The following is a 49,675-nucleotide window of genomic DNA, read 5'->3' on the forward strand; positions in this document are numbered from 1 at the left end:
GCTGGCACAAGTCCGCAGACGAAATTCTCGCCTCAGTGAAGCGCTTCTGCCAAAAGACCGTATGTCAGGGACTTTAGATTCAGGTGACTAGGTCACGCACACCGTGTCGGCCTGGGGAAGGATGCTCTGACCGTCTATGAAAGTCTTATCGACGGATCGACGTTGCGCACCCTCGACGACGGCGAAGCCGCAACCATCGGCTGTGCCATCGAGCTCTCCGGAATAGCCCTGATCGACGAGCGAAAGGCGCGCCTTCTTTGTTCGGAAATGTATCCCGAACTGGCCGTTGTCTCGACCGCCGGGTTGCTGACCTGCGATCCCGTGAGAAGTCTTCTCGGAGAAAGCGGACAGGCCGACGCCTTATTGAAGGCATTGCGCATCGCACGGATGCGGGTCCCGAAAGAGCTCGTCAGCAGGGTATGCGGTATTATCGGCCCGGAAGAGGCCGCGTTGTGTACCAGCTTGCCTCGGAAAGCTTTGGCCTGAAATATTCTTCTTAAAGAATGCTAATCTTGGGTGCGATGGCTCCGGGGCTGAGTGCCCTCGCAGCCGAGGCACAGCAAGGGCAAGTCATGCTCTCGTGAAGCATGAGTCCTATAAGGCAGGATTACCGGACATATCGAGGGCGGCAAGAGGCGGCGGTATGAGGCGAGTAGGGGTGCAGAAAGCGCCGACGCGGCGGTCACGGATCGTACCGATAGTACCCCTTCACCGACAAGGCACGGTCCGGCGGCAGTATGACCCCTGCGATCTTGCCGCCTCAAACCTACTCTCGAACATGCGCGGACCTCGATGCCGCCAGTCGGGGATGGGCGCCTCCATTGACCTTCGGTGATGCCCCGAGGAATGGCGGTGGCGATCGGACCGCACCCCAATCCCGGGTCAAGCGCAGCTATTCGTCACCGAAGCGCCCATTGGACCCCTCTGAGTGGCCCTTATGCATCGGCCTACTCAGAGAGCAGGAGGGCCGCGCAACGGTGCCTTGTCCAGCTTTTGGACAGGCCCGTCCTGTCGCATGCAGCCCGAAGGCAATCCGCATCGTCCTGCGGTTCTCTGTGGCGGATTGCAGCACATCCGCCCCCCCCCGGACCAGCTGATCTTTTCCCGTTGATGTCGCCTGGAGCAGGCGGGGTCAAGCCTTTCGGCCCGCGCGGCGCGCGCGCATGGCCAACGGCGGATACCGGACTGTCGGAAGGGGGAGAAAAAGGCGCGCGGCAGGGGCGGCGCGCGGGTCCGGGTTGCCCCCGGAAGCATGTCCGGCGCGGCGGAGGCCGCCGCGCCGGGAAAGGGATCAGACCGCTGCGATCAGGCCCATGCTCTCGAGCTTCAGCAGAACCTGCTGGGCGCAGAAATCGACATCGGAACCTTCGGTCTCAAGGCGCAGCTCGGGGTTCTCCGGCACGTCATAGGGATCGGAGATGCCGGTGAATTCCTTGATCTTGCCTTCGCGGGCCAGCTTGTAGAGACCCTTGCGGTCGCGCTTTTCGCATTCCTCGATCGAAGTCGCGACATGGACCTCGACGAAGGCGCCGCCGGCCTCGACCATCTCGCGGACCTGGCGGCGGGTGGCCGCATAGGGCGCGATCGGGGCGCAGATGGCGATGCCGCCGTTCTTGGTGATCTCGGACGCGACATAGCCGATGCGCTTGATGTTGATGTCGCGGTGCTCCTTGGAGAAGCCCAGCTCGCTCGACAGGTGCTTGCGCACCAGGTCGCCGTCGAGCAGCGTCACCGGACGGCCGCCCATTTCCATCAGCTTGGTCATCAGCGCGTTGGCGATGGTCGACTTGCCCGAGCCGGAGAAGCCGGTGAAGAACACCGTGAAGCCCTGCTTGGAGCGCGGCGGCGAGGTGCGGCGCAGCTCGTTGACCACTTCGGGGAAGGAGAACCACTCGGGGATCTCGAGGCCCTCGCGCAGGCGGCGGCGCAGTTCGGTGCCCGAGATGTTGAGGATCGTGACATTGTCCTTGTCGGCGATCTCGTCATTCGGCTCGTACTGGGCGCGCTCCTGCACATAGACCATGTGTTTGAAGTCGACCATCTCGATGCCCATCTCTTCCTGGTGCTCGCGGAAGAGATCCTGTGCGTCGTAGGGACCGTAGAAGTCCTCGCCGGCCGAGTTCTTGCCCGGGCCCGCATGGTCGCGGCCGATGATGATGTGGGTCAGGCCGTAGTTCTTGCGGATCAGGCCGTGCCAGACTGCCTCGCGCGGGCCGGCCATGCGCATTGCCAGCGGCAGCAGCGACATGGTGGTGGTGGCCGCCGGGTACTTGTCGAGAACCGCCTCGTAGCAGCGCACGCGGGTGAAGTGGTCCACGTCGCCCGGCTTGGTCATGCCGACGACCGGATGGATCAGCAGGTTGGCCTGCGCGTCCTTGGCGGCGCGGAAGGTCAGCTCCTGGTGGGCGCGGTGCAGCGGGTTGCGGGTCTGGAACGCGACGATCTTGCGCCAGCCCATCTTGCGGAAATAGGCGCGCAGCTCGTTCGGCGTGTCGCGGCGGGCGCGGAAGTCGTAGTGGATCGGCGCCTGGATGCCGGTGATCGGGCCGCCCAGGTAGACGGGGCCTGCGTGGTTGTGCAGGTAGAACACCGCCGGATGCGCCTGGTCATCGGCACCGAAGACCTTCTCGGCCTCGAGCGACTTGTTCGGCACCCATTTGTCGGTGACGTTCATGGTCGCGAGGATGACGCCCTCGGCATCGCGCAGCGCGATATCCTGGCCGACCTCGACGCCCTCGGCGAATTTCTCGGACACGTCCAGGGTGATCGGCATCGGCCAGACGGAGCCGTCCGCCAGGCGCATGCCGTTGACCACGCCGTTGTAGTCTTCCTCCGAGAGGAAGCCCTTCAGCGGGTTGAAGCCGCCGTTCATCAGCAGCTCGAGGTCGCAGACCTGGCGCTGGCTGAGATCCCAGGACGCGAGCTCCCCGGCTTCATTTTTCAATTTCTGGGCGCTTTCGTACGAAACGTAGAGTTCCGGGACGGGCGCAAAGGGAGCAGTAGGCATCGCACTCACTCTTTCAGGACCTGATACAATTGTTCGTCTCCTCTTTATGGAGAGCTGCACCCGATCTCAAAGCGACACTTTGACGGGCGGGCAGAGCGGCAACAATCCTCCCGTCGCCCTGCCCTGCCGAGCTCCCTGCCGCGGCAAGACACGCCGGCCGGATGCGGGCCGCGCTGGCATTTTGACTGCTACCCCCTTGCACGCTAAGGGTTAAACTGCACTGGCCCGTAGCCCGGGAGGAGAATCCGCCATGTCCGCCCCTGCCCCCTCCCCGCCCGCGCCCGGCCGCAAGACGCGCCTGGGCAAGCCCGCCCGCCTGCTGCGGCTTATCGGCGCTTTTCTCGATCCGCGCGCCTGGGCCCACGGGGCGAAGCTGCTCAACTACTATAACTACTCGCATGTTGCGCCACTGCGCCGACTCGAGCGCGGGCCAGGCTGCGCGATCAGCCCCAATGCCGCCTTCTCCAATCCCGAGCGGATTCGCCTCGGCGCCCGGGTCTCGCTGGGGGCGCGCTGCACGCTCTGGGCCGGACACGCCCATGGCCGGATCGAGATCGGCGACGACGTGCTCTTCGGACCGGACGTGCTGGTGACCGCTGCGAATTACCGCTTCGACGACGGCCATCCGGTGACGGCCCAGGCGATGGACGAGGCCGACGTGACCATTGGCGCGGATGCCTGGCTGGGGGCCAAGGTGACGGTGCTGCCCGGCGCGCGGATCGGCGCGGGCGCGATCATCGGCGCGGGCGCGGTGGTGCGCGGCGAGATCCCGGCCATGGCGATCGCGGTCGGCCTGCCCGCCCGGGTGGTCGGCCGCCGCGAAACCCCCGGCCCCGCGGATCCCGGCGAATGACCGCGGCGCCGCGCCTGGCGGTCATCATCCCGCATTACGACGACCCTTTCCGCCTGGCGAAATGCCTCGCCGCGCTGGCGCCGCAGCTCGCCGCCGCGCCCCGGGCCGAATGCGTGGTCGCCGACAATGGCAGCCCCTGCGATCTGGGCCCGCTGCGCACCGCCCATCCCGGCATCCGCTTCCTCGATGTCCCCGAAAAGGGCGCGGCGGCGGCGCGCAATGGCGGGGTGGCGGCGACCACGGCGCCGGGGCTGCTCTTCCTCGACAGCGACTGCGTGCCCGGCCCCGGCTGGCTGGCAGCGGCGATGGCGCTGCTGGCGGCCTTCCCCGAGAAGGGCGCCGTGGCGGGCGGGCGGATCGGCACGTTCGACGAGACCCCGCCGCCGCGCTCGGGCGCAGAGGCCTTCGAGACGGTCTTCGCCTTCCGCCAGCGGGACTATGTCGCGCGCAAGGGCTTCTCGGTCACCGCCAACCTGCTGACCACCCGCCGCGTCTTCGAGGATGTCGGCCCGCTGATCGTTGGGCTCTCGGAGGATGTCGACTGGTGCCGCCGCGCCGTGGCGAAGGGCTATTCGCTGCGCTACGCCGACGGCCTGGAGGTGGCGCATCCGACCCGTTCGGACTGGGCGGCGCTGCGGCGCAAGTGGCATCGCACCACGAGCGAGGGGTTCCAGCTCAACGGCACCTCCGCCCCGGCCCGGGCGCGATGGGCGCTCCGGGCGCTGGCAGTGGCCGCCTCGGGGCCCGCGCATCTGCCGCAGGTGCTGCGCGCGGAGCGGCTCTCGGGGATCGAGAAGCGCCGCGCCGCCGCCACGCTGCTGCGGCTGCGGCTGGTCCGGGCGGGCTGGATGCTGGGCCAGGCGCTGCGCGGCTAGCCCCTGCCCTCCCCGTCGCGGAGGATCCGCCGCAGCGTCTCGAGCAGCGCCTCGTCGACCCCGGGCCCGCTGAGCGTCACGCTGCGCCGTCCGCCGCGCCCCGAGAGCCGCATCTCCACGCCAGGGCGCAGCTGTTCGGCGGCTGGCTCCGCCGCACGCCTCGCCGGGGGCTTCGCCGGGCGCGCCAGCCGCTCGAGCTGCGCCAGCTCCTCTGCCGCCCCGCCCGGTTCCGCCGCGGCCAGCGCCGCGCGCGCCGCGCCCGGCCCGGAGGCCCGCAGCTCGGCGACCAGCGCCAGGCCCAGCCGTTCGGGGATCGCCGCAGGAAAGCGCAGCAGGTCGCCCAGGGTCTCGTGGATCTCGACGAAGCTGGAGATCTTCGAGCGCTTGGCCCGGCTCGCCGTGGCGAAGAGCGCGCGCAGCGCCGCGGCCTGGTCGGGGAAGACCCCGCGCGCAGCCGTCTCGGCGACCACGCGGGCGCGCTCGTAGTAGCTCAGCCCGACGCGGATCTCGTTCTCCTCGATCATCGCGACATAGCTGTCGGCGGCGGTCTCTGCCGGGCGCACCAGCGCGCGCAGCGCCGCGAAGCGGGGCTCGCCGGTCTCTGCAGAGAGCTCGCCGAGCGCCCGCAGCCGCCGCCAGCCCGAGATCAGCCCGTAGCGCGAACCGGGCTCCGCCTCCCCGGGCTGCAGCGGCGTGACCTCCGCCGGGGTGCGCTGGCCATGGAGGCGGATCGACTCCTTCAGCGCGTCGAGCTCCTCGCGGTCGAAGACCACCCGGTCACGCAGCATGAAGCCCGCCGAAATCTCGGCCAGCGGAATGTCGAGCAGCATCCGTCCCTCTGCGCGCGCGGCCTCGATCCCCTCGGCCAGCTCGCGCAGCGCCGCCGCCTCGGCCGACTGGCCCGAGACCTTGGCGATCGGCGGCGCCGCACCGAAGGGCATCGCCTTGGTCTCGGGCGCGGCCAGGGCACCGGGCGCGCGGGCGCCGGGCTGGGCAGGGGTCAGGCGGCGGCGGGCCATGGGCGGTCTCCTCGGCGGTGGAAAAGGGAACCGGCAGGCAGCGTTTCGCATGCGAAACAGCCGCGTGTTTCGCGCGCGAAACACCGGTCGGTCAGGCGGGCGGCCCTCACTGCGCCGCCTCGCGGTCCAGCTCGTCCCGGCGCCAGACCCCGATCAGCAGCTTCTTGAAGGCGGCATAGGTGGCATCGAAGGTCTCGCGGCCGCGGATATAGGTCTCGCGGTTGAAGTCGCGGTAATCGGCCTCGTAGATGCCGTTCACCTGCTCGCCGGCCTGGCCGACAAGCGCGGTGTAGCCCTGGCGGAAGGGCGACATGAAGGGGGTGATATAGGCCTGCATCAGGTTGGCCATCTCCATCTGCTGGGAGGCGTCGAAGCGGGTCACCACCGCGCGCACCGCATCCCATTCGAAGCGCAGCTCGGGCTGGCCGAGCGCGCGGGCGGCAAGGTTCTCGCCCTCCTCGATCGAGGAGAAGGTGGCGTGGAGCATGTCGAAGAACCGGCCCGTGGAGTCGAATTCGAGAAAGCTCGCCCCGAGCGGCACCAAGAGGATGTCGGCGGCCGCCAGCGCGTTGATCGTCAGGTAGCCGAGGGCAGGGGGGGTATCGAGGATCACCAGGTCGTAGCGGTCGAGCACGCCGTCGCTGTCGAGCCGGTTGGTCAGGCTGTCCCAGAGCTTCCAGCCCTTCAGCCCCATCCGCCAGACGGGGATCTGGAACTCGGCCCAGTAGAGGTTCAGCTGCGCGCCGATCAGGTCGATATTCGGCCAGTGGGTGGACTGGATCACGTCCCCGGTGGAGATCTTCAGCGCCTCGGCCAGGGTCTCGTCGAGCGGTACCGGCGTTTCGCCGCGGCCCATCCGCAGCCGGTTCTCCTGCTGCAGGGTCTCGGCGTAGTCGCGCGCCAGCAGCGGGAAGACCGTCTGCCATTCATCCGCCACCCGTCCGCCGAAGATCGAGGTCATCGAGCCCTGGCTGTCGAGATCGATCACCAGCACCTTGTAGCCGTCGAGCGCCGCCGACATCGCCAGATGCGCCGCGGTCGAGGTCTTGCCGACGCCGCCCTTGAAATTGGCCACCGCCGCGATCTTGGCGGGCAGCCCCTTGGGGCGGTAGGGCAGGTAGTTCTTCGCCTTCGATCCCTCCTCGGCGAAGAAGGCGCGCAGCCGCAGCACTTCCTCGAGGGTGAACCAGCGGGTGCCGCCCTCGGTCTCCGAGCGGCCCTGGGGCAGGGCGGGATTGGCCTTCAGCACCCGGCGGAAATGCGGGGTCGCCACCGGGATCATGTAGCGGGTGACCTCCCAGGTGGAGAACAGGCGCAGCTCCTTGCGGCCCTCCGGATCGAGCCCGCGCGACATCAGGTCGGCGCGGCCCTCGGCGGCCATGCGCGCGGCATCGGCCAGCTCCTGCGTGCCGACCGGATCGCCCAGCTCGGCCAGTGCCTCGTCCGGGGAGAGGTCGAAATACGGCGGCTGCTCGTCTGCGGCGCCAGGCCGTCCGGGGCGGGTCGAGGGCGGCTTTCTCATTGGATGTCCTGTCTGCAACGGCTTGGTCCCGGCCCGCGATTCTCCGGATCCGGGGATCCGCGCGAGGGATCCGGCTGCTCGATATGCCGGTTATTCCCTTCTGTAGCAGGAAAATGCGCACATGTAACCAAAATACGCATCCATTTTAGAAATGCATGTATTTTCAATGTCTTGGTCAGCGTTATCCAGAGCCTGTCCCTGTGGCGCTCTGACGGCTCCTGCAAGTTATATTTGTTAGAGTCTAGTTAAGGGCTGCAACTGCTTCACGCAACATATTGATAATAATCCGCCTTTTCGGAGAATTCGGGAACGCGCGATTCCAGAACCACGATAGCGCGACTCTAGAACCACGAAACTCCGACTCCAAACCCCCGAAGCCGGTCCCGTCCCGGGCTTGCGGGGGGCAGGGCCGCTGCTTAGGCTCGGCGTAAATAAAACGACGAAACGTTCCGAGCAGTCCGCCCATGCCCATTCCCGCTCCGCCGCTCCGCCAGGAGGCCGCGCCGCAGATGCTGCCGCTGGGCGATTTCTTCGTCTGCGATATCGCCGCCGCCCTGCCCAAGGACGACATGGCGACGATGGAGCATCCGGTCTTCTCGCTCTCGACCCGTCCCGACCGCCGGGTGCTGCGCTACGAGCATGGCGCGGTCTCGGTGGAGATCACCCCCTCGGTGAAGGGGCTGGCGACGATCCACGACAAGGACGTGCTGATCTACTGCATCAGCCAGCTGGTGGCGGCGTCCAATGCCGGGCGTCCGGTGGCGCGCTCGCTGGAGCTGGTCGCCCATGACCTGCTGGTGGCCTGCGGCCGCGAGACCAGCGGCGATGCCTACCGGCGCCTGCGCGAGGCCTTCGAGCGGCTGGCGGGCACGCGGATCGTCACCAACATCCCCACCGGCGAGACCATCACCACCGAGGGGTTCGGCCTGATCGAGGGCTGGAAGATCGTCCGCCGCACCCGCTCGGGGCGGATGGTCAGCGTGACCGTGACGCTCTCGGACTGGCTCTACCGCGCGGTGCTGTCGCGCTCGGTTCTGACGCTGAGCCGGGACTATTTCGCGCTGAGAAAGCCGCTGGAGCGGCGCGTCTACGAGCTGGCGCGCAAGCATTGCGGCCGCCAGGCGCGCTGGCAGATCTCGATGGCCGTGCTCTGCGCCAAGTCGGGCTCGGCCTCGCCGCTCAGGGTGTTCCGCAAGATGATCCGCGACATGGCGGCGGCCGGCAACCTGCCGGAATACAGCCTGTCCGTCGAGCCGGGCGACATGGTGGTGGTGGTGCCGCGCGCAGGCGTGCTCGAGGAGGACGGGCCGGTGCTGGCGCCGGAGACGCTGGCGGAGGCCCGCGCGCTGGCGCCGGGATGGGATGTCTACGCGCTCGAGGCCGACTGGCGGCGCTACTGGCAGGCCTCGGGGCGGCCGCGGCTCAGAAGCCCGGCACGTGCCTTCCTGGCCTATTGCGTGCGCCGCGCCGGGGCGGGGCGGGACTGAGCGGCGGCGCGTGTTTCGCGCGCGAAACACCGCGCCGCCGGCGGGCGCCGTTCAGCGCTTTCTGCCCAGCCGTCCGGCAAGCCGCCGCAGCAGCCCTGCCGCCTCGGCGCGCAGCCCCGGCGAGACCGCGATCCTGAGCGCATAGAGAAGCCCGGTCAGCACGGCCAGGGCCGCCAGATGGGCCGCCGCGGGCAGCGGCTCCAGAACAGGGTTGGCGCCGTAGATCAGCAGGGCGGCGAAGAGGACGGCCAGAAGCATGTCGCCCAGCCCTGCGGTCGCCACGCAGCGCAGCGTCAGGGGGGTGTGCCGGACCGTCCGGGCGATCATCAGCGGCAGGGTGAGGAAGACCTCGACCAGCATGTTCGCGGCGGTCATCGCGACCAGCCCGTAGCGCGAGGCGTACCAGACGGTGGCGGCGACGATGGCCAGCCGGATCGCGGCATTGGCGAAGAGCGGACGGCTCTGGCCGCAGGCGATCATGACGTATTGCAGTCCGGAATTGACCCCGGCGCGCAGGATGAAGAGGCTCATCCAGAAGACCAGCGGCACCGCCTCGTCCCAGCTCCGGCCAAGCAGGATCTGCACGATCGGCGCGGCGCCCGACGCCATCAGCACCGCTGCGGGCAGCACCAGCAGGTTGGCCCGGCTGATCAGCCGGACATACATGTCCCGCAGGGCGGGGGGGTCGTCCTGCAGCCGGCTCAGCGTCGGGATGAAGGCTCCGGCCAGCGGCGTCAGCACCCGCCGGGTCGGCATGTCGCCCAGGAGCCGCGCGCGGTGGAAGAGGCCGCTGGCCGCCGGGTCGATCACCGCCCCAGACACGGCGGTGCCCGCGAACATGGTCAGCCGGTTCAGGATCGCCTGCCCGGCGACGAAGCTGCCGAAGGCCAGCGCCTCGCCCGAGCCCCGCAGCCGCGCCTTCCAGGGCGCGGAGGGCAGCCAGCCGCTGGCCAGCGCCAGGAGCAGGACCGAGATCAGGGGCGCAGCCACCTGCTGCAGCACCAGCGCCCAGTAGCTCATCCCGAGAAGCGCGCCGCCGATCGCCAGCGCGAGCCCCGCGAGTTCGCCATAGAGCAGCATCATCTCCGAGCTGCGCACCCGCAGCTTGCGGCGCAGGATCGCCGCGTACTGGCCCGCCATCGCCGAGAAGACGATGCCGAGCGAGACCCAGGCGAAGACCGCCGCCAGGCGCGGCTCGCCATAGACATGCGCCGCGAGCCCCGAACAGGCCGCCACCGCGGCCGCGGCGATGACGGAGAAGGCCAGGTTCATCCAGAACAGCGTGCTGACCTCGCCATGGGTGATCCGCGCCCGCTGGATGATCGCCTGCGGCAGGCCCATGTTCGACAGCGCCAGCGCCAGGGTCACCGCAGGCATGCTCAGCGCGAAGAGGCCGTATTCGGCCGGCGGGATCAGCCGCGCCAGTATGGCCAGTCCGGCGAATTGCTGCACGCTCTTGAGCAGCGCCACGAGCAGGATGATCCGCGAGGCGCTGCCGACCTGGCGGCCGATATCCTGCCGGAGCGCGCTGACATCGAAATAGGCGTCGCGGGGGTCCTCTCCCGCAGGGCCGGTGGGCCTGTCGTTCATGTCCGTTTCCGTTTCTGGTCTGTCTGCGCGCTGTGCCTGCCTGCCGCGGGCCGGTGCCGGTCCGCGGAGCGGGAAACCGGCAGGAGCGCGTCCTGCGCCGCGCGGTCCTGCCGGGTGCCGGAACGGCTCACCCGGCCGGCCGGGGGGGGCTGTAGCGCGGCCGTGCGCGGCTGCGGAGCGGGCGCGCCTGCCCGGCGCGGCTATAGGGCAGCCGTTTCCGCCGCGCCCCGCGGCCCTTCGGCGCCTCCTCGTCTTCGCCGTCCTCCCCGGGCTCCTGCGCGTAGAACAGGAACATCCCGGCCCCGACCATGAAATAGATCGCGGTCTGCACCGACTCCCAGATGTAGACGGTCGCCAGCGACAGGGTCAGGCCGATCAGCAGGAAGGTCCAGGAGACGCGGGCATGGTAGAGATCCGAGCCCTTGCGCAACCGCCCGCCGCCGGCCCGGAACATCGGCCACACGAAGATGGTCAGGCAGGCCAGCATGGTCGGCATCCCGTACATCACCGCCGTGGCCAGCCAGAAATTGTCGAGGCTCCCGCTCATCCAGTAGGGCAGGCCCGGCAGCCGGTTCGCGCCGATGCCCAGCAGCGGCGTCTTGGCGATCTGGGTCATGCCCTTCTCGAGGATCACCTCGCGCAGCCAGACATTCTGCGAGCTGAAGGCCAGCTTGCCCGCGATCGAGATGAAGGCGGCCTTGGTGGTGGCCAGCTCCAGCACCAGGTAGCTCGCCAGCGCGGCGCGGGTCGCCAGCTTCCACTGCCAGGGCTGGCTGTGGAAGGCCAGTGCGTAGAGGATCAGCATCCCCTGCAGGCCGATCACCAGCACCGCGCCGCTGGAGACCGACATGAAGGCCGAGAGCGCCGCCAGCCCGGAGACCAGCACCCGCAGCGCCAGCCCCCGCCGGTTGGCCAGCCCGAAGAAGAAGACCGAGAAGCTCAGCGAGCAGAAGATGCCGTAATGGATCGGGTGGATGAAAGCGGTCTGCGCCCGGTTCAGCCCCAGCCGGCAGCAGTAGTCGCTGTCGGGATAGCTGCCGAAGCCGGGCAGGCTGGAATAGAAGCCGAGAATGGGCGAGTCGATGTTGAGCAGCGCCTCTGCCGCGCCGAAGGGCAGCAGCACGATGGCGGCCAGCGCCATGAGCCAGGCCATGCGCTGGAAATCCGCCACCGTCCGGATCGCCGCCCGCCCGACCAGGTAGCCGCCGAAGATCAGCGCGACATTCGAGCCCGCGAAGGTGATCACCGCATCGGGGTGGTGATAGGCCATGGCGAGGGTCATCCAGAACAGGAAGACCATCATCGCGTAGTCGGGCACCACGAGCCGGCCGAAATCGCCGCGGATCCAGCGGAAGCCCAGCCAGGGCACCATGACCAGGCAGAACAGCCGGAGCGGCGTCATCAGCAGCCCCCCCAGATCGAAGGTGGCGGGCGTCAGCAGGGCGGCCAGCATCAGCGGAACCAGCGGGAAGAGGGCCGACCGGGTCGCGGCCTTCGGGGCGGAACGGGCCAGTACTGCCTGGGGCGCCATTGGGGACCTTTCAAGAAACGCAGTGCCGGCGGTCCTGCCGCCGACACCGGGCATCCTAATGGCAAATCCGCGGGGTGTCAGGCCTTGCCGGCCCGCGGCTCAGAGGTCGTAGAGGTCCTGCGGGCCGGCATCGAAGGCCGCCAGCGCCACGGTCTCGGCGATATGGACGAGCTCGGCATCGGCGGAACTCTCCTCCTCGACATAGACGGAAATCCCGGCATCGTCGCGCAGGTAGCGCAGCGCGGCCGTGTCGGCGCCGTTCTCGGTCTGCATCCCGGCCAGGAAGACGAAGCTGTCGGCCAGCGCGGCATGGCTGCCGCGGTGGTCGGCCTCGACGATGGCGGTGCGCGCGCCCGGGGTGACCGCGATCCAGTCCACGGTCTCGGCCAGATGGGTGCCGCCGGAGGCTTCCTCCTCCTGCATGCGCAGGCTGAACCCGTCTGCATCCAGCTGCGAGAGGCGGGTGGTCACGGTCTCTGCGCCGTTGCAGCTCGAGACCTGGGCGAAGACCGCCATGTCCGCCGCGCCGGACAGCGCGACCTGCCCGGCGCTGCTGCCGGACAGGACCGACTGGCCGAAGGCGATCTGCCGCCCGTCCGCCATCAGGTAGCTGCCCTCGGAGCCCGCGACCCAGCTGAAGGTCTCGGCGGCATGGCTGCCGTCGAGATAGCCCCATTCGGCGATCTTCACGTCGAAGCCGGTCTCGGTGACGTTCTGCACGCGCAGGACGGCGGGATCGCGCCCCTCCCGGCTCAGCGGGCCGAGCACGACGCGGGCATCCTCGATCGGCGCCTCGAAGCTGACATGGAACCAGTCGCCGGGCGCGGCCTGGGCCATCGTCACGCTGCCGGTCTCCATATGCGCGACGGCGGCCGGGACGGTGGCGGGACCGGCCAGCAGCACCGTCGTCGCCAGGGCCGCGCCCGGATCGGCATAGCCGGCCGGATCGGCATCGATGTCGAAGGCGGCCAGCTCGCCGGTGAAGCCCGTGGCCCCGACCTTCTGCGCGCCCAGCTTCAGGTCGTAGCGGATGTCGCTGTTGATCGCGCCCTCGAGCGGGATGGCGGCGCGGACGATCCCGTCCACCTCGAGCACCAGCCCGGTCCCGCCCGCGCTGCCGTCGAAGCGCAGGGCCAGGTCGTGCCAGCTGCCGTCCAGAAGATCCGCGCCGCTGGTCGTCACCTTGGTGCCGAGCAGCGTGGCGCGCAGCTCGCCGGCGCTGGTGATGTCGAGATCGAAGGCGGTCAGCAGATTGGCGACATCGCCGGCCGCCCCGGCCTTCAGCCGGGCGGTGAGGGTCATGCTGGTGGCGCCTTCCAGCGCGGGAACCAGGTCATCGGGAAGGACAACCATGCTGTCCGCTGCGAAACGCAGCGCGGCGGCGGGATCCTCTGCGCCGGTCCCTGCGGACAGCGGCTCTTGCGTGACGGCGGCTTCCGCGGCCATGGCCGGGGCGGACCGGACCAGCATCGCGGCATCGACGGCCATCTCCAGCGTCTCGCCGTAGCGCGTCACCGCGAAGCTCCCGCGCTCGGCATCGAGGGCCAGCAGGTCGCTGCCGGCGATGCGGGTGACCGCGCGGGCGGTGTCGGAGCTGCCGTCGGGCAGGGTGACGGTCAGCACGGCGGTGAATTCCCCGGCCCCGGCATAGCGGTGCGAGACCACCAGCCCCTCGCCGGTGGCGCCGTCGCCGAACTCCCAGGAGAAGCGCGCGCCGGGCATCGCCGCGGCGGCCCCGCCCGGCCCGGCGCTCAGCCGGGCGTCGAACAGCACCTCGTTCAGCCAGGGACCGGTCTCGGGGCGCACCAGCGCCGTCAGCGCGGCGGGTGCGGCGTCGTACCAGAGCGAGGGCGCCCCGGCGCCGGAGGCCGCGGCCTCGCTGCCCGGCAGCAGCTGCAGGTTCTCCAGCGCGCCGGTGCCGCTCATCGCGTTGACGAAGACATCGCCGTAGTAGCCGGGCTGGCCGGGGCTGTCCTGCTGGACCAGCAGGTTGTTCTCCACGCTCCAGTCCGCGCCACTGCCCGGAGCGGTGTAGTAGGCGCTCATGATGTTGTCCGAGAGGGTGACGCCGGTGCTGGCGGGATCGATGCCGATGCGCGGCTCGGGCAGGCCGCTGCCGATCGGGGCGATCACGGTGTTGCCGGTCACGGTGGCGCCATGGGTGGTGCCCAGCACGATGCCCTGGACGCGGCTGTTGATGATGACATTGCCGGTGACCTCGATATTCTCGAAGGCCACGTCCGCGCCATGGGCATTGCGCGCCGCGGCGTTGTGGGTGATCCAGATCGACTGGGCCGGGTCGCCCTGGCCGATATCCAGCAGGTTGTCCCGGATGGTGATGTTGCGCGGCAGGTCCGGATCGGCGGAGGAATAGACCTGGATCATGTCGGCATGGTCGCCGGTGGCCGGGTTGCCGCGGAAATCGTGGATGTGGTTGCCCTCGACCAGCACCCCGTCCGAGGAGGTGATGTTCAGCCCGTCCGAGCGGATGTCGGTGATCTCGTTGCCGCGCAGGATGACATCGGCCGAATTGCCGACGCCGATCCCCTTCCAGAAGCCGGAGAAGGCATTGCCCTCGAGGAGCACCTGCTGGCTGGTGCCGATGCTCAGCCCGCGCCCGGCCGGGTAGCCGTCGCCCTCGGTGCCGGTGCCTTCCATGTCCGAGCCGGTGAAGCTGCAGTTGCGGATGGCGATGCCGGTGCTCGACTGGACCTTGAAGAAGGTCAGGTAGTCCGGCTGGCCGTCCTGGTAGTCGTACTGGAAGTCGATCCCCTCGAGCGCGACATTGGCCGCGCCGCGGATCTGCAGCCCGCTGGCCTGGACGGTGCCGGGGATCTCGGCCTCGAGGGTGACGGTGCCGTCATAGCGGCCGCCGATGGAGAGGGTGCCGTAGTCTCCGGGAGCCAGGCGGATGGTTTCGCCGCCGGTCGCGGCAGACAGCGCTGCCTCGAGCTCGGCGGCATTGCTTACGCAGGCAAGTGTTCCGGACTGTCCCATCTGAAAGGCTCCCCATCGCAGTGACGGGGACGTCCTGGCAGCAAAGCCGGGCAGCCATGGGGAGGGGGCGGGACCTTTTCCCGGTCATGCCGGGGCAGAAACGTGCCGGGGCGGCAAAGATGGCCCCGCCATGGTCAGGGCGGGGCAAAGATGGCGGAACCGGGCCGTCCGCGGGGCCGGGCTCAGGCGCGGGCGCGCTGGTAGGCGGCGATCAGCGCGTCGACCTGGTAGTCCCAGCCGAGCTCGGTCTCGACCCGCAGGCGCCCGGCGCGGCCCATCTGGGCGGCGCGGACCGGATCGTCGAGCAGCTCGAGGATCTTCTCCGCCAGGTCGGCGGTGTCGTTCGGCGCGGCATAGAGCGAGCTCTCCTGCGCCGAATAGCGCCCCTCGGTCACGTCGAACTGCACGATCGGCTTCGAGAAGGCCATGTATTCGAGGATCTTGTTCATCGTCGACTTGTCGTTCATCGGGTTCACCCGGTCGGGATTGACGCAGACATCCGCCGAGGAGAGCACCTCGAAGAGCTCCGCGTCGGGGGCGCGGCCGGCGAAGGTGACATGATCGGCAAGCCCCAGCTCCGCCGCCATCGCCTTCAGCTCCTCCAGCGCCGGGCCGCCGCCGACCAGCACGAATTGCAGGTCGCGGCCGCGCTCGAAGACGATCTCGCGGGCGGCTTCGAGCAGCAGGTCGATCCCCTCCTGGTCGCCCATCACCCCGACATAGCCGATCATCGCCTCGCGGCCGTTCTTCCAGTCCGGGTTCGGCGGCATCACGTGCAGGCGGTTGAGATCGGGCCCCGAGCGGACCACGAAAATGTCCGCCGGATCCTTGCCGCCGCGCTCGATCGCGATCTTGCGGTAGCTCCGGTTGGTCGAGATCACCACGTCGGCGGAGCGGAAATTCAGCGTCTCGAAGAGCAGCATCAGCCGCCAGAAAAAGCCGCGCCGGCCGAACTTGGCCTCGTAGAGCTCGGGATTGATGTCGTGATGGTCGAAGATGTAGCGCTTGCCCAGCAGCCTGAACTGCCAGGCGAGCAGGAAGATCAGGTCGGGCGGGTTGCAGCCCTGGATGGTGTCGAAGCCGTGGCGGCGCAGGATCTTCCAGGCCAGCCGGGTCTCGTGCCAGAGCGCGGCGCCGTATTCCAGCAGGTAGCCGGCCGCGCCCTTGGCATCGAGCGGCAGCGCATGGCGGTAGATATGGACCCCGTCGATCTCCTCGTACTCCGCCTCGTAGCCCTTGCCCTTCGGGCAGATCACCGCCACCTGCGCCCCCGCGGCGGTCAGCGTGCGGCTCTCGTGCCAGACCCGGCGGTCGAAGGGCAGCGGCAGGTTCTCGACGACGATCAGGACCTTCCGACCGGCCAGCGGCCTGGAGGTCCGAACGGCATCGAGGAAGGGCATTGCGGTGGTCTGGCCGTCCATCTCGGAGCCTCCTGGATTCTTGCGCATCGGCTTGCTCATCTGCGTTCTGCAAGGCGCGCGTTAACGCCGATTTAACTCGGTCGGCTACCATGCGGGAGAAAGCGGCCGGCACTGGCTCGTGGGGTAGGATGGCACAGCCTTCCGCAGGCTGCCACGCGGCACCGGAACGCGGAAGCGGAGACGGGGCAGAGTGACCACTTAACACCCTGCCGGGGGCCGGGCTAAACCTGTCGGCAGACCCCGGCACCGCTGGAGGCGATGACCGGCGGAGCGTCGGCGGAAGGTAAGGTTGGGACATGATGATCCGCCCGATCAGTCTGTGCGGCGCAGCGCGCTGCCTGCCGGAGCCGGCATGACCGGAGGCCCTGCCGTCCTGCGCAGCCTCAGCCAGGCCCGTTCGCCGCTGCTCGACTGCATTCGCGCCGTCGCGATCATCCTGGTGGTGTTCTTCCATGTCGCCGCGCGCTATCCGGGCCAGGACGGGCTGGGCGAGCATTTCTTCCAGCTGCGCGGCTCGAAGGGGGTGGACCTGTTCTTCCCGCTCTCGGGCTTCCTGATCACCTCCTTCCTGCTGCAGAGCCGCAGGCCGGATTTCGTCAAGGTGTTCTTCCTGCGCCGCGTCTTCCGCATCCTGCCGCTCTACATGGCGATGGTCACGCTCGCGCTGGCGAGCATGACCGCGCTGGGGGAGGATCCGGAACTCGTCCGCCGGATCTGGATCAACTACACCTTCCTGACCTCCTGGTTCATCCATTTCCAGGGCCAGGAGGCGGTCCCCTACACCGTCACCTGGTCGCTCTCGGTGGAGGAGTTCTCCTACATCCTCTTCGGCCTGGCCGCGCTGGCCAGCCGCCGGGCGCTGCCCGCGGTGCTGCTGGCCTTCTCGGTGGCGCCGTTCTTCCTCAAGCTGTGGTACGTCTCGCAGGGGGCGGGCTTCTATTTCATGCCGCTGGCGCGGATCGACTCCATCGCCATCGGCGGGGTGGCGGCCTGGCTGATGATCACCGGGCGGCGGCCGCTGCTGTGGCTCTCGCTGGCGATGGCGCTGTGCTACGCGCTGGCCGCCTCGCGGATCGAGCTGCGCCACAGCCTGACGCTGGTGATCCTGGCGCTGTGGACCTCGCTGGCGATGGTGGCGATCAGCCGCTGGGCGCGCCAGGCGCGCAATCCGCTGATCTCGGCCGGGGCGAGCATCGGCTTCCATTCCTACTTCACCTATCTCTTCCACGTCTTCGTGATCGAGGCGGTCTTCCTGATCCTGCCCCGGACCGGCTATCCGCCCTTCCTGGCGGTGGCGGTTCTCTGCCTCGGCGCGACCCATGCCGCGGCGCTGCTGTCCTACCGCTGGTTCGAGGCGCCGCTGATGCAATGGGGGCGGCGGTTCGAAGGGCCCGCCCCGGCGCCCGAGGCCGCGCTGCCCGAGCCCGCGGCGCCGGAGGATGAGGCCGGCCCGGCCCGGCCGCTGCGCTCCTGAGCCTGGCCGCCCGGCGCGTTTCGGCCATGACCGGAAACGTCACGCATCGCCTTCCGCCTTGAGACCGGAGAGTCCGCGCCGCGAATGGCGATGCCGCTTCAGGGCGAACCGCTCTGGCCGGTCTCGACCAGCATGCCGGGATGGCGGTGGCGGATCACCTCGAGGTCTTCCTCGTAGCGGGTGCGCAGCCGGTCGGTCTCGGCCAGGGAGAGCGGGGCGTAGCTGCCATGCTCCGGGCCCGCCGGCCGGGCGGCGTAGATCGCGCGCACCCGCGCGATGCGCTCGGCGCGGGGCAGGGCGGGGTCGAGCGCCTCGGCCTCGGCCACGGCGGATGCCGAGGGCGAGCGGGTCAGCGCGGGCGGCGGCAGCTCGGCGAGCGGGCCGAGGGGGCAGCCGGCATAGAGGTCGAGGATCTGCCGCCAGTCGCGGCGGTAGTCCTCCTGCCGCCAGATCCGCAGCGATGCGCCGGGCAGCGCGGCCGCGAGCCTGTCTGCCAGCTCGGCCCAGCTCGGCGGGCTGCGCGCCAGTTCCGCGCGGATCCGCGCCATGCCGCCCGGCGGCGGCGGCACCGCCTTCAATGTCTGGGCATAGGCCGAGGGCAGGAGGCTGTCGAAGGAGCGGATGCCGAGGAAGACCGCGGTCTCGGCCCGTCCGGCCAGGTGGCGGATGACATGCAGCGCCTTCGGCCGGGCATAGAGCGGCGCGGCAAGCAGGTCGTAGGCGTAGCCCAGGAGGTCCTCGTCGGAGACCAGCACCCGCCCGGGGCCGCGGCGCAGCGCCTCGAACTGCCGGTCGAAGCGGCCCTTCATCAGCGGCCAGGCCCGCATCCGCCAGGTCCCGGCGCGGCTGTAGCGATGGGCCAGCGGGCGGAAGGCCTCGCAGGGCAGGTAGTCGGCGCCGCGCGCCAGCAGCGCCTCGCGGTGATGCGCCAGGGTGTCCTGCAGATGGGTCGTGGCGGTCTTGTGGGCGCCCAGGTGCAGCCGCAGCTGCCGCATCGGCTCAGCCATGCTCCGGCGCCTCCGCCCCGGCGGCGGGCAGGGCGGGCATCACCTCGCGGGCCCGCGCCAGCTGCGCCGCGTCCCAGTTCCAGCGCAGCTTCTGCAGCGGCACGGCGCCGCTTTCGAGCGCGGCGCGCACCTGCGCGGGATCGCGCCCCTTCAGCACGTGATCATGCACCAGATGCGGCCCGAAGGCGCCGAATTTCGGCATCTCCCGCCAGGCGCGGCGGACCTGCCGGTCGCTGCAGGCCAGGTATTCGAAGATCATGTGCACCCAGTAGTAGACATGCGCCGTCTCGCGCCCTTCCCAGTAGGCGAAGCTCTTTTCCTCCCAGCGGGAGACGATGGCGCCCTGAGGTTCGGAGGCCAGGAACCAGCTGGTCATCTCGCGGAAGACATTCGGCAGGATGAACCAGCGGTCGCGCCTGGTCCAGGCGAAGCCGAAGAAGCCGTGCTGCGCGGCCATGGGCAGCCAGTGGTCGAGCGGCCTGGTGCAGTAGCAGGTGGCATCGACCCAGACCCCGCCCCGGCGGCGCAGGAGCCGCAGCCGCAGCAGGTCCGAATAGGCCTGCACCGAGAGGCTGCCGGGCGGCGGCATCTCCGCGTGCTGCGCCAGGTTGCCCTGATCGAGCACGGTGACCTCCCAGCCGGGATTCATCTGCCGCCAGCTGTCGATGCAGGCCCGCACCAGGGGCGGGGCCGTGGCCTCGCCGGTCTGCCAGAAGATCCAGATCCGCTTCGGCACCGGACGGGGCAGCGAGGCGGCGAACCCGTCCGGGGACGGGCCCGCGAGCTTGCGCCGGGCGCGCCGGGCCAGGCTGTGCAGCTTCTTCAGCCAGACGAGCCCGGCAAGGGGCAGGATCCAGGTCTTCGGGGCCATGCTCAGCATCCCGCGGCGGTGTGTGTCAGCATATCCGGAGGACCATCCCCCGCCGGGCCGTCCCAGGCAAGCCCCCTGGCGCTGTCTCCGGGGCCGCGCGCCGCACCGCCGGAGGCCGGCGGCGCCCGAGAGGCGGCCCGGAAGCCTGCCGGAGAGGACGCTGGACAGGTCCGCCCGGCCCGGCCTATCCGGGTTCCGGACAGCGCAGGAAGAGGCAGGACATGGAGACCGGCGCAATCGCGGCCTATCTCGGCGGCGCCCTGGCGATGGCGCTTGGCGGCGTCTTCGTCCTGGCGCTCCTGCTGGCGGGGCTGCGGGCGCTGTCCGGGCGGTCCCTGCGGGCGGGCGCCGCCGAGGCCGGGCTGGCCCTGGCCGCGCTCTTCGCGGTCTTTCTCGGCCTCTCGCCCTTTCCCGATCCCGCCGCGCTCGACTGCACGGGCGGAGGGCCCGCGCCGATCCTGCGCCCCTTCGCCTTCCTCGACACCTACCGCCGTCTCTGGGCCGCCGGGCGGCCGCTGGAGGCCTGGCTGTCGAACCGCGGGGCGGTCTCTGCGCCGATGAATGCCGTGCTGTTCGCGCCGATCGGCCTGGCCCTGGCCTGGCGCGGCGGCGGCCGCCGCGCGGCGCTCGCCTGGGCGCTGGGGCTGCCGCTCTTCATCGAGCTGGCGCAGCTCAGCGCCCTTTTCGGCCTCTATCCCTGCCGCTACCGCCATTTCGAGGTGGACGACCTGATCCTGAACGGCGCGGGCATCCTGGCCGGGCATGCGCTCGGCCAGGGGCTCAGCCGGAAGCTCAGCCGGCGATCAGCGCGCTGAGCTCCGCCACCTTGCCCTCGAGCAGCCCGCGGTCGCCGCGGGTCTCGACATTGAGCCTGAGCACCGGCTCGGTATTCGACTTGCGCAGATTCACCCGCCAGCCGGGATAGGCGAGGCTGAGCCCGTCCAGCCGGTCGACCTCCTCGGCGCCCTCCAGATAGGCGGCCTCGACCCGGGCCAGCGCGGCCTCGGGATCCTCGAGATGGAAGTTGATCTCGCCCGAAGAGGGGAAGCCCGCGCGCATCTCGGCAACCAGCTCGCCCAGCGGGCGGCCCGCGCGGCAGACCAGCTCGGCCACGACGAGCCAGGGGATCATGCCGCTGTCGCAGTACATGAAGTCGCGGAAATAGTGATGCGCCGACATCTCGCCGCCATAGACCGCGTCGACCTCGCGCATCTTCGCCTTGATCAGCGCATGGCCGGTGCGCGAGACCACCGCCTCGCCCCCGGCCGCGGCGACCGTGGCCTGGGTGTTCCACTGCACGCGCGGGTCATGGACGATGCGCGCGCCGGGCACCTTGGCCAGGAAGGCCTGCGCCAGCAGCGCGACGATATACTCGCCGTCGACGAAGCCCCCGGTCTCGTCGAAGAGGAAGCAGCGGTCGAAATCCCCGTCCCAGGCAACGCCGAAATCGGCGCCCGCGGCGGTCACCGCCTCGGCCGTGGCGGCGCGGTTCTCCGGCAGGAGCGGGTTGGGGATGCCGTTCGGGAAGGCGGAATCCGGCTCGTGATGGACCCGCACGAATTCGATCCCGGCCGCCTCCAGCGCCGGGGCGAGCGCGTCGAAGGTCGGCCCGGCGGCGCCATTGCCGGCATTGACCACGATCTTCAGCGGCGCCAGCGCGGCAGCCGGGGCGAAGGACAGGACCTTCTCGACATAGGCCGGGCGGATGTCGCAGGGCGCGATCGTGCCGGGCACGGCAGCGGCAGGCCCGAAATCGCCGGCCATGACCAGGTCGTGGATCTGCCCCAGTCCGCTGTCCCAGGAAATCGGCCGCGCGCCCTCGCGCACCATCTTGATGCCGTTATAGTCGATCGGGTTGTGCGAGGCGGTGACCATCAGCCCGCCGCCCGCGCCCAGATGGTCGGCGGCGAAATAGATCTCCTCGGTGCCGCAGAGGCCCAGATCCTTCACCTCGACGCCCTCGTCGGCCAGTCCGCGCGCCAGCGCCGCGGCCAGTTCGGGGCTGCTCTCGCGGATGTCGCGGCCGACGGCCACCAGTGCGGGCGCGAAGACCCGGGCATAGCCGCGGCCGATCCGGTAGGCCAGATCCGCGTCGAGATCGACGCCCAGCCGCCCGCGGATATCGTAACTCTTGAATGCCGTATGGCGCATTGCCATCCTCCGCTCCCCTGCCGGGGCCTCCGCCGCCGGCCTTCCCAGGCTATCCCAGAGGCGCAGCGCCTGCGCCCGGCCCCGATGCCGCAGGGCGGGGCGTCCCCGGCCGGGCTAGAGGCCGAGCCTTCCCAGCTTGCGCCGCACCCGGCCCAGCGGCGAGGCCATCGCCTTGCGCGCGGCGGCGATTTCGCGGCGGCGCGCCTCGGGAAGCTCCGGCGCCGCCGCAAGCGGCGCGGGCGTGCCGGTCCGGTAGCCGAAACGCTCGAGATCGCGGGCGTAGAGCGCGTCGATCCGGGCGAGATCGGCAGGCCCGGGCACGGCCCTGTCCCGGGCGGTGCCGGCATTCTGGCCCTGCTCGTTGATCCGCGGCAGCGCGCGCGGCCCGGCGGTGCTGCCGGTCAGCGCGTCGAGCCAGTCGATGATCGCGTCGAGCCCGTGCTCGGCATGGAACACCGCCGCGCCCTCGGGAACGATCTCGTCCATCGGCCGGACATGGTTGTCGAAGACGAAGGGATCCGCCGCGCGGCGCTCGGCGATGTCCTCCAGCCATTCGCCGAAGCCGGTCGCGGCGGGGACGGTCTTTTCGACATCGCGCTGGAAATGGTAGGCGCTGACCAGCCGCGCGACCGGGTGGCGGACGATGGCGAAGGCGGCATCGAAGAAGCCTTCGGGAAAGAGCCGGGCGAGGCTGGCGCAGTCGACATGCTGCGGCGAGCTGCGCGACCAGCGCTGCGCGGGGGGGCGGTCGGTATGGCGGCTGTCGCTGAAGGCGAGCTTGCCGAAGCGCTGCGCCAGGTACCAGTTCACCGAAGAGCCGCCGCATTTCGGCACATGCGCATAGTACACCAGCTTGTCGGCAGCCTTGAAGATCGGCATGGGCGGGACTCTCCGGCCAGGAAGATAGCGCCCGCAGTATGCATTGCCGGACGGCGAAGGAAAGCCGGATCGCGGCTCTTCCGTCCAGGAAGGTTGACAGAAGCTTGACATCCCGCGCGAGACAGGGCCGCCGCGCGCGCCCCCCCTGCCGTTGCCGCTAGGATCGGCCGGGGACTTTGCGCCGCCGTCCGGGACGGGCTTACATGCGCCCGGCACCGCCTTGCTGGCGGGGGCCGCATGACCGGTCGAAGCTGTGAGGTCCGATGTCTGGAACTGTCGCTAAATATCCCTCCCGGGGGCCAACGAGAAGGACCACACTGGCCATGATGACCCAAATTTCGATCGGACTGGCGTTGCGCACGCAGCCTGCGGCGGGAGAGGCGGCCCCCCCTGAGCCGGAGATTACCTGGATCGCCACGGCCGGGGAGTTCAGCCGCGACCAGGTGATTTTCGACAGCGGCGCGCAGCTTGGCCTGGCGGCGGCCCCGGTGCCGCTCTCGGGCAGCACCGACGCTCCGGACGGCACCGCGATCGAGGCCCGGGCGGTGGCGGCCGAGGCCGGCGGCCAGGCCACGGGCTGGCGCCAGGTCGGCACGGCGCAGGGCGGCGCCTGGAGCGGCAGCTTCGTACTGCCGCGCAGCACCGCCTGGATGCGGATCCAGACCCGCCCGGCCGGATCGACGAAGATCCGCGCCATGGCGGCGCGCTGCGCGGCGGGGCATGTCTGGGCGGTCTGGGAGCAGTCGAACTGGAACCGGATCCAGGATTACGACAGCTCGATGGAGGACCAGCTCTTGCCGGTCGCCCGGCCCGGCGACATGCAGGTGGTCAAGCGCGACGGCCAGGGCGGCGCGGTCTTCGTGCCGGTCTCGACCGATGAGTTCGTCTCGCCCGCGGTTTCGGACATGGCCAATGCCTTCAGTGTCATGCGCCCGGGCGAGAAGCTGTGCATCCTTTTCCACACCCAGTCCGGCACCAGCCCGCAGGATGCCCTGACCATGGTGGAGGAGGATGCCGAATACGGCACCGAGGGCATCCGCGACTGGGCGGTCGAGGCGCAGATCCACGCGCTCGGCACCCAGGACGGCCAGGCGGTCGGCATGGTCTTCTGCGCCGGCTGGATCGCCTTCAATGCCGGGGCGGCGAGCACGCCGAACGTGATCGCCAACTACTTCCTCGGCCACAACATGGCGGGCGGGGCCACGACCCCGGTGGCGCAGGGCCTGCCACGGCTGATGCCGGCGGGCCAGGGCGGGCTCTACGACTACGGCTATACCCGCTTCGCCTGGGCCGGACCGCATGGCCGGGCCAAGTCGCTGCCCGCCGCTGCGGCCATCGCCGATGCGTCCCAGCTCCCGGGCTATGCCGTCACCGCCGATACCGAATATGACGGGATGATCGCCGCGCTGGCTGCGGGCATGGGCGCAGCGGAGAACCCCGAAACGCTGCCCTATATCGGCCCGACCTCGGGCGCGGAGCGCGATCCGGCCGACACTGCGCACATGACCAAGAGCACCCCGGAAGGGCGGCAGCGCCTGGCCCGGATCGGCCTGCACAACATGCTGCAGACGCTGGGCCTGGCTCCGACGGCCCTGCCGGTGCTCGACCAGCGCTGGGACGTGCCGGACGGCTCGGCGGCCTATTTCGGCATTTCCGGGCGCGACCTCTCGACCGAGCGGCTGCGCCAGGGGCTGCCCGCCATTCCCGGCCTCGAGGCCCATGGCGGCCCGGCTGCCAGCCACCGCACCGAGGTGATGGGCTTTGCCATCAACACCGCCCCGGCGCAGACGGCGGAGATCCATGCGGTCACCGCCGCGGAGGTGGCGGCGGGCTGCCCGATGGCCGAGGGGCAGAAAGTGGCCCGGGTGCTGCCCAATGCCGGCGTCTTCACCTATGCCGACAACATCGTCTACGGCCCCGGCGCGCTGCCCGGCTACCAGGTGGAGGAGGACTATGCCGACCGTGCCTGCCTGAACTGGCTGGTGGCGGACATGGGCCAGCCGCAGGAGCTCCTGCCCGCGCTGCCGGTGCAGCACATGGCGGGCGTGGCGCTGCCCTCGACGCTGACGGCGCCGCAGCAGTTCGCGGTGGCGGGCGGCACGGTCTTCAATGACCCGGACACGATCGGCAGCGGCCGGACCGCGATGCGCGCCCGGGTGGTCGGCAAGGTCACGGGCAGCCCGAATATCCACGGCCTGGCCAATGCCTATGTCACCAATTTCGAGCTCCGCTTCGACAATGGCGCCTTCGTGCTGATGCATAACGGCACCGCGCTCTCCACCGCGGCGGACTATGCCAAGGACGTGGTCTACGAGGTGGTCGGGCTGGTCGACATCGCCGCCGCCCGTACCGCGATCTGGGTCGACGGCACGCTGGTGGCCGAGGATGCCGCTGCGCCGGTCGCCCCCTTCGCCACCGGGCGCAAGGCCCAGTTCCTCGCCCGCTCGGGCGGTGCGAACAAGGCGTGGGGCACCTTCTCCAGCCTGGAGCTGTGGTTCAGCGATCCCGAGGGCGCGGGCGCGCCCTACAAGACTGTCGCGGGCACCGCCGCCGCGGTCAATGCCGATCCCTGGAAGACCGGAGACGACGCCGCCTGAGCCCGGCGGGCGGGGCGGGACATATTTGCCAGTCCGGCAAGGCTGCGCTTGTCCCGCCCCGACAGACCGCTATCCTGCTGCCCAACCAGGGGCCGGGCGCGGCCGCGAAGCGCCCCAGCAAAGAGCGCTGCCATGATTTCCAAGCTCAGGAATTTCCTGTTCCGCAAGATCGTCGTCAGATCCACTCTCTGGTGGTACCGGTCCGTCTACGGCATGGATATCGGCGACCATACCCGGATCTCGCGGGGGGTGCGGCTGGACCGGACCAACCCGCAGGGCATCCATATCGGCAGCTACACCGCCATCACCAAGGGCGTGTCGATCATCTCGCATGACTTCGTGATGCGCCAGTGGCGGCCGATCCGCATCGGCTCCAACTGCTTCATCGGCTTCAACGCGGTGATCCTGCCCGGGGTCACGATCGGCGACGGATGCATCGTCTCGGCCAATTCGGTGGTGGTCAAGGACGTGCCGCCCAATTGCGTGGCGATGGGCAATCCCGCCCGCGTCGTGGAGCAGAACATCCGCACCAGCTACTGGGGCATCCGCCTCGACAAGGGCAATGACAGCCCGGTGGCCTACTAGCCGGCGGCTGGAGGCGGATCCCGGCGCCGCCGCAGGGCGGTCGCGTTTTCCGGACGGACGGAAAGGGATCGGGAACCTTTCCGGTGCCCTACTGGCAGGGAAAGACAACGCGTTGCGTGAGCTCCGCCTGCCGGGCTACTAAAGTCCCGAGGGGCCGGGCGCAGCGGCGACGCTGCGCTTTCCGCCGTTAAGGCATATTCGAAAGGACCTAATTCTTGACCGACAGTCTCGCTCCCGAAATCCGCCGTGTCTTTGCCGATGTCTGGCAGACCGAGAACGGCACGGAGGCGCCCGAGCTGCAGGAGGATACCGTGCTCCTCGACTCCGGGCTCGACAGCCTCGGCTTCGCCATCTTCGTCAGCCAGCTCGAGGACGAGCTGGGCTTCGACCCCTTCACCCTGGCCGAGGATGCCTACTATCCGCAGACCTTTGCGGAGTTCGTCGCCTTCTACGAGAAATACCGGCCGAAGGCGGCCTGAGCCCGGCGATGGATAGCCCGCTGTCCGAGCGCACCCTGTCCCGCAGCATCCTGGCCCGGCCCGCCGGCGCGGACTGCCTTGCGCTGTCCCCCGCGGGCCGGCTCGGGGCCGGGCGCGCCCGCGCCCTGGGCCCCGCGCCGCAGATCGCCCCGGAGATGACCGTGGCCGTCTCGGTCGCCGACGGGCTAGCGCTGCTCGAGACGCTGATCGCGCTCGACGGCCAGGTGGCGGGGCTGCTCCTGGTCTCCGCCGCTGCCGGTCCCGGCGTGGTGGCCGGGCTGGCCGCGGCGGCCGGCGCCGCGGCCGTGATCTCGGACCGCGGCGATCTCGACGGCGCGCTGCCCCCGGCCGCGGCGCTGGGACCGGCGGGGCCGCCCCGCACGGCCACCACCTGGATGATGACAACCTCGGGCACCACCGGCCTGCCGAAGATCGTGCCGCACACGCTGCAGAGCCTGGCGCGCAGCGTGCGCCGCGATCCGCTGGCGCGCGCACCGGTCTGGGGCATGGTCTACGAGATGACCCGCTTCGCCGGGCTGCAGGTGGCGCTGCAGTCGCTGATCGGCGGCGGCACGCTGGCGCTGGCGCCGCGCCAGGCGCCGCTGGCGGAGCAGATCGGCTTCCTGGCCGCGTCCGGGGTCACCCACCTGTCGGCGACGCCGACGCTCTGGCGGCGCCTGCTGATGGCGCCCGGCGCCGCGGCGCTGCCGCTCCGCCAGGCGACGATGGGCGGCGAGATCGCCGACCAGGCGGTGCTCGACGCGGCGGCGCGGCAGTTCCCGCAGGCGCGGCTGACCCATATCTACGCCTCGACCGAGGCCGGGGTGGGCTTCGCCGTCAATGACCGCCGCGCGGGCTTTCCGCTGGCCTATGCCGAGGACGCGCCAGGAGGGACCGGCATCCGGATCCGCGACGGGCTGCTCTGGCTGCGTCCGCCCGGCGGGCGCGTCGCGCGCTACCTGGGCGGCCAGGCGCTGGAGACCGACGCCGACGGCTACGTCAATACCGGCGACCGGCTGGAGGTGGCAGGCGACCGCGCCGTCTTCCTCGGCCGCGACAGCGGCGTGGTCAATATCGGCGGGGTCAAGGTCCATCCCGAGCGGGTGGAGCATGTCATCGCCGCCGTCGACGGGGTGGGCCTGGCCGCGGTCTCCTCGAAGAAGAGCCCGATCACCGGGGCGCTGCTGGTGGCAACCGTGGTGCCCGCCGACCCGCAGGCCGATCGCGGGGCGCTGAAGGCGCGCATCCTCGAGGCCTGCCGCGGCAACCTGGAGCGGGAGGCGGTGCCCGCGCGGATCGCCTTCGCCGACACGCTGGAAACCAATGCCGCGGGCAAGATCGCCCGCCTCTGAGAGCCAAAGCACGAGACGCCCATGCAGAATGTCATCGTCACCGGAAATTCCCGCGGCCTCGGCCTGGCGATTTCCCGCCGCGTCGCCGCCGATCCGCGCTTCCGCCTGATCGGCCTGAGCCGCAGCCTCAGCCCCGACTACCAGGCGCTGATCGACGCCGCGCCGGAGCGGGTGCTGCACCTGCCCTTCGACGCCGCCGATACCGCTGCGATCCCGGGCCTCGTCAAGGGGCTGACCGAGACCCACGGGCCGGTCTGGGGGCTGGTGAACAATGCCGCCATCGGCATGGACGGGGTGCTGGCGACGATGCATGCCACCGACATCCAGAAGGCGCTGAAGGTCAATCTCGAAAGCCCGATCGTGCTGGCCAAGTACGTCTCGCGCTCGATGCTGTCCGCGCGGCAGGGGCGGATCGTCAATATCAGCTCGATCATCGCCTCCACCGGCTTCCACGCGCTCTCGGTCTATGCGGCCACCAAGGCCGGGCTCGAGGGCTTCACCCGCTCGCTCTCGCGCGAGCTGGGCAAGCGCGGCATCACCGTCAACGCGGTGGCGCCGGGCTACATGGAGACCGGGATGACAGCGGGCATCGACGAGCACAACCTCGCCATGATCCGCCGCCGCGCGCCCCTGGGCCTGCCGACGCCGGAGCAGGCGGCCGGGGCGGTGATGTACCTGCTTGGCGAGGATGCCGCGCGCACGACCGGCCATGTGATCACCGTCGACGGCGGCTCCACCGCCTGAGCGCACGGGACAGGGAGGACCGGCCATGACGACTTTCCCGACCGGCGCCGCGCTGATGGATGCCCGCCTGCAGGGCCAGGCCCGCGGGCTGGGGCTGCAGCGGGCCTATTTCGACCTGCGCGAATACGCCCGCGCCCGGCGCGAGCGCCTCGATCTCGCCGCCAACCGCGACGCCGGCGTGCTTTTCGTGCATGTGCCCAAATGCGCCGGCACCACCATCATCCGGCAGCGCCCGCTGGCCCATGGCCACCGCTCGGCGGCGTTCTTCAAATGGCGCGACCCCGGGCTCTTCGACGCCTGCTTCACCTTCGGCTTCACCCGCAACCCCTATGACCGGCTGGTCTCGGCCTTCCACTACCTGCGGTCGCAGAAGACCTCGGTCCGCGACGGGGAATTCGGCCGGCGCGCGCTCGGCCGCTATGCCGGGTTCCGCGATTTCGCCGAGGATCTCGCCCGCGGGCGCACCCGGCGCCGGGTGCTGGGCTGGGTGCATTTCCTGCCGCAGAGCTACTATCTGTGCGACGCCCGTGGCAATCTTCTGGTCGATTACGCCGGGCGGACCGAGACCTTCGCCGCGGATCTGGAGCAGATCAACGCTCGCACCGGGCTCGGGCTGCAGAATGCCCGCGAGCGCGCCGTCCCCCGCGAAGACTGGCGCAGCTTCTACACCGCGCAGAGCGCGCGTGCCTGCGAGGAGATCTATGCCGAGGACTTCGAGATCTTCGGCTATGAACGCCTGCGCGATTTCTGAGCCGCGCCCCCGAGAGGAGACGACATGCGCCCCATCTGCCTTCCCGCCGTCCTGCGGCGCGCCCTGCCGGGGGCCCTGCTGGCCCTGGCCCTCGCGGGCCCGGGTGCGCTCCGCGCCGCCGACTGGCCGGTCTCCGCCCCCGGTGCGCCGGCCGCTGCGGGCGGCTTCGCCTCGCTCGCCGCGGCGCTGTCCAGCGGGAAGCTGGCGGAGGGCGACCGGCTGCTGCTGGCCCCCGGCGACTACGGCAAGGTCGAGATCCGCGGCCTCCGCTTCGCCCGCACGGTGACGGTCGGCTCGGCCGATCCCGCGCATCCGGCGCATCTCGACCTGCTGCGGGTGCGCGGCAGCGCCGGGCTGGCCTTCGAGGATCTGGCCGTCTGGCCGCAGAAGCCCCTGGGCGGCCATCCGACCCTGGTCTCGGCCGATGGCAGCTCGCAGCGCATCCGCTTCTCCCGGCTCGACATCCGCGGCGGGCCGGAGGCGGAGGACTACTACAGCTGGCCCGCCGGCAAATGGCTGGAGACCTGGCGGCTCAAGGGCGCGCATCTGGCCGGGCCCGACATGGTGCTCGAGGACAGCACCCTGACTGCGGTCTCGATCGGCATCGGCGTCACCGGCGCGCGCGCGCGGGTCACCGGCAACGAGGTGCGCGGCTTCTCGCGGGACGGGCTGCGCGGCTTCGGCCAGGGCACGCTGTTCCAGGGCAACACCATCCGCGACTGCGTCAAGGTCGACAACAACCACGATGACGGCTTCCAGTCCTGGACGAAGGTGGGCGGCGCGCCGGAGGTGGTGCGCGACATCACCCTCGACGGCAACCGGATCTTCGAATGGACCGGCGATCCCGGCCATCCGCTGCGCTGCCATCTGCAGGGGATCAGCATGTTCAACGGCCCCTACCGGAACATGACGATCCAGAACAACCTGGTGGTGATCCGCGCCTTCCAGGGGATCGCGCTCTACGATGCCGAGGGCAGCCGCGTGGTCAACAACACCGTGGTCAATATCGACGGGCCCAGCCGGACCCAGCCCTGGATCATGGAGCGGCGCGAGAACACGCCCGCGGGCGCGGCGGAGAACCTGTTCGCCAACAACCTCGCCGCGGCGCTGAAGCTCGGCCCGGCGCGCGGGCTGGCGGCGCATAACATGGTGGTGCCGCTGCCTGCGCGGGTCTTCGCCGATCCGGCAGGCTTCGACTACCGGCTGCGGCCGGGCAGCCCGGCGATCGATGCCGGCGATCCGCAGGCGGCGCCCGGCCACGACATCGAGGGGCGGCCGCGCCCCGCGGGGGCAGGGCCCGATATCGGCGCCTACGAACGGCCCTGAGCCGGGCTCAGCGGGGGCCGCGGGCGAAGGCGCGCGCCGCCGCCTCCGCCGGGAGCCGCGCCCGCACCGCCCGCGGCGCGGGCAGGCCGAAGCTCGCCGCGATCACCGTCCAGGCCTCGTGCGGCGCGCGGCGCAGGAGCAGCCGCCCGGCCTGGGCCAGCGAATAGGCCAGACCGCCCGGCAGCGCCGCGGGATGGAAGCGGCGCAGGAAGCGGATGCGGCCGCGATGCTTGAAATAGAGCGAGAAGGCCGAGGCGCTGCGGCCGACCACCGGCGAGCCGATCGCCGTGCCGCCCCAGTGATAGGCGACGAGCCCGGGACAGTAGGCCAGGGGCATCGCGCCCCGGCGCATCGCCCAGTCGACTTCCTCGTAGTACAGGAAATAGTCCTCGGCCATCGGACCCGCCGCCTCGAGGAAGGCGCGGCTGGCCACCATCGAGGCGCCGGTGACGAAATCGAGCCGGGCAGGATCGGGCGGCGTGCTGTCCGCGGGGCGGCCGAGATTGTAGTTGCCGGTCACGCCGGTGCGCCGGTTCAGCAGCCCGCCGTCGATCTGGATCGTGTCCGGGCGCTCCAGGTAGATCACCCGCCCGCCCATCAGCGCATAGCGCTCGCCCTGGGCCAGCCGCCGGGCCAGCGCTGCGACCGAGGCGGCAGGCACCATCGCATCGGGGTTGAGCACCCAGAAATGGCCGGCCGCCGGATCGCGCGCCAGCGCCGCCAGGCCCAGATTCACCCCGCCTGCGAAGCCCAGATTGCCGCCCGCGCGGATCAGCGCCAGATCGGCTCCCTCGCGGGGCAGGGTCTCCGGTCCGCCCTCGGCCAGCGCCAGCGGGCGCGGCACCGGCGCCAGGGCGAAGGGCAGCCCGGCGGGCGGCGCATAGGGGCGGCTGCCATCGGCCCAGCCGCGCACCGCCCCGAGCGTGCCGTCGGGAGAGTCGTTGTCGACCACCACCACCCGCAGCTCGCCCAGCCCCTCCGCAGCCAGCAGCGCGCGGGCGGCCATCAGGCTCTCCAGGCAGCCCGCGATCACGTCCTCGGCGGCGAAGGTGACCACGACGACGCCGATCACGGGCAGGGCGGAGGGGGCGGGGGTCATGTCGGGCACCTTTGCGGAAGGGAGGAAGGCCGGGCTCAGCCCGGCGCGGCGGCGGTGATCTTGCGGCCCTGCGCGTCGACGGCCATGCCGCAGATGCGCAGGGCCTCGGCGCGCAGCGCGTCATCGGCGAAGAGCGCGCGGCCCTCGGGCCGGCCGAGCAGGACCTGCCAGCGCTCGTCGACCTTCATCCGGCTGCCGGTGGCGGGCGGCGACAGCAGCCGCCGCAGGTAGTGGCCCGGCCGCGCGGCCAGCCGCGACAGGAACTTCGCCGAGGCGTACTTGCCCGGGCGCGACATCATGCGGGCATAGCTCGGCCGCGGCACCCCGTCGAAGGAGCTGCCCGAGCCCTGGGCCGGCACCTGCTCCAGCGTCGCCTCGCTGTAGCGCCCGCCGAGCCGCGCGCAGAGCGCCCGGCGCCAGGCCGCGTCGGATTTCCAGCGATGGAAGGGCAGCACGCTCTGCGGATCGGCTGCCTGGCGCGCGGCGATGGCCAGCCAGTTGGCGCGGAAGAGCTCCCAGGAGGGATCCGAGGTCAGCGGACGGCCGCCGCTTTTCACCCGGTCATTGGCGGCGACGCGGCTGGCCCAGTTGTTGTAGGGGTCGCGCAGCACGGCGAAGTCGAAGAGCTGGCAGCCGGGGAACTGCCCTGCCGGGAAGGGCGCGACACTGTCGAGCAGCAGCCGCGACGGGTCGGCGGCATGGCGCACGGAATCCTCGAAGGAGAAGATCAGGCAGTCCGCCGGACTCTCTGCCAGCAGCCTCCCGAGCGCGGCGCGGTCGGCGAAGAGCGCATGGGGCTGGTTGTTGCGGAACTCGGCGCCGGGAAACAGCGAGACCACCCAGTCGAGGATGGCGTGGTTTCCGGAGCGCTGCAGCCCGGAACAGACGATGATCTTGCGCTTCGGCATGCTCCGCCCTTCAGCTCTGCGCGGCAAGTTCCGGGCGGGGAGGGCCCTCCGGCATTCTTGCCACAGCCAGGCGGCTCAGGGGAAGGGGCGATGGCGGAAGGCCAGGCCGCAGAGGCGCAGCACGGCATACTGCACCCGGCCGAGCCCGTAGAGCCCGCGGCAGAGCCGCGCCGCGGCCTCGTCCGATTGCGCCGCCGCACGGCGGATCATCTCGACCTGGCCCTGGCGCTGGCCGCGCATGTTGGCCGCCAGCGTGTCGCCGCTGTAGCGGCGGCGGAACTTCTCGCGCCAGCGCTCGAGGCTGACCGCATCGTAATGCGCGATCAGCGGCAGCGGCGCGGGCAGCAGCTCGGCCGCGGGGCGCGCGACCGGGCGACCGCCACGCTGCGGGGCATGGCAGCCGATCCGGTCATAGGCCCGGCCCGGCCGCAGCGCCGACTTGCCATGGGCATGCCCGGCCAGCCCCGCATGCATCAGCCGTCCGAGCCGCCCGTAGAGCAGCGGCCGCAGCGGCAGGAAGGCGCGGCTGGGGAAGGGGCGGCGGAAATAGCTGCTGGCAAAGGCCTCGCCGAAGCGGTCGCCCGGTCCCCAGACGGCTTCGGCATTGGGCAGCCGCACCGCCTCGACCTCCTCCGGCACCGCCGCGAGGATCTCGCCGAGCGGCCGCGGCGCGATCAGGAACTCGTCGGCATCCACGACCAGCAGCCAGTCCGAGCCGCAGCCGGCCGCGGCCCGGCGGTAGACCACGTCCTGCTTCTCCTCGATCGAGGCGGGCAGGCCGCCGCTTGCCTTCGCCCAGAAGGCGGCGTCGCAGAGCACGAGCTCCAGCCGCGGATCCGCCGCCGCGGGCGCCTGTGCGGCCGGGCCGTCCCAGAACAGGTAGAGCCGCTCCAGCGGCTGCGCCAGGTAGTGGCCGAGCACGCGCTGCATCACCTCCTCTGACTCGTTGGCGATGATGACGACGGAATAGCTGGCCATGTTCCCTCCGGATCCGCCTGCGCGATGGCGCGATCCTGCCGCGTTTGCCGCCGCCCTTGCAAGCCGGGCCGCGCGCCAGAAAGCCGCCCATTTGCCGTACTGCACTGTCGCCTCACCGGGCGGGGTTTGCTATGGCTCGGTATATTGTTGCCGTTCCAGGAGCGCATTCCATGCATATTGTGATTTTCGGTCTCGGATATGTGGGCTTCACCGCCGCCTGCTGCATTGCCAGCGAGGGCCATTCGGTGACCGGCATCGATGTCAGCGAGAAGAAGGTCCGGGACATCCTGGCGGGATCGGCGCCGATCGTCGAGCCGGGGGTCGGGGAGATGCTGCAGGAGGGGCTGGCCGCGGGGCGCATCACGGCGGCGACCGAGATCGGCAGCCATCTCGACACGGCCGACCTGGCGCTGGTCTGCGTCGGCACGCCCTCGGCGCCGGACGGCTCGCACAATATGGGCTTCATTGCCGGGGTCAGCCGCCAGATCGCGCTGGCGCTGAAGCAGGGCCCGGCGCGGGAGCGGCCGCTGGCCGTTGCCTACCGCTCGACCATCCGGCCGGGCTCGGTCGAGGATCTGATCCGTCCGATCTTCTCCTCGGTCCTCGGAGAGGACACGGAGCGCCTGGCGGAGCTGGTCTACAATCCCGAATTCCTGCGCGAGGGCTCGGCCGTGAAGGACTATTTCGCGCCGCCGAAGATCGTCGTCGGCACCCGCGACGGCCGCCCCAGCGCGGTGATGGAGGAGCTCAACCGCAATATCGCGGCGCCGGTCTTCCATGTCGGCTACCGCGAGGCGGAATTCACCAAGTTCGTCGACAACACCTGGCATGCGGTGAAGGTCGCCTATGCCAACGAGATCGGCCGGGTCTGCCTCAATCTCGGCATCGAGGCCTCGAAGGTGCACGAGATCTTCAAGTCCGACACCAAGCTGAACATCTCGGCCTACTACACCCGCCCGGGCGGCGCCTTCGGCGGATCCTGCCTGCCCAAGGACGTGCGCGCGCTGCAATTTATCGGAACCGACAGCGGCACCGCGATGCCGCTGGTGGACAGCCTCCTGCGCTCCAACGAGGCGCACAAGCACCGGCTCTACGAATATGCCGCCGAGGGGCTCGCCCCCGGGGCGAAGGTGCTGCTGGCCGGGCTGGCCTTCAAGGTCGCCACCGACGACCTGCGCGAGAGCCCCAATGTCGACCTGGCGCGCAAGCTGCTGCAGGCCGGCTACGACCTGGAGATCTACGACCCGGCCGTCGATGCCGGCAAGCTGGTCGGCGCCAATCTGGGCTACACCTATTCGCAGCTGCCGATGATCGAGAAGATCCTCGTCAGCCGGGCCAGGGCGGAATCGACCCCTTATGCCAGGGTCATCGCCGCCAATACCACGGTGGCCGGGCTGGACCTGCCCGCGGGGATGCCGGTGCGCGACCTCAACGCGCTCTGAGCCGTCTCAGCGGGAATAGCCCGGGCGCTGGTGCCAGGCCCAGGCCGTGGCGATCATCTCTTCGAGCGTCGAATGCGCGGGCGCCCAGCCCAGCAGCTCTGCCGCCTTCACCGAGCCCGAGACCAGCGAGGCGCAATCCCCCGCCCGGCGCGGCCCGACCGAATGCGGCACCGGCTCGCCCGTGACGCGGGCCACCGCTTCGACCACCTCGCGCACCGAGAAGCCGCGCCCGGTGCCCAGGTTGAAGACCTCCGGCGCGCCGCCCGCCAGCAGGTAGCCGAGCCCCAGCAGATGCGCCGAGATCAGGTCGGTGACATGGACATAGTCGCGCACGCAGGTGCCGTCCGGGGTGGGATAGTCCTCGCCATTGACGGTCAGCTCGGGGCGCCGCCCGCGCACCGCGTCGAGCGCCAGCGGGATCAGATGCGTCTCGGGGCGGTGGAACTCGCCCAGCTGGGTCTCGGGATCGGCGCCCGCGACGTTGAAGTAGCGGAAGAACACATGGCGCAGCGAGACGCCCGGCGCGGCGGCGAAATTGCGTACCAGATCCTCGACCGCGCGCTTGGAGGCGCCATAGGCGTTGGTCGGGGTCTGCGCGCAGCTCTCGTCCAGCATCACCCCGTCCTGCTCGCCATAGGTGGCGCAGGTCGAGGAGAAGACCAGGTTCTCCACCCCGGCTTCCGCCATCGCCTCGACCAGGCGCAGCGAGCCGACGACGTTGTTCTCCCAGTAGAGGCCGGGATCGCGGCTGGCCTCGCCGACATTCGACAGCGCCGCGAAATGCATCACCGCCGCCGGGCGGTGCCGCGCCATCACCGCGCCCAGCCGGTCGCGGTCGCGCAGGTCGCCCTCCTCGGCGGGGCCGAACTGCACCGCCTCGCGCCAGCCGGTGGAGAAATTGTCGTAGGTGACCGGCACATGGCCCGCCGCCGCCAGCGCCTTGCAGGCATGGCTGCCGATATAGCCCGCGCCGCCCGTTACCAGGACCGTTTCACCCATCAGACCGCTCCTGCTGTCCCGTCTTCCGCCGCGCCTCAGCGCCCGATCGCGGCATAGGCCTCGAAGCCCGCCGCCGTCACGTCCTCGCGGCTGTAGATGTTGCGCAGATCCGCCATCACCGGGGTCGCCATGGCCTGGGCCAGGCGGCCGAGATCGAGCGCGCGGAACTCGTTCCATTCGGTCAGCAGCACGATCCCGTCCGAGCCCTCGGCAGCGGCATAGGGATCGGTCATCCACTCCACCCCGGGCAGCAGCGCCTCGCCCTCGCGGCGGCCCTGCGGATCGACCACCCGCACCTTGGCGCCGCCGCCGACCAGCGCCGGAACGATGGTCAGCGATGGGCTCTCGCGCATGTCGTCGGTATTGGGCTTGAAGGTCACCCCCAGAATGGTCAGCACCTTGCCGTTGACCGAGCCGCCGCACAGATCGATCACCTTGTCGATCATCCGCCGCTTGATCTGGTCGTTGACCGCCATCACCGTCTCGGTGATGCGCATCGGCACGGCATGGTCCTGGCCGATCCGCGCCAGCGCCGAGGTGTCCTTGGGAAAGCAGGAGCCGCCATAGCCGGGGCCCGCATGCAGGAACTTGTTGCCGATCCGGCCGTCGAGCCCCATCCCCTTGGAGACCGATTTCACGTCGGCGCCGACCTTCTCGCAGAGGGTGGCGATCTCGTTGATGAAGCTGATCTTGGTCGCCAGGAAGGCATTGGCGGCGTACTTGATCATCTCGGCGGATTCCAGGTCGGTATAGACGATCGGGAAATCGCGCAGGAAGAGCGGGCGGTAGACCTCGCCCATCACGTCCCGGGCGCGGTCGTCCTCGATCCCGACCACGACGCGGTCGGGGCGCATGAAATCGTCGATCGCCGCGCCCTCGCGCAGGAATTCGGGATTGGAGGCCACCGCGAAATCCGCATCCGGCGCGGTGCGGCGGATGGTGTCGGCGACCTGGCGGTTGGTGCCGACCGGCACGGTCGATTTCGTCACCACCACGGCGAAGCCCTTGAGGTTCTTCGCGATCTCCTCGGCCGCGGCCATCACGTAGGTCAGATCGGCATGGCCGTCCCCGCGCCGGGTCGGCGTGCCCACGGCGATGAAGATCGCATCCGCCCCGTCCATCGCCCCGGCCAGGTCGGTGGTGAAGCTCAGCCGTCCGGCCTGGACGTTGCGGGCCATGACGCTGTCGAGACCCGGCTCGTAGATCGGCACCTCGCCGCGCTCGAGCATCTCGATCTTGGCTGGCATCTTGTCCACGCAGACCACCTCATGGCCGAAATCCGAGAAGCACACCCCCGAAACCAGCCCGACATACCCTGTTCCCAGCATCACGATCTTCATGAAAACCCAACGCGCGATGCGCCCTCTAAAAGTGACCACCTGCCATGCAGGTAATTCTGCATGATTGCCATCCTCCCGATTACCCTAGCTCCCGCCAGTTGTCAGCATGGCGTTTCGACTCCCGCCGCGGGCACCGGACAGACGACCGAGGGCAGGACCGGTCTCGGGGACCCGGATCAGAGGGAATCCACTACGGCCGGCACGGGGAATTCCAAGTTAAATATCTTTTTTTACAGATAGTTACGACCAGCCCTTTTCCGCGCCATAGCCGCGTCGGGCCATCCGCCTCCGCGCAGCACACGCCATTTTGCCGCAACTTCAGCAGACCTGCCGGAGGATTTGGAACGCTGTGCCGGACGGCATCTGCCTGTTTTCATGATGGGTCTACACGCACGGGCCGGTGGGCGTTGTTGCGCAACTTGCTGCTGAGGCATGATAGCCCCTTTCCCCGTCGACGTCATGCCACGCTGACGATCTCAGCGGTGCCGAGCGCATTGAACCGGTTGATGAGGGTGCTGCGGATCTGGATTTCGGCGGTTTGCCGGTCCGGATTTCTTGCGGCGATGCGCTCGCCGAAGGCCTTGAGGCACCGCATTTTCGCCTCGATCCGGCTTCGGACATGGCATCCGGTCCATCGCGTCCAGAACGCCCTGCCATAGTGCCGGGTGGCGCGAAGGGGTTCGTTTCGGGCGGTTGCCGCAGGGCAGTTCCCTTTCCACGGCCGACCTGCGGATAGGGATGATCGGCGTGGCCTGACGGTCGATGAGGGCGGCGTGGCAACGGCGCGTGTCTGCGCCCCATCCACTGCCCGGCAGGCGATTGCGCAGCAATCTGCCGAGAGGGGCGGTCACGGTGCCGATCTCTTCGCCCGCGGGGATCTGGTTGAACAGTTCCGGCAAGATAGGACTGTCACCATCGCTGCCGGGAGTGAATTCCACGGCGCGGATGTCAGAGGTGGCGGCATCCGTGGCCAGATGCACCTTGCGCCATTGGCGACGGCCCTGAACACCGTGCTTGCGCGCCAGCCACTCATTCATCGGGCTTTCGCGGCGCCACTGGCGCCACGGTCCCTCTTCATTCACCGGGAAACTTGATGCCGGTGCTGTCCGCTGCCCGGCAGGGCATTGCGCAGCAATGCCCGAGAGGGGACCAGCAGGTTCAGGGGGCCGTCGGCGCGCCGATACGGGAGCTGGACGGCGAGCGTCTTCTGCCGACGGCACAGGGTCGTGTCGTCCGGCACCGCCCAGTCCAGGCCCGCCAACTTCAGCAGGCTGGCAGCCATCCCGGTCGCTTGCCGGGGCGGCAGCTTGAACAGGACCTTCATGGTCAGACAGAACCGGATCGCATTCGTCGGGCAGACGGCCTCCCGGACCGTTTGCTGATCCTCCTCATTCCGAGAACAATGCGGGGCGGCCGGGGCGGCCGTCATGCCGCGCGAGCCAGGTCATCTCCTTGTCCAGCCAGATCAGTAGCGACCCGCGCTTGCGAAGCGAAGCCGTGTAGCTGGACCAGTTCGTCGTGCGGTAGAGGGCAGGTGCAGGCTTGCTCATGCACCTCGTCTAACCGCATGGTTTCACGATGTGACTCCTTTGCAGACTGAGTTCTGCAACAACGCCATTCTGGAGTATCTTTATGGTCTGAAATCGGAAAAGTTCAGCTTCCATCCTGACCTTATCGAACAATTATGTGAAGCAAGCCCTTCACAAATTGACTGGCTGGAGAGACGAATTGGCTCAACCCGGCCCGGAGACCGTTCAGGGGTGCATCCTGCCGCCGTCCGGTCTCTGAAGGAATTGATGAGACCTTCGCCTGAAACTCTGGACACCCTTGCCGAGACCGTTGGCCTATCCCCATCTGGGCTGACTTCGGCAGATCAAATCGTCGGTGACCTGAGAGAACTCGGCAAGCGCGCCGCCTAGATATTGCTGCGATTTTGCATCCGTTGAATGCGCCGTGGCTCTGGACTCTCGCCACTGAAGCATAGTCCAAGCCACCTCCTGCTCTCGGTCCGGACCTATAGCAGGATGGCGATGGATAATCGTCGATCCTGAGGGCCTGTCCATATTCGACAATCAGGATCAGGAAATCTCGCGTGCAGATATCGCGGGAGGCTATGGCTTCTGTCCGGGAAAAAGTCAGTCCATCAGCATCAACGCGGGGCACTCTCCCGGCCGCCGTCTGCCGGACTGCCTGTCAGATGACACTTGGAGTCTTGTCATGGATTGGTTCAAGCGGCCACCGATCCTTGATGCCGGCGGCCGGACGCGGGCGCGCTAGTCCGCTCCGGGCGGCCGGGCTTCAAGGCCCGGGTCGCTGCGAAAGTCAGTGCATAAATGCACACTTATGGGGCCGTTTTGGGTAATTTCAATCATCAGCGCAGAAGTCTAGGTTCCTTCTTGTCCAAGGCGGCACAGAGAGCCGCAACCAAGGCGCCGGGGATCGGCGCGAAGAAGGAAGAGATCAATGACCACCAAGTTTGCCGCCATCGCCGCCCTCGCCATCGCCGCTTCGGGCATCGCCGCAACCGCCAGTGCCTCCGACCAGCTCGCCCGCTCGCTCGGCGTCGCGCCGGGCGCCTACAGCACCGCCCAGCTGATCCAGCTGCGCAACGCCCTGGAAGACGGCGACAGCCAGCGCGCGGCCTTCATCATCGACGGCTCCTCCGCCGCAGGCGCCACCGCCGGCAGCCAGCTCGCCGCCAGCCTCGGCGTGGCACCGGGCAGCTACTCCACCGCCGATCTGGCCGCGCTGAAAGCCGCCGTCGAGAAAGGCGATGCAAGCCGCACCGCCTTCATCGCGGACAGCCATCAGGTCACCGCGCGCAATGCCGCCGCCGTCTCGGCGAACCGCCAGCTGCCGCTCAGCCTGGGCGTCGCTCCGGGCGAGGCCGACGCGGCCACCCTGGCCGCGCTCTATCTCGACGCGACCGGCCGCGCGGACGACTGACCCGTGCTTCTTTCCGACCTTGCCGAAGCGCCCCTCCGGGGGCGCTTTTGCATGTCCGGTCCCTGGTGCCGCGGGGCGGGGATGCCGGGAAATTAACCGGTATTTCAACGATCTGCTGGCTGACCTTGCCCCCGGTTCCCGGACTGGGCTGATATTCGCTATGCGGCGATCGCGGCGGCCATGTCGATCCTTGCCTGCTCGGGCGTGCGGTATCCGATGCTCGAATGGCGGCGGCGCCGGTTGTGGAAGATTGCGATGCACTCGAACAGCGCGGACTTCGCCTCCTGGCGCGTCCTGAACCTGGTGTGGCGGACCAGGTCATTCTTCAGGGAACCGAAGACGCTTTCCATTGGAGAATTGTCCGGGAAATTCCCCCTTCCTGCTGCCTCATGCGGGGTGGTTGTCACCGGCGCTGGTCTACTAGCCGAGAAATGATATCAGCCAACCCGGTCAGAAGGTGCGACGAGTAGCTTAAATTACGCCAGATCCTGTTCAACGACCGGGGAGCGGTTCGATGCATTGTTTCCGGGAGCAGTTCCGGGCCCGCGAGGCTGTAGCTCGTGCTTTGCCCGCCGCCCTCGTCCTTGCGCAGAACGCCGGGCCCGGCTCCGAAGAGGAAAATGCGGTGCGCCGCCGACGGAACGTGACGGAAAACCGCGCCCCGCCAGAAACCGTTCGAGGCCCGCCGCGGGCTTTCCGGTAGACACGTTCCGGCAAGACGTCGATTTTCATGAATCGAATGCGGCACAAATGCGGTTCAAGGGATCAGGACATCATCTTCCGGTGAAGAGGTGCAGATTGTCAGGGAGCTGCATGGAGCGCGGGACTTGCCGCAGCAGTTCCAATGACCGCGTCCTGAAATGCCACGCGGCAGCTTGCGGTCCGGCGGCATGACATCATGTGTCCTGCTGGCAGGCCGCTGTCCGCGACGGCCCTGGCGCGGCGAGGCCGCTGCGTGGACATGGCCCGACCTTGCCATCAGCTCCGGCACGGCGCCGGAGGCTGGAAATGCGGTCCCCCGGCGGCAGGCGGCGGAGGAACCCCACGGCGAGCCACTCCCAGCCTCCGCCGGCCGCGGAAGGCCGAGTCTGCGGTGACCTCCCCCAACCAATTGATTTAAATTTATAAAAATTGTGGAAATGCACCCCGGGGCGCTTGGACTTCATCTTCCGGCTTGCGCCACACCAGCTCCAGTGCCGGGCGGAATTCCTCCCACGGCACGATGGTATCAAGCTCGGCAAGCGGGTCCTTCTTGGCAACCAGGCTTGCATAACGATCTGAAAGATCGAAGAAATCCATCTGAGACATCGTCATGCCCCAACCGCTGAACGCCTCACACGTCATACCCCGGTCGAGGCGCAGCGGCAATTTTCAGAGGTGCCCCTGAGTGAATGCGGATGGCGGTCCCTATTTCCTGCCTGCCATTGCCGCGCTGACACCACTGGTGCGAAAATTGCTCTGGAATCTTTCAGCAACTTCAATATGCTCAGAAAAAAGCAATCTATGGCACAAGTGATGAATGCAGCCGAGATTGGGCAGGCTATCACAAAATTTCCGGAGGAACCCTTCAATGCAAATGAGTTCCATTGCGCATTTCTGTCCGCGTTCGGGAATAAACCACCGACGGTCAAGCGCTTGCGCTCCGGAACGTCCTGTTTCCCTTCGAGGACAAAGGCGCATGAGGCCGTCGTCGACTATTTCTTCGGACTCTGGGCGACACGAACTGAACCCCCTGAATCTCGTGGTATCTGCGACGACAAGACCATTTACGTGGCGCCAGCGCACCCGGCACTGGTCGTTAGGCCCTCGGCGGAAAACTTGGGCCGCGACTGATTTTTGCCTGCATGAGTCTCAATGAAAGTCTTGAAGAAACTTCTTTCGCCTGAGCGCCTATTCAGCGGGTTTGTCCGGCGCGGACATCCTCATCTCGTCGATCTTCGTTCCATGAGACAGGTCACTCTCGCAGATTTGGGAAATTGCTCACTGGCGCGCTCGATATCGCAGTGCCGATACATTGGCTCCGGGGTGGTCATTTACTTTCTCGACCCCGAACGCATTCAGATCGGCAAAAACTCAGAATTGCGGGACTATCTTGTTCTGGAGGTAGGTGGAGAACTATTGGTGGGTGAAAATTCCGTGCTCGGCGCTTACAACTGGGTTCAGGCGAGCGGCAGTGTGCGTATCGGTTCTGGCGTCATCATCGGCCCTCATGCCGCAATTGTTTCCACCACACACGAAAAGCCGAGCGCGAGCAGCAATGTGCATGAGACACCGCTAGTTCCGGGAACAGTCACAATAGGTGACAACGTTTGGATCGGTGCACAGGTCTCCATTCTGAAAGATGTGAATATCGGAGCAAACGCAATGATCGGGGCGGCGAGCGTAGTTACAAAAGATATTCCCTCTGGAGCAACAGCTTTTGGAACGCCTTGCAAACCCATCGTGCCGGTATGACGAACTACCTGTTCACGATAGGTCTAGGTGTCGAGGAGGCCCCCGAAAGATGGACTGCGATCTGCGCAATCTATGGGAGACTTGCCAGAGGCCTAGACCGGCTTGGGCATTCGTCCTCATTTCTCGTCAACCCGAAGGCTTTTGATCAGCGCGCGCTACAGGCATTCGATGCTGTGCCGGGAGATCACGGCACGCTGCGCGAGATGATCGGGCGTCATCGAATGGATGCAGGATTTGTCTGGGGGGGCAGGATCGCCGCGGACAGGGAAACCGTCGGTATTCTTCGGGAATATGGGGTCCGGCCGATATTTTCCGAGCTGGGCTGGTTTCCGCAAAAAGGCACCATATACTTCGACGATACCGGCACAAATTCCGAGATCGGAAAGCTTGTTTCCAAGAAACTCCCGCTCTGGAGACAGTTGCAATTTTCCATCAAGAGAAAAGCAATGTGTAAGAAGATCTATGGCAGAGCGCTTCACGTTGGCTCGGAAAGTGGCGTCGCTAAGCGGGTTTTTGTTCCGCTTCAGGACGAAATGGATACCAACATAACGCTGGACAGTCCGTTTTCCACAATGGATCAGATGGTCGGTTTCCTTTCGCGGCGATATCCCGGATGCCAGTTCGTTGTCCGCCATCATCCGAAGGCCTTGCCTGCCTTTGTGGACAGCTACCCCAACGTGGAGATTCAATCAGCAAAGACAAACCTTTACATTTCGATGCTGGATTTCGATGCGGTCGTCGGGATCAATTCAACGGTCCTTTCCGAGGCAGCCCTCCTCGGACATCCGGTCTTCTGTTTCGGAGACGGGATAGCTTCACGCTTCGGATTGGCAAAAGGCCTGGAACCAGATAATCCGCCAGAATCTCTGGAGATCATGCCGGAAACAGCAGAAATCCGGGATGCGTTGGCCTATCTAATCCAGTACAAGCAACTGGATCAAAAGCGGCTCTCGTCTCCGGGATACCTCAAGAAGAGCTACTTGAACGAGCTTCTAGATCTTTAGTACCCAGCGGGTTTTTGGAAAAACGTAAGGTAAGACAGACATGAAGTTTCATTTTGGCGTTGTCCTGTATCACACGTCAGCACGAGACATTCATCGCCTTGAGAAAAGCATCCATGTGGCCAGTGAGATCGCAGGGATAGACTATTCTCTGAGCCTCCTGCTGAACTCTGACGAGTCTTCGGTCCTTCATGTGGAGATTCTCGAACGAGCGAAGGTAATCCCCTTTCAGAAGAACCTAGGCTTCGGCAAAGGACACAACAAGATCGTCGAATCTCTGGGGGACAGCACCGGTTTTTACGTCGGATTGAACCCGGACGGCTACGTCTCTCCCTGGGCCATTTCCGCAATTCTCGATGCCGCACCAGTTGCTGGAAATCTATACGAATTCCAACAGTTTCCGCAGGAGCACCCGAAGGTATTCGACCAAGTCACAGGAGAGACTGCCTGGTCTTCTGGCGCTGCATTTCTAATTGATATCGGTTCATTTCGGCAGGTCGGTGGCTTTGACCCCTCGTTCTTTTTGTATTGCGAAGACGTCGATCTTTCCTGGCGCGTCCGTGAACGCGGGGGAAAATGTATTCTGCTACCACGAGCGATATTCTTTCATGACGTGTCCGACGAAAGACAAAACCCGAGAACTTACGCACGGATGCTGCTGGGTCAAGTTCAACTTTCAAAAAAATGGGGAGCACGACGCATATATAAAAGGGTCCTGAAACAACTCCGAAGTTTTGAGACCCGAAACGGATTAGGACACCTGGACCTTCCGGAAATACCGATAAACGAAATACGAAAGTCTCCTCCCGGTTTTTGCAATTTTGGGAAATGTGGCAGTTACAGCGAAACTCGATGGTAAGAGAGAAAATGTCAGTTGACGAGCCCGCGATAACCTACATCGTGAGGTGCCACAGCACCTCGACCCTGCCCAAGATGAAATCGGCACTGCTAAGCATTGCTGGCCAAACCTATCAGCCTGTCAAAGCCCTTGTCGCTCTGCAGGATCTGGCTGAAGACGACGTTGCCACCGTGAAGGACATCACGGCCCCGATTTCAGATGGTACGGGACTGAATATCGATGTCGTGAACTTTGAGTTCCCGGCTAAAGGTGACCACAGGGGCGCTCTTTTGAACAAGGCGCTGGAATGCGTTAAAAGCCGATATGTCGCCTTTCTGAACTACGACGACGTCGTATACCCGCACCACGCGGAAACACTAATCTCGGACCTGAAAGAGAATGCAGATCTTGGTGTCGTCGCAAGTTTCGGGGGGTGCATGCGTGCGTATTACGATGATCTTGGAGACGGCGCGATCTACGTGACCCGGAAACGTCTGTTCAGGTCACAGGCTTCGGTGTCAGATTGCATCATTGAGAACTGCTTTCCTATCCACAGTTATGTGCTTGATATGGTGGGCCTGCCGAAACTTCCTCGCTTCGGCGAAGACATGCACGGCTTTGAGGACTACATTTTTCTGCTTGAATTGATGGAACACTACCGCGTTTCGACAACCTATGCTCGCCTGCCTTTGTGTGAGTACCGGCTGAACAACGACAACTCGAACACGGTCGCGATCAAGAACCTCAAGGCATTACGCGATAGAGAAAAAGAGGAGATTTGGCGGGCTACTCAGGCCGAAATCGACTCTGGAAAGAGAAAACGTTTCTTTCGCGTGCCCTATGCCGAGATTTCTGCTCCTGGCGGCACCCTGATCCTATCGAAACAACCTTTCCTTCGGGGGCTCTTCGTCTGCCAGATAGCCAAGAGCATCAGGAAGAAAATCGGCCCTGAAGAAGCCGAAAAGTTCCTGAGAGACCCCAAGCGCTACGCCAGATCGCTTCCCAAGAAGAAGCGATCGCTTGTTTTCCGGCTGCTGTTTTAAACCAGCATCCGTTATCTGACGCAGGCCGCGCCCTTGCCCCGGGACCCGTCGGCCGGCCAGCGCGCCTGCAGTGCCCAGCGTCAGGCGGCGGCGCCAGAGCAGCTGCTCCAGCCAGGCGGGATCGAGCTCTGCCGGGGCCGCAAGAGCGGAAACTTCCATGCCGAGAAGTCCACGAGATGGCCGAGGAGCCCGGGGAAGGGGAGGAGCGTCCTCATCCGCCTTCCGTCGCGGCGGAACGAGGGCGCGGCGTCACCAGGGCCAGGCCAGCGCATCCTCCCGGTTCAGCCGGACGCCGATCCCGTCCTGGCCGCCGCGCATCGCGGTCTGCGGTGGCGACGGACATGGCTTGGGGACCGGCAAGCTGCCTCCGGGATGGATCGCGGTTCCTGCGCCGCGCTTGGCGCGGCGGTGATGCCGTAGCTCCACGTGCAGGACCCAGGATCGACATGGATCGACCAGATCTCAATCCTGCCGCCATGCCCTGCGCCGCGGATGATCGGGCTGTCACAGCGGTGTCCGGTCCCGATGGCCGCGGCTGGAGCGGAGCGCCCCCGCCCGGCAGTCTCCCGCAGTCGCTGCGCGTCCGTATCCTTTCAGGTGGGACAGGGAATGGAGGCAGTCCCTGGCAGACGGCCCTTGATCCGTCGCCAAAGGACAAATTGCAGCAATGATGAGATGATTCACGGCATTCCCCTCAAAAATAGCTTCCATATGAGCGGAAAGCCTGCGCCAATCCCCTCATGCAGATCTGGAACTCCCCCGCCTGGCCGAACTTCCGGCACGATCCCGCCCTGACCGAGGCGCCGCTCGCCCGCGTCATGGCCCGGCTGGGCACCATTGCGGGGCTGCATGCGGGCCTGGCCCCGGCGGAGCGCGAGGAGATCTTCCTGCGCGCCGTCACCGGCGAGGCCCTTGCCAGCTTCGCCATCGAGGGCGCGCCGCTTGCCGCGGCCGAGATCGAGGCCTCGGTCGTTGCTTCCCTTGCCCACCGCCAGGCCGTGCCGCAGCGCCGGACAGATGCCATCGCCGAGCTGATGCTGGAGGCGCGCGCCGGGCAGGGGCCGCTCACCGCCGCGATGCTGCAGCACTGGCACAGGCTTCTGTTCCACGGCGTCGAGGCCGAGGAGCGCGGGCAGTGGCGCAGCTTCGCCATGGAGATCGTCCGGCGTCCCACCGGGCGTCCCGAAGACGTGCTCTACAATGCGCCGCCCCCCGAGCGCATGGAGGCGGAGATGGACCGCTTCCTCGCCTGGCTCGCCGCCGACGCGCGCCCGCTGCCCCTGCGCGCGGCGCTCGCCCATCTGTGGTTCGAGTCGATCCATCCCTTTGCGGACGGCAACGGCCGCATCGGCCGCGCGATCATCGAGCATGTCTTCGCCACGGAGGCGGCGCTGCCCTTCTCGCTGTCGCGGCAGATCGAGGCCGACAAGCGCGGCTACTACGCGGCGCTGCAGGCCGGGCGCCGGACTGCCGGAGACGCCATCGACGCCACGCCCTTCGTGCTGTGGCTGCTGGACCGGCTGGAGGCCGGGATCGACGGCGCCGGCCGCGAGGCGCGCTTCCTCGTCCGCCGCAACGCCTTCCTCTCGGCCCATGCCGGCCTGCCGGAGCGCCCCATGTCCGTCCTGCGCCGCCTCTTCGCCGCGGGCGAGGACCGGGTGGGGCAGGGGCTCTCGGCCGGTCCCTACGGCAAGATGGCGAAGGTCTCCCCGGCGACGGCCACGCGCGACTTGGCGGATCTCGAGCGCCGCGGCGTCCTGGTCCGCGCCCCGGGCGGCGGGCGATCGACGCGCTACCTGCTGGACTGGTGAACTCACCGCCGCGCAAGCGCGGCGGACGGCCGCCAAAACTGAAGAACGGAGCTTCCGATAACTGAAACCGGCTGATCGCCGGTCCCGCCGAAGTGGGGAATTTTACTTCGGCACTTCTGGGGAATTTTTGACTCGGCGTTGACACTTCAACGCGCCCGGCACCGCCGAGGTCGTCCGCGTGGCCTGAGCCTGAACGGGAAAGGGGAACTCGCGCCTCAAGCCGACTTTCTGCAAAAACGCCGCCCCGCTATCGATGCAAAAGAGCCGGGACAAGGAATGACTCGTCTCCCCGCACGGCGGAGTCCGCAAAACTGGGTGTCGCTTGATACGTGACAAAGAATCATGGTTCCGCCTCTTGCCATTCCGTAAGTGCAACCACGTAGAATTTTTCGATTTCCGCTTCTTCTGCCTCTGTCAGATATTCACGATAGCCGGGGCCCAGAAATGCTATCTGTGCTGTTGCCCCTACCTGCATCACGTACCGGCCGCAAAGGTTGCGCAGCCGCTCGATCTCGGCAGCGGCTGACAGGATCATGTCTTCGTCCCAATCGTTAAGGCTAAACTCCAGTTCTAGCAGCTTTTCCACGATGTCGGCCATCGACGAATTCCTCCGGTTCCTGCGTGCCGGTCGACGAAAGAGCTAAAGCCCGCGCGACGGGCAACGGTGCCGAAGCGGCCGTCGCCGTCGGTTGGAGGTGAAACGTGACGGTCAAATGACCAATCCTTGGCTATCGACAAGTAGTTTTAGCGATAGCCGTCTGCTCTTCCGGCAGGTTCGGGAAATGACAGCCACGTGCAGGGATCATTGTCTGATCACCTTGCTATCCGAAATTGGGCTCCTCATTTTCGGCTACATGCCTCCGTGTGGCCGATATGTTGGGGTTTCCGTCCTAACCCACCGAATGACATGGGGAAGTGTATCCGTACCGCTGCAACTTGTACGAAAACCGTTCAATCCATGCAGAGTAAAAACATTAAACCGCCTCAAAGGCACACAAGACACCAAGTGCGGAAATCAGATCTCTCCGGAGCTTCTATTTCTGTCTCATAGTCCAGAATTTCCCTTCCTCAGCGAATATTGGAAACGGGGGATAAAGCGGTATGTGTCTTCTGGAGATTCTTGGAAAGAACCTTAGAGCAAGGGTGCTTTTAATCTGTCGCTATTTCTTGTCTGTGCAGGAGCATTTGAATATCATGAATTCCTCCAAAAAGAATTGCATGCTGAGCGCTTAAGTTCATCGAAAAATGCACGATTCTGAGTGATCGGTGCGGGATTGCAGGTCGGACAACGGAAAGCTCGCAAGAACATCTGAAAGAGGCATGGGAGATGATTTTTGGAGATTTTCGAAAACACATCTCGACACAATATTAAAGATTCGGCCCCCACATGTAAATCCGTTCAAATATTTTTATCACTCACCTGAATACTACCCCGCAACAAACTGATACTACAGTTAACGCTAGGCAAAAATACTTTATAAGATAATATATTTTTGAAGTGCATGTTTCTTCGGCCCGTTCTTGTTGTCATCATAAAAATGCAAAACCAAAAATTTTACATGAGCATATTTTTGGCATTAAACTCCCTCGAAAGCTTCTTCCTCCGCATCCTCAGGATTAACTTCCGTGCTGTTTTTACCACAGTTGTCGCGTTCTTCCGAGCAAAAATTTTGAAATGCATTTCTATTCTTTAGGTGCAGCGCGTTGAGCTGAAAAAACCGATCCGCGAAGTTGATAGAAGAACGCGGTTCCCATATGGGGATTCTTCGGCGGGTGCAGTGGTTCGCCATGTGACACGGCTTGCATTCTTATTTGGGGCTTGGCATGACGAGTTTCCGGAGGCCTAGGCCGTGTTGACAAAAGGGATTCACAGTCGGGCGCTTCCATGATTCAAGATCACCGTTGCGACGGAGGTGATCTTGGCGCGAAATCTGATGTCCGATGCGGAATGGCGGTTCTTCGAGCATTTCATCGCCGCCATCCGCGCCCCGAACGGGCGCAAGCCAGTTGATCATCGCCTTGTTCTAGATGGCATATTCTGGAGTGAGGCGTGAATGCGCCACTGGTTCGAGCATCACGTCGAACACGGACCGGTGCCCCGTGGCGGGACCTTCCGGAGGAGTTCGGAAAATGGGGGTCCGTCTACCGCCAGTTCCGGCGCTGGAATGAGCCATCCGCGCCATCGGTCCGAGCGCGATGGCGAATGCCGGACTATGGGAGGCCATCCTCCTGTTCCTCAACGACAGCGACCTCGTTCCGGCCCGTGTCCAGATGATCGACAGCACCGTCATTCGCGCC

39 protein-coding genes and 3 pseudogenes are annotated in these 49,675 nt (G+C 67.5%); 22 read left to right on the forward strand and 20 right to left on the reverse strand.

Annotation, left to right across the window (positions count from 1 at the left end):
* Positions 1 to 162 precede the first annotated feature (162 nt).
* The gene (locus tag FGX59_RS26275; RefSeq protein ID WP_138470099.1) at positions 163 to 486 is read left to right on the forward strand and encodes a hypothetical protein; all 324 of its coding nucleotides are present in this window, start codon (positions 163 to 165) and stop codon (positions 484 to 486) included.
* A gap of 805 nt (positions 487 to 1,291) precedes the next feature.
* Here FGX59_RS26275 and FGX59_RS26280 read toward each other — a convergent pair.
* The gene (locus FGX59_RS26280) at positions 1,292 to 3,007 is read right to left on the reverse strand and encodes a bifunctional sulfate adenylyltransferase/adenylylsulfate kinase (RefSeq protein WP_138470100.1); all 1,716 of its coding nucleotides are present in this window, start codon (positions 3,005 to 3,007) and stop codon (positions 1,292 to 1,294) included.
* A gap of 250 nt (positions 3,008 to 3,257) precedes the next feature.
* Here FGX59_RS26280 and FGX59_RS26285 point away from each other — a divergent pair, with 250 nt between their 5' ends.
* Positions 3,258 to 3,860, forward strand: a complete 603-nt coding sequence (locus FGX59_RS26285) for a DapH/DapD/GlmU-related protein (protein ID WP_138470101.1) — start codon at positions 3,258 to 3,260, stop codon at positions 3,858 to 3,860.
* Positions 3,857 to 4,735, forward strand: coding sequence for a glycosyltransferase family 2 protein (locus tag FGX59_RS26290; protein ID WP_138470102.1), 879 nt, complete (start codon positions 3,857 to 3,859; stop codon positions 4,733 to 4,735). Before FGX59_RS26285 ends, FGX59_RS26290 begins: the two co-directional genes overlap by 4 nt.
* Here the strand turns inward: FGX59_RS26290 and FGX59_RS26295 are convergent.
* Together FGX59_RS26295 and FGX59_RS26300 are read right to left on the reverse strand one after the other, a co-directional pair.
* A complete protein-coding gene (locus FGX59_RS26295) occupies positions 4,732 to 5,754 on the reverse strand; it encodes a ParB N-terminal domain-containing protein (protein ID WP_138470103.1) in 1,023 nt (340 codons plus the stop codon). The two genes, FGX59_RS26290 and FGX59_RS26295, sit on opposite strands and share 4 nt — an antisense overlap.
* Before the next feature lie 106 nt (positions 5,755 to 5,860).
* Positions 5,861 to 7,276 (reverse strand): AAA family ATPase, encoded by a 1,416-nt coding sequence (locus tag FGX59_RS26300; protein WP_138470104.1) that lies wholly within the window; start codon positions 7,274 to 7,276, stop codon positions 5,861 to 5,863.
* A gap of 464 nt (positions 7,277 to 7,740) precedes the next feature.
* On the opposite strand from FGX59_RS26300, the gene FGX59_RS26305 reads away from it, so the two are divergent.
* Positions 7,741 to 8,763 (forward strand): replication initiator protein A, encoded by a 1,023-nt coding sequence (locus FGX59_RS26305; RefSeq protein ID WP_138470105.1) that lies wholly within the window; start codon positions 7,741 to 7,743, stop codon positions 8,761 to 8,763.
* 51 nt (positions 8,764 to 8,814) lie between these two features.
* Here the strand turns inward: FGX59_RS26305 and FGX59_RS26310 are convergent, their stop codons facing one another.
* From FGX59_RS26310 to FGX59_RS26325, 4 genes are all read right to left on the reverse strand, one after another.
* Positions 8,815 to 10,353, reverse strand: a complete 1,539-nt coding sequence (locus FGX59_RS26310) for a lipopolysaccharide biosynthesis protein (RefSeq protein WP_138470106.1) — start codon at positions 10,351 to 10,353, stop codon at positions 8,815 to 8,817.
* Between the two features lie 127 nt (positions 10,354 to 10,480).
* On the reverse strand, positions 10,481 to 11,884 hold the full coding sequence (locus FGX59_RS26315; protein ID WP_138470107.1) for a hypothetical protein: 1,404 nt from the start codon (positions 11,882 to 11,884) through the stop codon (positions 10,481 to 10,483).
* 99 nt (positions 11,885 to 11,983) lie between these two features.
* Complete coding sequence (locus FGX59_RS26320; RefSeq protein ID WP_138470108.1) at positions 11,984 to 14,881, reverse strand: right-handed parallel beta-helix repeat-containing protein; 2,898 nt, start codon at positions 14,879 to 14,881, stop codon at positions 11,984 to 11,986.
* A gap of 182 nt (positions 14,882 to 15,063) precedes the next feature.
* Positions 15,064 to 16,302: a glycosyltransferase family 4 protein gene (locus FGX59_RS26325; protein ID WP_240722725.1), complete on the reverse strand. Its 1,239-nt coding sequence runs from the start codon at positions 16,300 to 16,302 to the stop codon at positions 15,064 to 15,066.
* A 352-nt stretch (positions 16,303 to 16,654) separates the two neighbouring features.
* Here FGX59_RS26325 and FGX59_RS26330 point away from each other — a divergent pair, with 352 nt between their 5' ends.
* Positions 16,655 to 17,776 carry an acyltransferase gene (locus FGX59_RS26330; RefSeq protein WP_138470109.1) on the forward strand — a complete coding sequence of 374 codons (1,122 nt, stop codon included), beginning with the start codon at positions 16,655 to 16,657 and terminating at the stop codon, positions 17,774 to 17,776.
* Positions 17,777 to 17,874: 98 nt separating this feature from the next.
* Here FGX59_RS26330 and FGX59_RS26335 read toward each other — a convergent pair whose 3' ends face one another.
* Both FGX59_RS26335 and FGX59_RS26340 read right to left on the reverse strand, forming a co-directional pair.
* On the reverse strand, positions 17,875 to 18,783 hold the full coding sequence (locus tag FGX59_RS26335; RefSeq protein WP_138470110.1) for a hypothetical protein: 909 nt from the start codon (positions 18,781 to 18,783) through the stop codon (positions 17,875 to 17,877).
* Complete coding sequence (locus FGX59_RS26340) at positions 18,776 to 19,654, reverse strand: capsular polysaccharide synthesis protein (RefSeq protein WP_171060841.1); 879 nt, start codon at positions 19,652 to 19,654, stop codon at positions 18,776 to 18,778. Before FGX59_RS26340 ends, FGX59_RS26335 begins: the two co-directional genes overlap by 8 nt.
* A 221-nt stretch (positions 19,655 to 19,875) precedes the next feature.
* On the opposite strand from FGX59_RS26340, the gene FGX59_RS26345 reads away from it, so the two are divergent.
* Complete coding sequence (locus tag FGX59_RS26345) at positions 19,876 to 20,469, forward strand: VanZ family protein (RefSeq protein ID WP_138470112.1); 594 nt, start codon at positions 19,876 to 19,878, stop codon at positions 20,467 to 20,469.
* Here FGX59_RS26345 and FGX59_RS26350 read toward each other — a convergent pair.
* The gene (locus FGX59_RS26350) at positions 20,447 to 21,805 is read right to left on the reverse strand and encodes a phosphomannomutase (RefSeq protein WP_138470113.1); all 1,359 of its coding nucleotides are present in this window, start codon (positions 21,803 to 21,805) and stop codon (positions 20,447 to 20,449) included. The genes FGX59_RS26345 and FGX59_RS26350 overlap by 23 nt on opposite strands.
* Positions 21,806 to 21,919: 114 nt before the next feature.
* Positions 21,920 to 22,684, reverse strand: coding sequence for a sulfotransferase family 2 domain-containing protein (locus FGX59_RS26355; protein ID WP_171060842.1), 765 nt, complete (start codon positions 22,682 to 22,684; stop codon positions 21,920 to 21,922).
* Positions 22,685 to 23,007: 323 nt separating this feature from the next.
* On the opposite strand from FGX59_RS26355, the gene FGX59_RS26360 reads away from it, so the two are divergent.
* From FGX59_RS26360 to FGX59_RS26390, 7 genes are all read left to right on the forward strand, one after another.
* On the forward strand, positions 23,008 to 25,281 hold the full coding sequence (locus tag FGX59_RS26360; protein WP_138470115.1) for a hypothetical protein: 2,274 nt from the start codon (positions 23,008 to 23,010) through the stop codon (positions 25,279 to 25,281).
* A 132-nt stretch (positions 25,282 to 25,413) separates the two neighbouring features.
* Positions 25,414 to 25,866: a DapH/DapD/GlmU-related protein gene (locus FGX59_RS26365; RefSeq protein WP_138470116.1), complete on the forward strand. Its 453-nt coding sequence runs from the start codon at positions 25,414 to 25,416 to the stop codon at positions 25,864 to 25,866.
* Positions 25,867 to 26,081: 215 nt separating this feature from the next.
* Positions 26,082 to 26,345 (forward strand): acyl carrier protein, encoded by a 264-nt coding sequence (locus FGX59_RS26370; protein WP_206078440.1) that lies wholly within the window; start codon positions 26,082 to 26,084, stop codon positions 26,343 to 26,345.
* A gap of 8 nt (positions 26,346 to 26,353) precedes the next feature.
* Complete coding sequence (locus FGX59_RS26375) at positions 26,354 to 27,697, forward strand: fatty acid--CoA ligase family protein (RefSeq protein ID WP_138470117.1); 1,344 nt, start codon at positions 26,354 to 26,356, stop codon at positions 27,695 to 27,697.
* A gap of 21 nt (positions 27,698 to 27,718) precedes the next feature.
* The gene (locus tag FGX59_RS26380; protein WP_138470118.1) at positions 27,719 to 28,441 is read left to right on the forward strand and encodes an SDR family NAD(P)-dependent oxidoreductase; all 723 of its coding nucleotides are present in this window, start codon (positions 27,719 to 27,721) and stop codon (positions 28,439 to 28,441) included.
* A 25-nt stretch (positions 28,442 to 28,466) separates the two neighbouring features.
* Complete coding sequence (locus tag FGX59_RS26385) at positions 28,467 to 29,192, forward strand: sulfotransferase family 2 domain-containing protein (RefSeq protein WP_138470119.1); 726 nt, start codon at positions 28,467 to 28,469, stop codon at positions 29,190 to 29,192.
* A gap of 24 nt (positions 29,193 to 29,216) precedes the next feature.
* Positions 29,217 to 30,518, forward strand: coding sequence for a right-handed parallel beta-helix repeat-containing protein (locus tag FGX59_RS26390; protein ID WP_138470120.1), 1,302 nt, complete (start codon positions 29,217 to 29,219; stop codon positions 30,516 to 30,518).
* A gap of 7 nt (positions 30,519 to 30,525) precedes the next feature.
* Here FGX59_RS26390 and FGX59_RS26395 read toward each other — a convergent pair whose 3' ends face one another.
* From FGX59_RS26395 to FGX59_RS26405, 3 genes are all read right to left on the reverse strand, one after another.
* On the reverse strand, positions 30,526 to 31,617 hold the full coding sequence (locus FGX59_RS26395) for a glycosyltransferase (RefSeq protein WP_138470121.1): 1,092 nt from the start codon (positions 31,615 to 31,617) through the stop codon (positions 30,526 to 30,528).
* Between the two features lie 35 nt (positions 31,618 to 31,652).
* On the reverse strand, positions 31,653 to 32,525 hold the full coding sequence (locus FGX59_RS26400) for a hypothetical protein (protein WP_138470122.1): 873 nt from the start codon (positions 32,523 to 32,525) through the stop codon (positions 31,653 to 31,655).
* 75 nt (positions 32,526 to 32,600) lie between these two features.
* Positions 32,601 to 33,503, reverse strand: coding sequence for a glycosyltransferase family 2 protein (locus FGX59_RS26405; protein ID WP_138470123.1), 903 nt, complete (start codon positions 33,501 to 33,503; stop codon positions 32,601 to 32,603).
* A 170-nt stretch (positions 33,504 to 33,673) separates the two neighbouring features.
* Here FGX59_RS26405 and FGX59_RS26410 point away from each other — a divergent pair, with 170 nt between their 5' ends.
* Positions 33,674 to 34,945, forward strand: coding sequence for a nucleotide sugar dehydrogenase (locus FGX59_RS26410; protein WP_138470124.1), 1,272 nt, complete (start codon positions 33,674 to 33,676; stop codon positions 34,943 to 34,945).
* A gap of 6 nt (positions 34,946 to 34,951) precedes the next feature.
* Here FGX59_RS26410 and galE read toward each other — a convergent pair whose 3' ends face one another.
* The 3 genes and pseudogenes from galE to FGX59_RS26425 all read right to left on the reverse strand — a co-directional run bounded on the left by galE (position 34,952) and on the right by FGX59_RS26425 (position 38,834).
* Positions 34,952 to 35,944: a UDP-glucose 4-epimerase GalE gene (gene galE, locus FGX59_RS26415; protein WP_138470125.1), complete on the reverse strand. Its 993-nt coding sequence runs from the start codon at positions 35,942 to 35,944 to the stop codon at positions 34,952 to 34,954.
* A gap of 35 nt (positions 35,945 to 35,979) precedes the next feature.
* A complete protein-coding gene (locus FGX59_RS26420; RefSeq protein WP_138470126.1) occupies positions 35,980 to 37,284 on the reverse strand; it encodes a UDP-glucose/GDP-mannose dehydrogenase family protein in 1,305 nt (434 codons plus the stop codon).
* Positions 37,285 to 37,741: 457 nt separating this feature from the next.
* Positions 37,742 to 38,834, reverse strand: a pseudogene (locus FGX59_RS26425) (IS5 family transposase).
* Between the two features lie 39 nt (positions 38,835 to 38,873).
* On the opposite strand from FGX59_RS26425, the gene FGX59_RS26430 reads away from it, so the two are divergent.
* On the forward strand, positions 38,874 to 39,203 hold the full coding sequence (locus tag FGX59_RS26430) for a hypothetical protein (RefSeq protein ID WP_138470127.1): 330 nt from the start codon (positions 38,874 to 38,876) through the stop codon (positions 39,201 to 39,203).
* Positions 39,204 to 39,747: 544 nt separating this feature from the next.
* On the forward strand, positions 39,748 to 40,230 hold the full coding sequence (locus FGX59_RS26435; RefSeq protein ID WP_138470128.1) for a hypothetical protein: 483 nt from the start codon (positions 39,748 to 39,750) through the stop codon (positions 40,228 to 40,230).
* Positions 40,231 to 40,388: 158 nt separating this feature from the next.
* On the opposite strand, the gene FGX59_RS26440 is transcribed toward FGX59_RS26435, so the two are convergent.
* Both FGX59_RS26440 and FGX59_RS26445 read right to left on the reverse strand, forming a co-directional pair.
* On the reverse strand, positions 40,389 to 40,637 hold the full coding sequence (locus FGX59_RS26440; protein WP_370296316.1) for an IS3 family transposase: 249 nt from the start codon (positions 40,635 to 40,637) through the stop codon (positions 40,389 to 40,391).
* 727 nt (positions 40,638 to 41,364) lie between these two features.
* A pseudogene (locus tag FGX59_RS26445) lies at positions 41,365 to 41,538 on the reverse strand (IS5/IS1182 family transposase); the annotation flags it as partial.
* 546 nt (positions 41,539 to 42,084) lie between these two features.
* On the opposite strand from FGX59_RS26445, the gene FGX59_RS26450 reads away from it, so the two are divergent.
* From FGX59_RS26450 to FGX59_RS26470, 5 genes are all read left to right on the forward strand, one after another.
* Positions 42,085 to 42,684: an acyltransferase gene (locus tag FGX59_RS26450; protein ID WP_138470130.1), complete on the forward strand. Its 600-nt coding sequence runs from the start codon at positions 42,085 to 42,087 to the stop codon at positions 42,682 to 42,684.
* Positions 42,681 to 43,688, forward strand: a complete 1,008-nt coding sequence (locus FGX59_RS26455) for a hypothetical protein (protein ID WP_138470131.1) — start codon at positions 42,681 to 42,683, stop codon at positions 43,686 to 43,688. The genes FGX59_RS26450 and FGX59_RS26455 overlap by 4 nt, the downstream gene beginning before the upstream one ends.
* Before the next feature lie 40 nt (positions 43,689 to 43,728).
* Positions 43,729 to 44,544 (forward strand): hypothetical protein, encoded by an 816-nt coding sequence (locus tag FGX59_RS26460; RefSeq protein WP_138470132.1) that lies wholly within the window; start codon positions 43,729 to 43,731, stop codon positions 44,542 to 44,544.
* A gap of 8 nt (positions 44,545 to 44,552) precedes the next feature.
* Positions 44,553 to 45,566, forward strand: coding sequence for a glycosyltransferase family 2 protein (locus FGX59_RS26465; protein WP_138470133.1), 1,014 nt, complete (start codon positions 44,553 to 44,555; stop codon positions 45,564 to 45,566).
* A 740-nt stretch (positions 45,567 to 46,306) separates the two neighbouring features.
* Entirely contained in the window at positions 46,307 to 47,377 is a 1,071-nt protein-coding gene (locus tag FGX59_RS26470; RefSeq protein WP_138470134.1) for a Fic family protein, read from the forward strand.
* Positions 47,378 to 47,717: 340 nt separating this feature from the next.
* On the opposite strand, the gene FGX59_RS26475 is transcribed toward FGX59_RS26470, so the two are convergent.
* Positions 47,718 to 47,975, reverse strand: coding sequence for a hypothetical protein (locus FGX59_RS26475; protein WP_138470135.1), 258 nt, complete (start codon positions 47,973 to 47,975; stop codon positions 47,718 to 47,720).
* Positions 47,976 to 49,290: 1,315 nt separating this feature from the next.
* Here FGX59_RS26475 and FGX59_RS26480 point away from each other — a divergent pair.
* Positions 49,291 to 49,675, forward strand: a pseudogene (locus FGX59_RS26480) (transposase); the annotation flags it as partial.

The organism is Poseidonocella sp. HB161398 (assembly GCF_005870025.1).
GTDB lineage: Bacteria > Pseudomonadota > Alphaproteobacteria > Rhodobacterales > Rhodobacteraceae > Mangrovicoccus.

Excerpts from the sequence above, each read along its gene's own strand:
- FGX59_RS26455 (WP_138470131.1), top strand. The coding sequence starts at position 42,681 with ATGACGAACTACCTGTTCACGATAGGTCTAGGTGTCGAGGAGGCCCCC.
- FGX59_RS26375 (WP_138470117.1), top strand. The coding sequence starts at position 26,354 with ATGGATAGCCCGCTGTCCGAGCGCACCCTGTCCCGCAGCATCCTGGCC.
- FGX59_RS26435 (WP_138470128.1), top strand. The coding sequence starts at position 39,748 with ATGACCACCAAGTTTGCCGCCATCGCCGCCCTCGCCATCGCCGCTTCG.
- FGX59_RS26300 (WP_138470104.1), bottom strand. The coding sequence starts at position 7,276 with ATGAGAAAGCCGCCCTCGACCCGCCCCGGACGGCCTGGCGCCGCAGAC.
- FGX59_RS26335 (WP_138470110.1), bottom strand. The coding sequence starts at position 18,783 with ATGGCTGAGCCGATGCGGCAGCTGCGGCTGCACCTGGGCGCCCACAAG.
- FGX59_RS26390 (WP_138470120.1), top strand. The coding sequence starts at position 29,217 with ATGCGCCCCATCTGCCTTCCCGCCGTCCTGCGGCGCGCCCTGCCGGGG.
- FGX59_RS26355 (WP_171060842.1), bottom strand. The coding sequence starts at position 22,684 with ATGCCGATCTTCAAGGCTGCCGACAAGCTGGTGTACTATGCGCATGTG.
- FGX59_RS26295 (WP_138470103.1), bottom strand. The coding sequence starts at position 5,754 with ATGGCCCGCCGCCGCCTGACCCCTGCCCAGCCCGGCGCCCGCGCGCCC.
- FGX59_RS26320 (WP_138470108.1), bottom strand. The coding sequence starts at position 14,881 with ATGGGACAGTCCGGAACACTTGCCTGCGTAAGCAATGCCGCCGAGCTC.
- FGX59_RS26305 (WP_138470105.1), top strand. The coding sequence starts at position 7,741 with ATGCCCATTCCCGCTCCGCCGCTCCGCCAGGAGGCCGCGCCGCAGATG.
- FGX59_RS26380 (WP_138470118.1), top strand. The coding sequence starts at position 27,719 with ATGCAGAATGTCATCGTCACCGGAAATTCCCGCGGCCTCGGCCTGGCG.
- FGX59_RS26350 (WP_138470113.1), bottom strand. The coding sequence starts at position 21,805 with ATGCGCCATACGGCATTCAAGAGTTACGATATCCGCGGGCGGCTGGGC.
- FGX59_RS26280 (WP_138470100.1), bottom strand. The coding sequence starts at position 3,007 with ATGCCTACTGCTCCCTTTGCGCCCGTCCCGGAACTCTACGTTTCGTAC.
- galE (WP_138470125.1), bottom strand. The coding sequence starts at position 35,944 with ATGGGTGAAACGGTCCTGGTAACGGGCGGCGCGGGCTATATCGGCAGC.
- FGX59_RS26325 (WP_240722725.1), bottom strand. The coding sequence starts at position 16,302 with ATGGACGGCCAGACCACCGCAATGCCCTTCCTCGATGCCGTTCGGACC.
- FGX59_RS26465 (WP_138470133.1), top strand. The coding sequence starts at position 44,553 with ATGTCAGTTGACGAGCCCGCGATAACCTACATCGTGAGGTGCCACAGC.
- FGX59_RS26475 (WP_138470135.1), bottom strand. The coding sequence starts at position 47,975 with ATGGCCGACATCGTGGAAAAGCTGCTAGAACTGGAGTTTAGCCTTAAC.
- FGX59_RS26290 (WP_138470102.1), top strand. The coding sequence starts at position 3,857 with ATGACCGCGGCGCCGCGCCTGGCGGTCATCATCCCGCATTACGACGAC.
- FGX59_RS26410 (WP_138470124.1), top strand. The coding sequence starts at position 33,674 with ATGCATATTGTGATTTTCGGTCTCGGATATGTGGGCTTCACCGCCGCC.
- FGX59_RS26450 (WP_138470130.1), top strand. The coding sequence starts at position 42,085 with ATGAAAGTCTTGAAGAAACTTCTTTCGCCTGAGCGCCTATTCAGCGGG.
- FGX59_RS26470 (WP_138470134.1), top strand. The coding sequence starts at position 46,307 with ATGCAGATCTGGAACTCCCCCGCCTGGCCGAACTTCCGGCACGATCCC.
- FGX59_RS26310 (WP_138470106.1), bottom strand. The coding sequence starts at position 10,353 with ATGAACGACAGGCCCACCGGCCCTGCGGGAGAGGACCCCCGCGACGCC.
- FGX59_RS26340 (WP_171060841.1), bottom strand. The coding sequence starts at position 19,654 with ATGGCCCCGAAGACCTGGATCCTGCCCCTTGCCGGGCTCGTCTGGCTG.
- FGX59_RS26315 (WP_138470107.1), bottom strand. The coding sequence starts at position 11,884 with ATGGCGCCCCAGGCAGTACTGGCCCGTTCCGCCCCGAAGGCCGCGACC.
- FGX59_RS26285 (WP_138470101.1), top strand. The coding sequence starts at position 3,258 with ATGTCCGCCCCTGCCCCCTCCCCGCCCGCGCCCGGCCGCAAGACGCGC.
- FGX59_RS26365 (WP_138470116.1), top strand. The coding sequence starts at position 25,414 with ATGATTTCCAAGCTCAGGAATTTCCTGTTCCGCAAGATCGTCGTCAGA.
- FGX59_RS26420 (WP_138470126.1), bottom strand. The coding sequence starts at position 37,284 with ATGAAGATCGTGATGCTGGGAACAGGGTATGTCGGGCTGGTTTCGGGG.
- FGX59_RS26360 (WP_138470115.1), top strand. The coding sequence starts at position 23,008 with ATGATGACCCAAATTTCGATCGGACTGGCGTTGCGCACGCAGCCTGCG.
- FGX59_RS26345 (WP_138470112.1), top strand. The coding sequence starts at position 19,876 with ATGGAGACCGGCGCAATCGCGGCCTATCTCGGCGGCGCCCTGGCGATG.
- FGX59_RS26330 (WP_138470109.1), top strand. The coding sequence starts at position 16,655 with ATGACCGGAGGCCCTGCCGTCCTGCGCAGCCTCAGCCAGGCCCGTTCG.
- FGX59_RS26460 (WP_138470132.1), top strand. The coding sequence starts at position 43,729 with ATGAAGTTTCATTTTGGCGTTGTCCTGTATCACACGTCAGCACGAGAC.
- FGX59_RS26400 (WP_138470122.1), bottom strand. The coding sequence starts at position 32,525 with ATGCCGAAGCGCAAGATCATCGTCTGTTCCGGGCTGCAGCGCTCCGGA.
- FGX59_RS26395 (WP_138470121.1), bottom strand. The coding sequence starts at position 31,617 with ATGACCCCCGCCCCCTCCGCCCTGCCCGTGATCGGCGTCGTCGTGGTC.
- FGX59_RS26385 (WP_138470119.1), top strand. The coding sequence starts at position 28,467 with ATGACGACTTTCCCGACCGGCGCCGCGCTGATGGATGCCCGCCTGCAG.
- FGX59_RS26405 (WP_138470123.1), bottom strand. The coding sequence starts at position 33,503 with ATGGCCAGCTATTCCGTCGTCATCATCGCCAACGAGTCAGAGGAGGTG.